The sequence below is a fragment of the Novosphingobium barchaimii LL02 genome (assembly GCF_001046635.1).
Taxonomy (GTDB): Bacteria; Pseudomonadota; Alphaproteobacteria; order Sphingomonadales; family Sphingomonadaceae; genus Novosphingobium; species Novosphingobium barchaimii.
The window spans coordinates 1-55,463 of the sequence record NZ_KQ130455.1; the positions used below are offsets into that span (position 1 = coordinate 1).

The 55,463-nt window shown below is 62.3% G+C and carries 54 protein-coding genes, 3 pseudogenes and 1 riboswitch (1 of these 58 running past the window's edge); of the genes and pseudogenes, 29 read left to right on the forward strand and 28 right to left on the reverse strand.

Going from position 1 to position 55,463, the window contains the following annotated elements; translation table 11 throughout:
• The first annotated feature begins 79 nt into the window (after positions 1-79).
• Genes V474_RS24945 through V474_RS14345 form a run of 4 tightly spaced genes read left to right on the forward strand, consistent with a single transcriptional unit; the run spans position 80 to position 3,021 of the window.
• On the forward strand, positions 80-484 hold the full coding sequence (locus tag V474_RS24945) for a transposase (protein ID WP_082058011.1): 405 nt from the start codon (positions 80-82) through the stop codon (positions 482-484).
• Positions 481-834, forward strand: a complete 354-nt coding sequence (tnpB, locus tag V474_RS14335; RefSeq protein ID WP_043980823.1) for an IS66 family insertion sequence element accessory protein TnpB — start codon at positions 481-483, stop codon at positions 832-834. Before V474_RS24945 ends, tnpB (V474_RS14335) begins: the two co-directional genes overlap by 4 nt.
• 49 nt (positions 835-883) lie before the next feature.
• Positions 884-2,443: an IS66 family transposase gene (gene tnpC, locus V474_RS14340; RefSeq protein ID WP_059150576.1), complete on the forward strand. Its 1,560-nt coding sequence runs from the start codon at positions 884-886 to the stop codon at positions 2,441-2,443.
• Positions 2,440-3,021, forward strand: coding sequence for a UPF0149 family protein (locus V474_RS14345; RefSeq protein WP_059150816.1), 582 nt, complete (start codon positions 2,440-2,442; stop codon positions 3,019-3,021). The genes tnpC (V474_RS14340) and V474_RS14345 overlap by 4 nt, the downstream gene beginning before the upstream one ends.
• A gap of 42 nt (positions 3,022-3,063) precedes the next feature.
• On the opposite strand, the gene V474_RS25615 is transcribed toward V474_RS14345, so the two are convergent.
• Positions 3,064-3,810 (reverse strand): hypothetical protein, encoded by a 747-nt coding sequence (locus V474_RS25615; RefSeq protein WP_148649404.1) that lies wholly within the window; start codon positions 3,808-3,810, stop codon positions 3,064-3,066.
• A gap of 158 nt (positions 3,811-3,968) precedes the next feature.
• Here V474_RS25615 and tnpA point away from each other — a divergent pair, with 158 nt between their 5' ends.
• The 7 genes and pseudogenes from tnpA to V474_RS26960 all read left to right on the forward strand — a co-directional run bounded on the left by tnpA (position 3,969) and on the right by V474_RS26960 (position 8,692).
• Entirely contained in the window at positions 3,969-4,421 is a 453-nt protein-coding gene (gene tnpA / locus V474_RS14350; protein ID WP_059150139.1) for an IS66-like element accessory protein TnpA, read from the forward strand.
• On the forward strand, positions 4,405-4,758 hold the full coding sequence (tnpB, locus tag V474_RS14355) for an IS66 family insertion sequence element accessory protein TnpB (protein WP_059150138.1): 354 nt from the start codon (positions 4,405-4,407) through the stop codon (positions 4,756-4,758). The genes tnpA and tnpB (V474_RS14355) overlap by 17 nt, the downstream gene beginning before the upstream one ends.
• 41 nt (positions 4,759-4,799) lie before the next feature.
• Entirely contained in the window at positions 4,800-6,401 is a 1,602-nt protein-coding gene (gene tnpC, locus V474_RS14360; RefSeq protein WP_059150137.1) for an IS66 family transposase, read from the forward strand.
• Positions 6,402-6,697: 296 nt separating this feature from the next.
• Positions 6,698-7,084 (forward strand): transposase family protein, encoded by a 387-nt coding sequence (locus V474_RS26605; protein WP_236711274.1) that lies wholly within the window; start codon positions 6,698-6,700, stop codon positions 7,082-7,084.
• 86 nt (positions 7,085-7,170) lie between these two features.
• Positions 7,171-7,386, forward strand: a pseudogene (locus tag V474_RS26610) (transposase); the annotation flags it as partial.
• Between the two features lie 129 nt (positions 7,387-7,515).
• On the forward strand, positions 7,516-8,469 hold the full coding sequence (locus V474_RS14375; protein ID WP_236711275.1) for an acyltransferase family protein: 954 nt from the start codon (positions 7,516-7,518) through the stop codon (positions 8,467-8,469).
• A gap of 28 nt (positions 8,470-8,497) precedes the next feature.
• On the forward strand, positions 8,498-8,692 hold the full coding sequence (locus V474_RS26960) for a DUF6771 family protein (protein WP_407938339.1): 195 nt from the start codon (positions 8,498-8,500) through the stop codon (positions 8,690-8,692).
• A 284-nt stretch (positions 8,693-8,976) separates the two neighbouring features.
• Here the strand turns inward: V474_RS26960 and V474_RS24955 are convergent, their stop codons facing one another.
• The 3 genes from V474_RS24955 to V474_RS25620 form a co-directional block, all read right to left on the reverse strand.
• A complete protein-coding gene (locus V474_RS24955; RefSeq protein WP_148649405.1) occupies positions 8,977-10,002 on the reverse strand; it encodes a glycosyltransferase family 4 protein in 1,026 nt (341 codons plus the stop codon).
• Positions 10,003-10,011: 9 nt separating this feature from the next.
• Positions 10,012-11,139 (reverse strand): radical SAM protein, encoded by a 1,128-nt coding sequence (locus V474_RS14390; protein ID WP_169795077.1) that lies wholly within the window; start codon positions 11,137-11,139, stop codon positions 10,012-10,014.
• 171 nt (positions 11,140-11,310) lie between these two features.
• Positions 11,311-12,156 (reverse strand): hypothetical protein, encoded by an 846-nt coding sequence (locus V474_RS25620; protein WP_148649406.1) that lies wholly within the window; start codon positions 12,154-12,156, stop codon positions 11,311-11,313.
• Positions 12,157-12,442: 286 nt separating this feature from the next.
• On the opposite strand from V474_RS25620, the gene V474_RS14400 reads away from it, so the two are divergent.
• Positions 12,443-13,153, forward strand: a complete 711-nt coding sequence (locus V474_RS14400; protein ID WP_059152187.1) for a hypothetical protein — start codon at positions 12,443-12,445, stop codon at positions 13,151-13,153.
• Between the two features lie 233 nt (positions 13,154-13,386).
• On the opposite strand, the gene istB is transcribed toward V474_RS14400, so the two are convergent.
• Positions 13,387-14,232 (reverse strand): IS21-like element helper ATPase IstB, encoded by an 846-nt coding sequence (istB, locus tag V474_RS14405; RefSeq protein WP_059150959.1) that lies wholly within the window; start codon positions 14,230-14,232, stop codon positions 13,387-13,389.
• On the reverse strand, positions 14,229-15,752 hold the full coding sequence (gene istA / locus V474_RS14410) for an IS21 family transposase (protein WP_082699660.1): 1,524 nt from the start codon (positions 15,750-15,752) through the stop codon (positions 14,229-14,231). Before istA ends, istB begins: the two co-directional genes overlap by 4 nt.
• Positions 15,753-15,991: 239 nt before the next feature.
• On the opposite strand from istA, the gene V474_RS14415 reads away from it, so the two are divergent.
• Complete coding sequence (locus V474_RS14415) at positions 15,992-17,179, forward strand: hypothetical protein (RefSeq protein ID WP_059152188.1); 1,188 nt, start codon at positions 15,992-15,994, stop codon at positions 17,177-17,179.
• Between the two features lie 444 nt (positions 17,180-17,623).
• Here the strand turns inward: V474_RS14415 and V474_RS24960 are convergent, their stop codons facing one another.
• The gene (locus V474_RS24960) at positions 17,624-18,679 is read right to left on the reverse strand and encodes an acyltransferase family protein (protein ID WP_082699802.1); all 1,056 of its coding nucleotides are present in this window, start codon (positions 18,677-18,679) and stop codon (positions 17,624-17,626) included.
• Positions 18,680-19,292: 613 nt separating this feature from the next.
• Between V474_RS24960 and V474_RS26965 the strand changes: the two genes are divergently transcribed.
• Both V474_RS26965 and V474_RS14420 read left to right on the forward strand, forming a co-directional pair.
• Positions 19,293-19,445, forward strand: a complete 153-nt coding sequence (locus V474_RS26965; RefSeq protein ID WP_407938342.1) for an Arm DNA-binding domain-containing protein — start codon at positions 19,293-19,295, stop codon at positions 19,443-19,445.
• A gap of 198 nt (positions 19,446-19,643) precedes the next feature.
• Positions 19,644-21,320, forward strand: a complete 1,677-nt coding sequence (locus V474_RS14420) for a hypothetical protein (protein ID WP_059152189.1) — start codon at positions 19,644-19,646, stop codon at positions 21,318-21,320.
• A 204-nt stretch (positions 21,321-21,524) separates the two neighbouring features.
• On the opposite strand, the gene V474_RS14425 is transcribed toward V474_RS14420, so the two are convergent.
• The 3 genes from V474_RS14425 to V474_RS14435 all read right to left on the reverse strand — a co-directional run bounded on the left by V474_RS14425 (position 21,525) and on the right by V474_RS14435 (position 23,546).
• Positions 21,525-21,923, reverse strand: a complete 399-nt coding sequence (locus V474_RS14425; protein ID WP_148649407.1) for a hypothetical protein — start codon at positions 21,921-21,923, stop codon at positions 21,525-21,527.
• 299 nt (positions 21,924-22,222) lie between these two features.
• Entirely contained in the window at positions 22,223-22,672 is a 450-nt protein-coding gene (locus V474_RS14430; protein ID WP_201786041.1) for a hypothetical protein, read from the reverse strand.
• On the reverse strand, positions 22,626-23,546 hold the full coding sequence (locus V474_RS14435) for a hypothetical protein (protein ID WP_148649408.1): 921 nt from the start codon (positions 23,544-23,546) through the stop codon (positions 22,626-22,628). The genes V474_RS14430 and V474_RS14435 overlap by 47 nt, the downstream gene beginning before the upstream one ends.
• A 237-nt stretch (positions 23,547-23,783) precedes the next feature.
• On the opposite strand from V474_RS14435, the gene V474_RS24965 reads away from it, so the two are divergent.
• Positions 23,784-24,155: a response regulator gene (locus tag V474_RS24965; RefSeq protein WP_082699832.1), complete on the forward strand. Its 372-nt coding sequence runs from the start codon at positions 23,784-23,786 to the stop codon at positions 24,153-24,155.
• 2 nt (positions 24,156-24,157) lie between these two features.
• On the opposite strand, the pseudogene V474_RS14440 reads toward V474_RS24965, so the two are convergent.
• The 7 genes and pseudogenes from V474_RS14440 to V474_RS26830 form a co-directional block, all read right to left on the reverse strand.
• Positions 24,158-24,368: pseudogene (locus V474_RS14440) on the reverse strand (IS1380 family transposase); the annotation flags it as partial.
• 104 nt (positions 24,369-24,472) lie between these two features.
• Positions 24,473-25,042: a nicotinamide riboside transporter PnuC gene (pnuC, locus tag V474_RS14445; protein WP_059152194.1), complete on the reverse strand. Its 570-nt coding sequence runs from the start codon at positions 25,040-25,042 to the stop codon at positions 24,473-24,475.
• Positions 25,042-26,159, reverse strand: a pseudogene (locus tag V474_RS14450) (phosphotransferase enzyme family protein). Before V474_RS14450 ends, pnuC (V474_RS14445) begins: the two are co-directional and overlap by 1 nt.
• A gap of 32 nt (positions 26,160-26,191) precedes the next feature.
• Positions 26,192-28,483: a TonB-dependent receptor gene (locus V474_RS14455; RefSeq protein ID WP_059152553.1), complete on the reverse strand. Its 2,292-nt coding sequence runs from the start codon at positions 28,481-28,483 to the stop codon at positions 26,192-26,194.
• 36 nt (positions 28,484-28,519) lie between these two features.
• Positions 28,520-28,629: riboswitch (TPP riboswitch) on the reverse strand.
• Positions 28,630-28,721: 92 nt separating this feature from the next.
• Positions 28,722-29,729 (reverse strand): SDR family NAD(P)-dependent oxidoreductase, encoded by a 1,008-nt coding sequence (locus V474_RS14460; RefSeq protein ID WP_059152554.1) that lies wholly within the window; start codon positions 29,727-29,729, stop codon positions 28,722-28,724.
• An 88-nt stretch (positions 29,730-29,817) separates the two neighbouring features.
• Positions 29,818-30,747: an autotransporter domain-containing protein gene (locus V474_RS14465; RefSeq protein WP_059152195.1), complete on the reverse strand. Its 930-nt coding sequence runs from the start codon at positions 30,745-30,747 to the stop codon at positions 29,818-29,820.
• Positions 30,748-30,752: 5 nt separating this feature from the next.
• The gene (locus V474_RS26830) at positions 30,753-32,888 is read right to left on the reverse strand and encodes an ATP-binding protein (RefSeq protein WP_059152196.1); all 2,136 of its coding nucleotides are present in this window, start codon (positions 32,886-32,888) and stop codon (positions 30,753-30,755) included.
• Between the two features lie 674 nt (positions 32,889-33,562).
• On the opposite strand from V474_RS26830, the gene V474_RS14475 reads away from it, so the two are divergent.
• The 3 genes from V474_RS14475 to V474_RS14485 all read left to right on the forward strand — a co-directional run bounded on the left by V474_RS14475 (position 33,563) and on the right by V474_RS14485 (position 38,634).
• Complete coding sequence (locus V474_RS14475) at positions 33,563-34,339, forward strand: response regulator (protein WP_059152197.1); 777 nt, start codon at positions 33,563-33,565, stop codon at positions 34,337-34,339.
• Positions 34,340-34,440: 101 nt separating this feature from the next.
• Positions 34,441-35,394: an intradiol ring-cleavage dioxygenase gene (locus V474_RS14480; RefSeq protein ID WP_059152198.1), complete on the forward strand. Its 954-nt coding sequence runs from the start codon at positions 34,441-34,443 to the stop codon at positions 35,392-35,394.
• A gap of 84 nt (positions 35,395-35,478) precedes the next feature.
• Complete coding sequence (locus V474_RS14485; protein ID WP_059152199.1) at positions 35,479-38,634, forward strand: autotransporter outer membrane beta-barrel domain-containing protein; 3,156 nt, start codon at positions 35,479-35,481, stop codon at positions 38,632-38,634.
• Positions 38,635-38,719: 85 nt separating this feature from the next.
• On the opposite strand, the gene ahpF is transcribed toward V474_RS14485, so the two are convergent.
• The 3 genes from ahpF to V474_RS14500 form a co-directional block, all read right to left on the reverse strand.
• Complete coding sequence (gene ahpF, locus V474_RS14490; RefSeq protein ID WP_059152200.1) at positions 38,720-40,321, reverse strand: alkyl hydroperoxide reductase subunit F; 1,602 nt, start codon at positions 40,319-40,321, stop codon at positions 38,720-38,722.
• A 141-nt stretch (positions 40,322-40,462) separates the two neighbouring features.
• A complete protein-coding gene (gene ahpC / locus V474_RS14495; RefSeq protein ID WP_059152201.1) occupies positions 40,463-41,029 on the reverse strand; it encodes an alkyl hydroperoxide reductase subunit C in 567 nt (188 codons plus the stop codon).
• A gap of 282 nt (positions 41,030-41,311) precedes the next feature.
• Complete coding sequence (locus tag V474_RS14500) at positions 41,312-41,782, reverse strand: YaiI/YqxD family protein (protein ID WP_201786042.1); 471 nt, start codon at positions 41,780-41,782, stop codon at positions 41,312-41,314.
• A gap of 87 nt (positions 41,783-41,869) precedes the next feature.
• Here V474_RS14500 and V474_RS14505 point away from each other — a divergent pair, with 87 nt between their 5' ends.
• On the forward strand, positions 41,870-42,262 hold the full coding sequence (locus tag V474_RS14505; RefSeq protein WP_059152202.1) for a barstar family protein: 393 nt from the start codon (positions 41,870-41,872) through the stop codon (positions 42,260-42,262).
• Between the two features lie 38 nt (positions 42,263-42,300).
• Here the strand turns inward: V474_RS14505 and aroC are convergent, their stop codons facing one another.
• Entirely contained in the window at positions 42,301-43,383 is a 1,083-nt protein-coding gene (gene aroC, locus V474_RS14510; RefSeq protein ID WP_059152203.1) for a chorismate synthase, read from the reverse strand.
• Between the two features lie 207 nt (positions 43,384-43,590).
• Here aroC and V474_RS14515 point away from each other — a divergent pair, with 207 nt between their 5' ends.
• From V474_RS14515 to V474_RS14530, 4 genes are all read left to right on the forward strand, one after another.
• The gene (locus V474_RS14515; protein WP_059152204.1) at positions 43,591-43,911 is read left to right on the forward strand and encodes an antibiotic biosynthesis monooxygenase family protein; all 321 of its coding nucleotides are present in this window, start codon (positions 43,591-43,593) and stop codon (positions 43,909-43,911) included.
• A gap of 134 nt (positions 43,912-44,045) precedes the next feature.
• Positions 44,046-44,393, forward strand: coding sequence for an arsenate reductase (locus V474_RS14520; protein ID WP_059152556.1), 348 nt, complete (start codon positions 44,046-44,048; stop codon positions 44,391-44,393).
• Positions 44,394-44,402: 9 nt separating this feature from the next.
• On the forward strand, positions 44,403-44,966 hold the full coding sequence (gene pnuC, locus V474_RS14525) for a nicotinamide riboside transporter PnuC (RefSeq protein WP_059152205.1): 564 nt from the start codon (positions 44,403-44,405) through the stop codon (positions 44,964-44,966).
• Positions 44,963-45,496, forward strand: coding sequence for an AAA family ATPase (locus tag V474_RS14530; RefSeq protein WP_059152206.1), 534 nt, complete (start codon positions 44,963-44,965; stop codon positions 45,494-45,496). Before pnuC (V474_RS14525) ends, V474_RS14530 begins: the two co-directional genes overlap by 4 nt.
• 67 nt (positions 45,497-45,563) lie before the next feature.
• On the opposite strand, the gene ubiG is transcribed toward V474_RS14530, so the two are convergent.
• Positions 45,564-46,313: a bifunctional 2-polyprenyl-6-hydroxyphenol methylase/3-demethylubiquinol 3-O-methyltransferase UbiG gene (gene ubiG / locus V474_RS14535; protein WP_059152207.1), complete on the reverse strand. Its 750-nt coding sequence runs from the start codon at positions 46,311-46,313 to the stop codon at positions 45,564-45,566.
• A 94-nt stretch (positions 46,314-46,407) separates the two neighbouring features.
• On the opposite strand from ubiG, the gene V474_RS14540 reads away from it, so the two are divergent.
• Positions 46,408-47,667, forward strand: a complete 1,260-nt coding sequence (locus V474_RS14540) for an aspartate kinase (protein ID WP_059152208.1) — start codon at positions 46,408-46,410, stop codon at positions 47,665-47,667.
• A gap of 116 nt (positions 47,668-47,783) precedes the next feature.
• Here V474_RS14540 and V474_RS14545 read toward each other — a convergent pair whose 3' ends face one another.
• The gene (locus tag V474_RS14545; RefSeq protein ID WP_148649409.1) at positions 47,784-49,319 is read right to left on the reverse strand and encodes a catalase; all 1,536 of its coding nucleotides are present in this window, start codon (positions 49,317-49,319) and stop codon (positions 47,784-47,786) included.
• A 163-nt stretch (positions 49,320-49,482) separates the two neighbouring features.
• Complete coding sequence (locus tag V474_RS14550) at positions 49,483-49,776, reverse strand: hypothetical protein (RefSeq protein WP_059152209.1); 294 nt, start codon at positions 49,774-49,776, stop codon at positions 49,483-49,485.
• 223 nt (positions 49,777-49,999) lie between these two features.
• Here V474_RS14550 and V474_RS14555 point away from each other — a divergent pair, with 223 nt between their 5' ends.
• The 3 genes from V474_RS14555 (at position 50,000) to V474_RS14565 (ending at position 52,373) form a co-directional block, all read left to right on the forward strand.
• Positions 50,000-51,034: an NAD(P)H-dependent flavin oxidoreductase gene (locus tag V474_RS14555; protein WP_059152210.1), complete on the forward strand. Its 1,035-nt coding sequence runs from the start codon at positions 50,000-50,002 to the stop codon at positions 51,032-51,034.
• A 13-nt stretch (positions 51,035-51,047) separates the two neighbouring features.
• Positions 51,048-51,902: a formyltetrahydrofolate deformylase gene (gene purU / locus V474_RS14560; RefSeq protein ID WP_059152211.1), complete on the forward strand. Its 855-nt coding sequence runs from the start codon at positions 51,048-51,050 to the stop codon at positions 51,900-51,902.
• A gap of 69 nt (positions 51,903-51,971) precedes the next feature.
• Positions 51,972-52,373 carry a VOC family protein gene (locus V474_RS14565; protein WP_059152212.1) on the forward strand — a complete coding sequence of 134 codons (402 nt, stop codon included), beginning with the start codon at positions 51,972-51,974 and terminating at the stop codon, positions 52,371-52,373.
• Here V474_RS14565 and V474_RS14570 read toward each other — a convergent pair.
• Positions 52,360-53,304 carry an alpha/beta hydrolase gene (locus V474_RS14570; RefSeq protein WP_059152558.1) on the reverse strand — a complete coding sequence of 315 codons (945 nt, stop codon included), beginning with the start codon at positions 53,302-53,304 and terminating at the stop codon, positions 52,360-52,362. The genes V474_RS14565 and V474_RS14570 overlap by 14 nt on opposite strands.
• Positions 53,305-53,468: 164 nt before the next feature.
• Between V474_RS14570 and V474_RS14575 the strand changes: the two genes are divergently transcribed.
• Positions 53,469-54,341, forward strand: a complete 873-nt coding sequence (locus V474_RS14575) for a dienelactone hydrolase family protein (protein WP_059152213.1) — start codon at positions 53,469-53,471, stop codon at positions 54,339-54,341.
• A 68-nt stretch (positions 54,342-54,409) separates the two neighbouring features.
• Here V474_RS14575 and V474_RS14580 read toward each other — a convergent pair whose 3' ends face one another.
• The 3 genes from V474_RS14580 to V474_RS26405 form a co-directional block, all read right to left on the reverse strand.
• On the reverse strand, positions 54,410-54,721 hold the full coding sequence (locus tag V474_RS14580) for a hypothetical protein (RefSeq protein ID WP_059152214.1): 312 nt from the start codon (positions 54,719-54,721) through the stop codon (positions 54,410-54,412).
• A 66-nt stretch (positions 54,722-54,787) separates the two neighbouring features.
• Entirely contained in the window at positions 54,788-55,144 is a 357-nt protein-coding gene (locus V474_RS14585; RefSeq protein WP_059152215.1) for a hypothetical protein, read from the reverse strand.
• Positions 55,145-55,289: 145 nt separating this feature from the next.
• A protein-coding gene (locus tag V474_RS26405; protein WP_059152216.1) for a hypothetical protein crosses the window boundary here: on the reverse strand, positions 55,290-55,463 show its 3' portion. The gene runs 36 nt beyond the window's last position; 174 of the gene's 210 nt are visible here — the last part of the coding sequence; its start codon lies beyond the right edge, outside the window — the gene reads right to left on this strand; it ends in the stop codon at positions 55,290-55,292.

The window sequence follows — 55,463 nt, forward strand, 5'->3', positions numbered from 1 at the left end:
GTAACCGCTGCACCCGCCCCACGTATTCCGAGAGCTTGCTGATGGTTAGGCTCGCCCGAGACGAGGAGGAGATCGGGCAATGTCGGATGAAATTGATGCAGGGTCAAACGGCGGTTTGACGTGTGCGTCGCACAGTACAACTGCGCGTTTGACCGTCAGTTTGCCGCCCGGACGTCGGCGCTACGAGCGTTGGCCGGATGACGTACGCGACCGCATTCTGGCTGAGAGCTTTGTGCCAGGAATGACTGTGGCGCAGGTCGCCCGCGATAACGGCGTCGGCCTTGGCCTTTTGCACTATTGGCGTCGGCAAGCGCGAGCAGCAGGAGCCGTCGAGGAATTGCGGTTCGTACCCGTCACGCTGGCTCAGGAGAAGCAACTCGAACCTGGCGGCTTGGAGTTGGTGGTACGAGACGTGACGGTTCGGATCATGGGCGCGGTCGAGATGGACCACCTGCGCGCGGTACTGGCGGCGATCCGGGAATGATCCCGATCGACGGAAGCGTACGGATCTTCGTGGCGACACAGCCGGTCGACTTCAGAGCCGGGATTAACCGATTGATGGGGCTGGTGACGCACGTGCTGGGGCATGATGCCTGCGCGGGCGATGTCTTCGTGTTCCGCAACAAGGGCGCGGATAAGGTGAAGTTGCTCCGTCATGACGGGTCAGGCGCGGTTATGGCGACGAAATGGCTCGACCGAGGAAGGTTTTACTGGCCTGCCGTGCAAGGCGGCACGATGGTCCTGAGCGGACCGCAATGCACGGCATTGCTGTCGGGTCTGGATTGGAAGAAACTGCCCGCACCCGAGGTGCGCAGACCCCTGATTTTTGGCTGATATCTGCGGTTTTCTGTGGCGACGAGGAGTCGGTGTGGTATAGTCAGGCATGCCCGCCCAAGCCGACGATCTCCCTGAAGATATGGAGCAAATGGCGGCTCTGGTGCGTGAACTGCAGGCAGAAAACGCCCAACTGCGCGCACTGCTCAAAGGCATGGCCCACCAGGCCTTCGGCAGCCGTTCAGAACGCGCCAGCGTCATCCTGGGTGATCAAGGTCTCCTTGATCTCGGCGACCTCGTAACCACGCCGGCTACCGCAGCCAACGACGATGGCGACGCCGAAGACAAGCCTGCCGTCGGTCGCCCACGCCGCAAGCGCGGCCTGATGGCACTGCCGGCCCATATCGAGCGCGTGGAGCGCGTGATTGATCCCGACACGCTGGATTGCCCCTGCTGCGCCGGCAAGCTCCACAGGATCGGCGAAGATGCCAGTGAGGCACTCGACTGGGTGCCGGCCATCGTTCGCGTCATCCGCACAGTGCGCCCTCGTTACGCCTGCCGGGAATGCCGGGAGGGCGTCGTTCAAGCGCCGGCGCCGCGCCGCGCGATCCCAGGCTCGATGGTCACTACCTCGACGCTGGCCTGGATGGCGACGGCGCGCTACGCCTGGTCGATCCCGCTCAATCGGCAGTTGCAGATGCTCGCAGGCCAGGGCGTCATCCTCGATCGGGCGTTACCGAGCCGCTGGATGCGTAAGATCGCATGGTGGGTGAAGGCGCTCTATGATCGCCTGCTTGCCTACATCCACAGCCAGTCCCGGATCTTCTGCGATGAGACCCGCATGCCGGTCCTCGAGAAAGGGCGAAGACGAACCCGCACGACACAGTTCTGGGCGCACGCTTGTGATGACGGACCGTGGTCAGGCCCGGCCCATCCGGCAGTGGTGTATATCCATGCTCGCGGACGGCGGCATGCCGAGGCGTTCGAACAACTCGCCCGCTACCAGGGCGTTATCCAGGTCGACGGCTATGGTGCCTACAAGGCGCTTGTGCGCGGTGGTCCGGGCCGAGGCAAGATCACACTCGCCTTCTGTCTTGCCCACGCCCGGCGCAAGTTCGTCGATGCCTTCCGCAAATCGCCATCGCCGGTGGCAGCGGCGATCCTTACCCTGATCGGTGAGGTCTACGCGATCGAGGCGCGTGTGCGCAAAGGCACCGCCGCACAGCGCCTCCAGGCTCGTCTCGCCGAAACCGCCGACGTCATGGCGAAGATCAAGGCGCAGATCGACATCATGCTTCCAGGTCTGTCGCCCAAGTCCGACCTGGCCAAGGCGATGCGCTACACGCTCAACCACTGGAAGGGGCTAACCCTGTTCCTGGAAGACGGCCGGATCGAGGTCGATACCAACACCGTCGAGCGCGGCATGAGAAATGTGGCCCAGGGCCGCAAGTCCAGCCTCTTCGCTGGTAGCGAGGAAGGAGCTCAGACCTGGGCCGTCATGGCATCGCTTCTCCAGACGGCTCGCCTGGGGGGCCTGGATCCCTACACCTGGCTGAATGACGTGCTGGAGCGTATCGTCACGGGCGCTGTGAAGATCAACGAACTGGACATCTTGCTCCCATGGAACTGGCGGCCGGCGGCAGAACCGGTAAAAGCGCTGGCGGCATGAACTTCAAACCTCGCACATCGCAGGGCCGGACCCTCTCGCTCGAACAGCTCGAGATATGGCTCGACGAGCTTGATCCCCCCGTAGCTGGCGTCTCATCGATCGACGGCTTCCTGGCCGCAGTCGCCGCAGGCCCCAGCGTCATTGACCCCGACGTATGGATTAAGAGCATCCTGCGCGAGCACGCTCTCAACGCGCGCTCGGCGCCTGCGCGCCGAACGATCCTCAAGCGGTATAACCGCATCTGCATCGAGCTTGCCGAGAAGCCCGAGGCGTACGCGCCGATCTACATGCGCACCGAGGAAGGCGAGGTACTGCTCGAGGACTTCGCCAACGGGTTCTTCACAGCCATGCATCTCGACATGGAGGCGTGGAAGCCCTTCATCGCCGACCCGCAGTTCGGCTACCCGCTCGCGGCACTGCTTGGCCACAGCACCATTACAGGTGGCCCGTCATGGATCGAACAACTGGGTGATCCGAGCGCCAATCTGGCACTAGTCGATACGTGGCGCATGGTCCCGCAAATCATCTCGCTGATCAATGACCAGTGCGCCTTCGCGCGCATGACGCCAGCAGCCTGATATAAATCCCGCCACCACCAATGCGTGGGACAGGATCAGCGGTTACTCTGATTCAGAAGCATTGGACAGTGTAAGGTCGACGGCCCCTGCACGTGGCTTGTGTTCAAGCTTCAAATCAGGGGGCAATGTACCTTTAGCGAATCTCGGCCACGGGGCGTTTGTTGATGAAGCGGAGCCAAGGCCCGTGAGCATGATGCCGGGCATTAGCGCGGTCAGATAATCGCGATATTGTTTCCAGAATACTGTGGCTCGTTCGTCTGCGACCATGCTTCCATTGGCATGCTTATTGGAAGAGGCAGCCAAGGCTTCAATCATCAGGCTAAAATCGGTGCAGGCTATCGTTTTTGCGACCTCAGCGAATGCCTCGTGGGTAACCACCGCATCCCAATCTGCAACATCAGCCAAGTATGCTCTCGGCGCGAAAAGCACAGTCCGAAAAGCGTCCCAATGGTTGTCATTTCGCCCTTGCTGGCCGCGTAATCGAGCGCGACCCGCCTGATTTGGCTGGAAAGAAGCGTTCACCTTGTTCTCGATGAGGACCGCACACCTGCGATCTGTATCATCAGCGTAAAGCAAGAAGATGTCCGTTTCGGTCCCGTTGTCTGTGGCGCTCCGCCAGCCAGTTTTAAGGATTGAACAGGGTGCTAATCCGATCATCGTGGCAAGTCGGGATGACAGATCGGAAGAACGAAGCAAACCTTCCAGCACCAAAACATCGATATCGCGCTCGGTTATGGAGCCTATCGCATCTCGATTAAGGTACGCCGGCAAGGATGCAGAGATTGTCACGCATTTCTCCAAGAGATCTAAGGGCGCAAGCGTGACACAAAAGAACGCGTTTATGATCAAATATCTGAATTGGTGTAAGGTAAGCGCGAAATTCCGCGCACCTGTTCGGTTGAGTGACGCGGTGTGAAGGATGTGTCCACCAAGGAAGAGGTGGACACATGGAGATGGCACCGATGGGCTCCTATGGGCTTGAGGTTGTAAGGGTGACGAGTAACGGCCGGCGCTATTATGGTCGGGCGGGGAAGTCACGGTTGGTCGAGGCGTGCCTCGAGCCGGGCATATCGGTGGCGAGGCTTGCGCTGGAGCATGGTGTCAACGCCAACCAACTGCGCAAATGGGTCAGGAAGTATCAGGAGCGGCAGAGTGCGAAGGGGCAGCGGAGCACGGGGCCGTTGCCGGATCCGTCGGCGTTTATCCGGGTGGAGACGTCTCTGGCGCCTGCGGAGCGACACACTGGTGGGATCGCGATCCGGTCTGCGGGATTGGTACCGTCAGTGCGGCTGCAGGCGTCGATGCCAAATGGCGTATCGCTGACGCTGGAGGGGTGTGACGCGCAGTTACTGGCGGTGATGATCGATGCGCTGGGGCATTGCAATGTTCCGGCTCGCTGAAGATCTGCGCGTCTATCTCCACCGGGATCCGATCGATTTCCGTTGTGGGATCAACAGCCTTGCGATCCTGGTCGAGCAGTCGATGGGCCTCAATCCGTTCGAGCGCGCGGCGTTCGCCTTCTGCAACCGGCGCCGGACCCGGATGAAGCTCCTGTTTTTTGACCGGTCGGGCTTTGTATTGGTGCTCAAGGCGCTGACGGAGGACAAGTTCCGATGGCCCAAACGAGCGGAAACGGTGGTGGCGCTCACCGCCGAGCAATTGCGATGGCTGCTCGACGGGATCGATATTGACGCAATGGTCCCTCATCCGGTGCGGCAATATCAGTTTGTCGGCTGAAGGCTGTTGACGCGGGAACGGGCTTTCGATTCAAGACTGCGATGGATCGAGGCGGCGTGCCCACTATTGCGGAATTGATGGCGCTTCTGGCGACGAAAGCCGCCGAGGTCGAGGCATTGGCGGCCGAGAGGGACGCCCTTGCCCGGCGCATACTGAAGCTTGAGGAGGAACTGGCGCTGGCGCGGTTGCACCGCTTTGCGCCGCGCAGCGAAAAGCACATGGATCGCGTCTTCAATGAAGCCGAGCAGGCCGCCCTTGAGGACGATGCAGACGAAGATCACGACGATATCGACGAGCCGGGCGCTGCCGATCTTCCCGACACGGGATTGCCGGAGGCGAAAAAACCAGAAGGGAAGAAGCGCGGGCGCAAGGCACTTCCTGCGGGCCTGCCACGCCAGCGCGTCGAATATGACCTCGCCCACGACCAGAAGGTCTGCCCGTGCTGCAGCGAACGGCTGCATCGCATGGGGGAAGTGGTAACCGAGCAGCTTCACATCGAGGTGAAGGCCACGGTCCTGCAGAATGCCCGCGCCAAATATGCGTGCCGCAATTGCGACCGCACCGGGGTCGCCACGCCGATCGTCCTTGCGCCAATGCCCGCCCAGCCTTTGCCGGGGAGCATTGCCACGGCCTCGACGCTGGCCTTTGCCCTTGTCCACAAATACGTGGATGGCACGCCGCTCTATCGTCTGGCGCAAACCTTCGAGCGTGCAGGTGTACCCGTTAGCCGCGGTGCTCTGGGCCATTGGGTGATTGGTTCGAGCGAGAGGCATCTGTATCGCATCTATGACGCCCTGAAGCTGCGGCTCCGGTCCCAGGACGTCATTCATGGCGACGAGACTACGGTTCAAGTGCTGAAGGAAGAGGGCAAGGCCCCTACCAGCACCTCGTATATGTGGGCCTACCGCAGCAGCGAGGACAGCAAACAGCCGATCGTGCTGTTCGACTATCAACCCGGTCGCGGGCAGGAACATCCGCAGGCCTTCCTCGGCGACTATCGCGGTATCCTGATGAGTGACGGCTATACGGCATGGCGCACATTGAAAGGCGCCACGCATCTGGGTTGCATGGCCCACGCCAGACGGCGCTTTGCCGACGCCCTCAAGGCGAGGAAGAAACAAGGCGGGCCGCCCGCACAGGCGCTCAAGTTCTTCGACCAGCTCTACCGGATCGAAAGGCAGGCGCGGGACGAAATACCCGATGAGGGGGAAGCGCAGGCCAGCTACATGCGCCGCTTCCGCCAGAAACATAGCGTCCCGGTCCTGGATGCCCTCAAGGCGTGGCTCGATGCGATCGCACCGAAGGTCATGCCCGAAACCAAGCTTGGTGATGCGGTATCCTACACCCTCAACCAGTGGGAATACCTGACGCGCTACGTCGAAGACGGCAGGATGCCGATCGATAACAATCTTCTCGAACGTGACATCAGGGTTTTTGCAACAGGAAGAAAATCCTGGCTTTTCTGCGACACAGTGGACGGCGCACGGGCGAGCGCCGTCACCTACAGCCTGATGCTGACTTGCCGCGCCTGCGGCGTCGAGCCTCTCGCGTGGCTACGCCATGTCCTCACTGAACTGCCCCAGCGACCTCACGACGCCGATATCGACGACCTGCTGCCATTCAACTTCGAAAGACCCGCCTGACCCGCCGACGTCGTTGCGGTGGCCTGGCTCGTCCAGCGTCAACTATGATGGCCGCACTGCCTCCGGAAGCAACGTGCTACGAAATGCGCGCTTACGGTGTAAGGGCATGGCACATTTTTAATGCTTCGCCGCACTTCTGCCAGACATCGGCGGTTTCCCTCGGGAAGGGCTTTCCAGCGTTGATTGCCGCTTAGATGTCACCCGGGCCGCCTATAAATTACCATTGAGAATTGGCTCTGACTCACATTTGCTGCTGGTGATGATATCCTTCCGCCGCTTCATTGGAAGGATCTGCCATGCATGGTCGATTTCAACGCGCAAGCCTGGCACCGAAGGGATTTGCGGTCGTCTCGGTTCAAAGTGTTGGAGAGGATATCCAGATTCTGCTGCGCTCCCGGTGCGTTTCGGGTGTTTGCCCCGATTGCTGGCGACCAAGTCAGCGAATTCGAAGCCGATATGTCCGTCGACCGCTGGATCTCCCGCTAACGGGGCGGCGCGTCATACTCCAGATTTCTGCGCGTCGTTTTTGGTGCGACACGGTCAATTGCGGGCGCCGTATTTTCTGCGAGCAGTTCGGTGCCGGTGTCCTGGCTCGATATGGCCGTCGTACTCCGCGTCTTGAGACGATAGTCCACCACCTTGGTCTCGCGCTCGGTGGAAGGCCCGGATCCTTGTCGCCGTAATCGAAAACAACGTTCCTGAACTGGTCGCGGGCCGCAAAGCGATCGGCGACTTCCAATCCATGATCCGATCGAAGTCAGCGACAAGACTTGATGGCTGGATCGCGATGTCCAAGGGAAGCCTGGTCAGTCCATTCGTCAACGGTGTTGAGAAGGATCTGGCCGCAGTCCGCAATGCGATCGTCTCCCCATGGTCGAATGGACAGACAGAGGGGCAAATCACCCGCCTTAAATTGATCAAGCGACAGATGTACGGGCGCGCCAAACTTGATCTGCTTCAGGCACGGGTGGTGGGCGTAATATAGCGCCTTCGATCAGCAAATGTGAGTCAGAGCCAATTCTCAATGGTAACGCCGGGTCACATCTCAGTGGGAATCAACAGTAAAGCCGTTCGATCAAACGCAAAATTAACGGTCGCATGGCACTTGGTGGGCATGGGAAGATTGAATGGACTAGATGGATTGCGCGGCATTGCGGCCGTTTGTGTCGTCGTTTTCCATGTGGCGGCGATCAACAGCACGTTTCAGCCTTTTGGCGGCGGATATCTCGCTGTAGACTTCTTCTTCCTTCTTTCAGGATACGTGATGGCACGTAGTTATGAGGGAGGCGAAATCTGCAAGCCGTCCTTCCTGCTGAAGAGGGTGGCAAGGCTTTGGCCGACCATGGCGATTGGCGTCCTTCTTGGTGTCGCAGCTCACTGGGAAGAACCACGGCTGCTGTGGTTCGTGGTCGCCGGCATGTTTTTGATGCCGCTGTTCCTGACTGACCAGGCCTTTCCCATAAACAATGCGTCATGGTCCATATTTTTCGAGCTTCTGGCGAACGCAGCACATTCACTTATTCTCAGTAAACTGAACAGCCGGGCCTTGAGCATGCTCATCTTTATGCTGCTGCTTGGTGCGGTCGGGATAGTCTACGTGTTCGGCGGGCTAAAGCCAGGACCCTACACCCAAGCGTTTTGGCTCGGCCTGCCGCGCACTATGCTCTCATATTCGATCGGGATATTCCTGTTTCGAAAATGGCGCGATGCTCCGCCCGTTTCGATTCCGTTTGTAGCCACCATTGCTCTACTCCCGGTCATGCTGACCAAGCCTTTTGCTGCCTCGCTAGCGGGCGGCTGGTTCGACATCGCCTTCGTCATCTTGATATGCCCGACCCTGATCGCGGGAGGATTGCGGCACACCACTTCTTGGGGGACATGGTTAGGAGCGATCTCGTTCCCGCTGTACGCCACCCATTATCCCATCCTCACCTTAGCCCACTTGGCTGGTGCGTCCCCTTTGGTAGGGTTCGCAGCAACCATCGTCGTGGCAGCGATGATCCAATGGTGGAGGCCGATGCTTGGCTACTTCAAACGGACCGCCTACAGGCGAGAGAGCCCTTGCTGATGTTCTTTAATTGTTCTTTTTTCGAGGCATGGAAGATTCGCGCACCACAGACCGCCTGATCGCGGGCTTGATCCAATCGGCTCCCGCCTGGGTCAGGGTTGTTATCACTGCTCGAACCTCCCGTGTTCGGAAGGACGCCATAGCAAGCCTCGCGGATCATGTTGCGGCTGGCTTGGCACAGGCGAAGCAGCACGACCATGAGCAGATGCGCCTGCCCTTTTAGCCACTGCGCCTATCATTTCAGGGATTCTACCGGCCCCACGGCACATACTGCCGATAATTCATATGCTTAATGCGTCCTTTTTGCCGCCGTGACCGTAGTTCCCCTGCATCAACCCCATGTGATGCAAATTCAGACGGAAGTTCATTCCACTGAGGCGTGCGGGCGCGGTGGAGCAGGAGCTATCGCGTCCGCATATCCCTAATTAACTTTGCCCAAAAATCAGGCGGCGGATAACGCGGTTTTAGTGAATGACTGCACTTTCGGGTCCGTCCACTTGCTGATGCTCATGCCGCTAACCGTTGATACATTTCCAGGAAAGGAATTGCCTGTTGGTCAAGCGAGAAGCGTCCCGCACGAGCGATTGCATCATCGCGTAGTTGTAGCCGCAGGTGTGGCTCATTGACGAGCCGCTCCACCGCGTAGGCGATTGCCGTAGGGTTTCGTCTGGCAACGAGAAGACCCGCGTCGCCAAGCAGATTTCGTACCCCGCCGACATCGGTAGCAACACATGGAAGGCCCGTCGCGAGGGCCTCGATCAAGGCCAACGGCGTGCCCTCATGATCAGACGGCAGAACGAACGCATCAAGCCGCCTTAGCCACGTAGCAATGTCGTCTACGTCCCCGTGGAATTCCACGTTCAACCCTTCGGCTGCACTTCGTAAATTTGCTTCCTCTAGACCTTGGCCTGCGACAAACAAACGGCATGGCACTCCCCGGTCTTTTAGTAGCCTTAGGGCATCGAAAACATCTCGATGGCGTTTCACCGGATGCAACCTTGCAGCAATGCCAAGCGTGATCGGCTGAGACAGCTTGCGGATTTCGGACGGACGATATTGGCGCAGGTCGATACCTGGAGGCACAACCGCGATGGGCTTGTTCGTCCATGGGCGAAAGCGCCGAGCCAAATCATCCGATACAGCAGTCACGCTTTCGGCACGATGCAACCCCCAAGCGATCGAAGGAAGCCATCGCCATCCTTGCCCTAGCGCGATGTGAAGGGTGACGATGGACGGCATATCTCTCATCGCATGCGCCCCCAACGCACCCGCGATGTGTCCCTGCGCGTGAAAGACATCGATCTTTTCGCTGGAAAGTAGCTTGCTCAAATCCGCCCTGAAGTGCTTGCTTCGTCGGTCGATGTGGTGCTGCGCAATGCCCGGAAGTGCGATCTGGCGACCTTGAGCGGCTGGATCATAGGCGATGACCATGGGCTCGATACCATGGTGGAGGCTGATGGCGCATAAATCCGCGACCATCCGTTCACGCCCTCCCGTGACCAGGTTTGGCAGCAAATGAGCGACGCGCAGCACGACCGAGCTCTAGCCAGCAAGCCGACTAGCCGCATCCTTTGTGTATTTTTTCAAGGAGGGACCATGCTTCTCTACGCGAGATCCCGCTTCGCAATGGCAGTTCGGGCAGTTCAGCTTGAAGGCATCCCTTGCGGCCTCATGATGCTGCTCGGTGTAAAGTATTTGGTTAAGCCGCTTATCATGCAGATTTCCGAGCGGGAAAGTGACGTAACAAAGCATGACCGAGCCATCGGCTCCGACCCAAAGAAGCTTACGGGCATCGCACGGGATGCGCATATTTTCTTGTTCGAGTGCCCAGTCTGCGAACGATGCTAGGGCGACCTCACTTTCGGTAAGTAGGCTCGGTCTTGCTCGTTTCAGTTTGAGCAGGTGGTTGATTACGAGGTCAACCGCAGGCCTGTCTTCCGGTCGGAACTGAAGTTCGCGTTCGGGGCCTTCCTGGAAGTAGGGCAGCGAGTAATGCACGACATCGACATGGATGCTGGCCTGGAAGCGATCGGCGAAGGCAACCATTTCATTCACCGCTTCGATATTCGCAGACCGGCGGCTGAGCAGAAAATTGAACTGGATATCCAACTCTTCCGGGCCAAACTTCTTTCGTGTGTTGGTCAGGCTTTCGACGAGCCGATCAAACCGACCTGGACGCTGTACATATTCGTCGAAGGCCCCATTCTCGCCGTAGTAGCCGATGGTCACTTTCCTCAGACCGGCGGCATGCAACGCTTCTATCTTGCGGTCGAGGATCAGGCCGTTTGTCGTCATGTAGCAGCCAACGCCAAGCTTTTTCGAAATGTTGACCATTTCGACGACGTCGGGGTGCAACAGTGGCTCACCACCGTATAAGCGTACCGCTGGAACCTTGGCTGCGGCGGCATCCTCCAACAACTCCCGGACGGTCTGCAACGGCAGTTGGGAACCCGGCATGAAGTCGCGACCGTACTTGCAGCCCTGGCACCGCAGATTGCAATGCGCAGTGATCGCAATCGTGATCTTCTCGGTGTTGGCGCGCAGTAATGAGGGCCAAGCAGAAGCCGCACTACTAATCATGCGTTCTTTGGCGCGATAGCCGTACTTCAAGGCAGAAGCTGTTGAAGGGATGGTTCTGGCCAGTGTCCTGGCCATGCTATCGATCGTCATAGTTGCCCGCCTGTTGGTCATGGTGGCGCTCGAACGCGCTTATCCTTAAAGCCATCACCTGATGTTCGTTTGATTTCAAAGGGAAAGGGAAAGGTGTTCCAAATGTGGACAATGACACATAGAAAGATGAGCAAGCGCGTGTAGCGCCTGTAATCGAACCTATGGCCATGGTCAGGTGAGGTCGAACCTATCCTCAGTCGCCTCGCGTAGTTTTGGGTTATAGTCGGCCAAGACCATCATAAAAACGTCTGGTTGGCTGTCAGCAGAAGCTTTGATCTCACCTTTGGGGATTTTCCTGTCTAAGCGCTTGCCGAGCAACCAAAGGGCCTTGTCGAGCACCCTTCGCGTATAAGGGTAGGTCATGCCGAGAAGAGGGGCCTGTGCTGCGATATTTGCTTCGATCGTGGGCAGCCAGCGCGCGTGCAAAGCTTCAAAATCATGGAGAAATGCCGTGGCCGCTTTTTCCTCCTTGATGCCATTGCGGTGCTTAGCTCCCATTACGTCATTCAAGGCCATGACAGCATAGCTATCCCACATCGTCGCGTGTTCGGGTTGATAGTACCAGAGGGATTTCATGCAGAACGAAGAGAGATTTGCGCCGACACCTAGATTATACTTAGCGATGATACCATGCACCCCTGCAACTGCACTGACCCAAAGCCGCGCAAGCTCACTGGAATGATCTTCACTCAGATCGAGAGTGACTGATTTGTATTCTTTGAAGAGGTAAAGAGCAATTTCTTCAAGTTTTTCAGAGCGATTTCCATCCACATTTTTATTTATAGCACCTTGATGTACGCTGTACTCTCTAGCAAAGGCATACGTCTGTTCGCCCGTCCAAGGGGCTGACTTAAGGCGTTCGACCAATAGATTGTCGGTAAGCCGATTACGCGGGCGGGCATCTTGTGATGGGTTATTGCGCCATTGATCAATCGCTGAAGCGACACCCCACCAAATTGCACCTTCCATGCTTGATGCAACTTGCTTCGCTTTATCCCTCTGCCAAGACATGCTCACGTATCGAACTCCTTCGCGGGCAAGGCGGCAACGCTGTCCGATTTCAACAGCCTGCTGCCCCTTCTTCCGTTAGCTCAGCAATGCGAAAGCGTCTGCGAATTGTCGATCCGGGAAAATTCCGGTCTTACAGAAGGTTAAGGCGCAGAATTTTGGCGAGCCCTGCTTAGCCGAGCATAACGTCGCAGGCGCGATCGACGCTGGCTCAGCGCGGCCCGCAAAGTGGTCGTAGGGGAAAAAATGTTAACACCTTGCCCGGTGCAGCCTTCGATTGCAGTAAGCGTGGCGTATGATCGAATTCGTCGCCCCAGCGCATGAAGACCCGGCCCTTGCCCAATCGCCCCTCCTGCGCGGTGCGTTGCTGACCCTCGGCTATATCGTCCAGCATGGCCCCATCGGCCTGACGCAGAACAAGGCCTTGAAGCGGTATTTCGTGACGTGGGCTGCTGAAACGTTCAACTGGCCCCATTACACCGCCGAAGACCTGTACGCGGTCAACAAGGTACTGAACGAAGAGGACTTCCCGCCGCTGGTGGTCCTTCACGACCTGCTGGTCAGCGCCAAGTTGGCAAGGCATCGCAAAGGTTTCCTGCACATCACGAAAACGGGGAAGGATCTGCTACAGCATCCGGGCAACCTCTGGATCACCTTGGCCCATCATATCTTGTTCGTCCTCGATCACTCCCGATACACGCGGTACGGCGACGAACTCGCCGGAGATTGGCTGCTGTTCCTCAACATCATCAACGTCGAGGCTCATACCGGCCTAACCTACGAGCGCTTCGTAGAGGTGCTGCTCGGGGCTGGACCGGAAGACCATCGGGCTTATGCAATGGCCTACATCCACATCCTGCGCCCGTTGTGCTGGCTTGGACTTCTGGACGAGACCCGCCACGGCAAGCCCTATCCGACAGAGAAGCTGTTCACGAAGACCGCCCTTTGGCCTCGGGTGATCCAGGCGGAATCCGATAAGGTGTTGCCGGACGTCACCCGGCATTGATCTGTTTGCGCCGATAACGCCACTTATGGGAACTCCACTTACCGCCAGCGTGGCTCCCGTTTGAAAGCCATGTTCTTTGGCAGCGGCGTATGTGCTGATTTTTAAGGATCTAGCCCTATTGCCCCAGGAAACGTGCATCTTGTAGCGCGACATCGCCGGTGATTGGTCAGCGACACTGATGGTGATGTGTCAGCGGTGACGTTGAGGATAATGTCACACGAGGTTGGCCTGGATCAAGAGGCGTTGTCGCGCAGCGATGTCGCTGGAACGGTTTCGATGTCGCGGGGCGATGTCGCTGGATCAGGAGGACTGTCGCGGAGCGATGTCGCTGCGGCCAGTGCGGATCGCCTGCGATAGCTCTCGACGTTCATTTCCAGGATAGTGGCGTGGTGAACGAGCCTGTCGATGGCGGCGACAGTCATTGCCTTATCCAAAAAAATGGCATCCCAACCGCTGAATGGTTGGTTGGCGGTGATCATGATGGAGCGCCTTTCGTATCTGGCAGAGATGAGTTCGAACAGGACGCTGGTCTCGGCCTGGTCCTTGCGGACGTAGGACAGGTCATCGAGGATGAGCAGGTCGAAGCGGTCGAGCCTGGCGATCTCCTGGGTCAAGGTCAGGGCCTGACGTGCGGCCTGCAAACGCTGGACGAGATCGGTGGTCCGGGTGAAGAAGACCCGGTATCCGCGCGCCACAAGCTCGTTGCCGATGGCGGCCGCGGCGTGGCTCTTGCCGGCACCAGGCGGACCAAATGCCAGAAGATTGTGGCCAGCCTTGAGCCAGGTATCTCCTTGGGCCAGAGCCAAGACCTGGGCCTTGCTCAAGGTGGGAACGAGGCTGAAGTCGAAGGCATCCAGGGTCTTGCCGGGCGGCAGCCGTGCTTCTGTAAGATGGCGCTGGATCCGGCGTTGCTCGCGTTCGGCGAGTTCCAGTTCGGCCAGGGCTGCCAGCAGGCGCGAAGCCGGCCATCCCTCCTTGTCCGCTCGTGAACAAAAGTCTGGCCAGAGACGGGCAATGGTGGGCAGACGCAGCGTGCCCAGCAACATGGGCAGCTTGGCGGTGTCGACAGTGATGCTCATGCGGCCATCTCCCTGGCGGTGAGCAAATCGTCGTAAGTGTCAGGCTGGGGAATATCGACGACCACATCGACCGGTTCATTGCCGGGCCGTTGGAAGCGCTCCTGCAGATCCTTCAGATCAGGTAAGCCCTGGCCATCGAGTATGCCGGTCAGGGTCGCGGCGAGCTCAGCCTCGCAGGCCTGGTCATGCGCAAGCCACAGCAGCCCCACCATGATGCGGCATGCGGCGGCTTTGGGAAGCGCACCCTCCAGAGCATCCCAGCAGCGGCGATATTCGCTGCGAGGGAAGAGCTTGTTGCGATAGACAAGGTTTGCCAGCGCGTGGGGCTTGGTACGCAGGCTGTGGATCACGTGCCGATAATTGACGACGTGGTCATGACCGCCCCGCCCGCGATCGGGCGCCCGCCCGCGTGGCAGGGTCTCGATGGGCTGCCCGGCCAGATAGAGGTCGATCCGGTCATCGAAGATCCTGGCTCGCAGGCTATGGCCGATGAGCCGGGAAGGCACGGTGTAGAAGACCTTGCGCAGCACGAAGCCGCCCGATGAGGTGACGAGCACCGTAGCTTCATCATAATCGCAGCTACGGCGTGAAGGTAACGGCCGCAGGTGCTCAGCTTCGATGCGCAAGGCATCGCGCCGCCGCGCGTTGTGCCGGCCCACGACCTGGGCGAGGAACGTGCGCCAGTCCTCGATGGCGGCGAAGTCACGTGTCCCGCGCAACTGGAGTGCCTGATCGAGCCGATCCTTGAGGTGGCCATGACGGCTCTCGATGGACCCATTCTCATGGGCGATCCCGCGATTGTTGCGGGTGGGCTCCATCTGGTAATCGGCGCACAGGGCGGCATAGCGGGTCCGCAGATCTTCCTGGGCATCTTGCTCCAGGTTGGCGAACGCCGCGGAGAGGCTATCGGTGCGATGCTCGTGCGGCACGCCGCCAAGCTGCCACAGCGCATTCTGAAGGCCGCAGGCCAGCGCCGTGAAGCTTTCTCCTCCCAGCACGACCTCGGCATGCTCCCACCCGGAATAGACCAGCGCGAAGTGATAGATCAGGTGCGGGGTCGGATTGCCGGAGATGGTGACCTTCAGATCGCGGGCGTCAAAGAAATCCGACATGCCCTGTCGGCCAGGCGGATGGTTCTGCCGGAAGATGACCTCACGCTCTGGTCCATGCTCGGCCTTCCATAGCCGTATCCGGCGTTCCAGGGTTCTGCGGGCTGGCGTCAGATCGAGCCCGGGGTGGCGCTGCTCCAGCTCCCCAAGAATAGAGATGGGCTTCAGGCCCGGCGTGCTCTCGAGCAAAGGCACGATTTCTTTATCCCACAGTTCGGCGAGCGGATCTGGCCTACCGCCGCCATGACGTCGCTCCCGGCGACGCTCCGATGGCGACCGGGGATCTTTCTCTATCCGGTAGCCCGTGCTGGTGGAGAAGCCAGCCATGGCGGCGGCGGCTTTTTGCGGGTGTTTTTGACGAAGGGACATGTAGTACCTCTGCTGTTGGTCGGTGATGGGACGGCCAGGCATCCGATCCTCTTCTTGGCGTTGAAGATTGGACCATCCTGACCGCTGTCGCCGCCAACGGCACGGGGAAACCCGCGCCCGTGTGGGGGGAAGCTACGTCCGGGCTACGCCCGGCCTCCGCTTCCCCCCACACGTCATCTACGATGTCGCTGACCCTTCAACTGCGATGTCGCTGTGCACATCTAGCGGTAGGGGCTCCCGCGTCTGCAATTCATCATCAATATGCACCTCGCCATCGTCTGATGGCGGCGTTGACCAGGATGCTTACTGGCGGGGCGGCTATTTTGCTGCTGCTGGCGTTTTATGCACGGTGGAAGACTCTAGCTGTCACCACATTCGACGGCGACGAATATGCCTTTGCGTTGGTGGCGCGGGACATCTTACAAGGCAAACTGCCCTACACCGGAATTTTTGACAACAAACCGGTGGGGTTGAATTACCTTTTTGCGCTAGCACAAGCGTTGGGCGGGCAGACTGTTGCAGCTATCCACGCCTTGGGACTCGTGTCGGCGGCGCTGGCGGCAGCGGTGATCTACTTCAGTACACGCAGGTTGCAGATGTCGAGGGCCGTGGCTTTGGGGCTGGCGGCATTGTTTGCGACCGAAACTTTGCATTTGGGCGGCTGGGCATCAATGTCGGAGTTGGTCGCGCTACCCTTCCTGTGCTTGGCGAACTACCTGACACTGGAGCAACCCTTACGCTGGCAGTCCATACTGGCGCGCGGTGTAGCGATCAGCTTCGGCTTCGTTGCCGCGCTGGCATTGGCGTGGTTACCTCAACTTTTGAGCGGTGACCTACAGCATTATCTGGCCGAACAGGCCCAGTACCATGGGGCTTATCGCAGTCCCTTTCCGCCACTATGGCTATGGCGTAGTAATTTTATAGAGCCTCTTTCTTTTCTGTCTCTACCTACCGTCGTAGCATGTGTTCTCTACGGTATAGCTCACCGCCGTCTTCGTTTTGGCCGAGCTTTTTGGCTGTTGAGTTTGCAACTGATCGGAGCTGTTCTCGCTAACTGTGCTTCCAATCGCCTCTATATTCATTATCTCATTCTGGCGTTACCAGCAGCGGCGCTGTTACCGGCTGCAATGCTTCGGACCGTGCCTTTGAACAATTCACGTTGGCTGGCTCTTGCTGTGTTGGCATGCGCTGCGTTTCATCAGATCAGCCTGCTGCGCGCTTTGCCTGACTATCTGGTCCGCCCCAGCTTGGAAGCAGATGCCGCCCGCCTGATCGAAAGCCGGACGTTACCCAATAGCGCCATTATGGTGTTCAATGCCCAGCACACTATCTATTACCTCTCTCACCGGCCCGCCGCCACACGTTTTGTGTTCCAGAACCACTATCTGAGCACCTGCGATGGAGCCCCCGCCATCAAGTCGGCCCTGCAGGTATTACAGCTAGGATTGGCGGAAAAACATCATTGCTAGTAGTCGGCAGTGGATGTCCGACTACCATCGACGCTGACAGCATAGCCCGGCAGGCGCACTATTATCCGGTTGATGTTGTGACTACTGACGGTAAGTCGCTCACGATTTATGCGCGTGTCCCTAACTAAGCTCTGGATGCGAAACAGCCGATAGAATCGGTGGCTCGATTTCGTGAGGACCAGCCCCAGCGGTCGGAAGCACCGTGCAGGCCAGAAGGCCTACGAGCATCGCGGATCGTTTGAGGTTGATGTGATTGTGACCCGCACCGGCACCGGGCACGACTATTTTGCTGGAGTGATCGTCCAACGGCTGAAAAGGGCACTTCTTGGCCTTAAGCAGCTGATTTGGAACGCGACACGTACATGACCCTCACAGCTCCGGATTTGTTCTGTGCAGGTCTGGGGTTTCCCTGTTATTTTTTGTGGTTCAGAGTGCCGTACAGCGCTAATTTCCAAGCACTATTCCGTCAATATCAGTACGATTAAACCACGAAGAAGCTCGACGCCGCAAGTACCGGAGGAGAGGTGCTTCGACAAAGTAATATGCCGCAAGACCACAAGTGAGCGCGCTAACTACCAAGAATGCATAGCATTCTATGATTCTAGTAACAGAATCGAACTCTGTACGCAACCAAATCTGCCAGCCGACAGCTATTCCCAAGAGATGAAAGAGGTAGAGGCTATAGGAGGCTTCCCCAAGTGCTATAGGCAAGAGTGGGATTTTGCGCTGCCGTTTACCCTCCCAGACCGCTAATGCCGCAACCAGAACTGCAGAAGGAACACCGTAGGCCAAACGGGCAAGATTTCCGTAACCGTAAAGCAGGCCTGATACTTCTGTTACTCCAACCGCGATTAGCCCCCCTGCAGCGACAAGCGCCAATAAGCCTCCGTGCTTAATCCAGCCGTGATGCACAACGACCGCCGCAGCCATGCCGAACAGAAACTCAATATTGAATGCACTGGCGATAATGTCAGGCCCTGATTTTGGAAAAATCCCGATATTTTGCGAAACGGCCCAGATTATCCAAAATACAAAAAAAGAAAGCCCTAGAGTTTTGTTGCAAATCAACAGTGCTACGGCGAAATAAAATAACACCTCATGTTGCAAGGTCCAGGAAATTCCAAGTAGTGGATCGTGTGGTATCGGAAGCAGACTGGCGGAAAGCCCGATCCGCACGAGAGTTAACTCGTTGCTATGATGAGGTAGCATCAGTACTGCCGCCGCTGTCATTGCTATCCAGTAGATCGGAAGCAATCGTGCGAAACGCTGCCATGCGTAACGGGCGAGCGCTTTCGGGCGCCCGATATCCTTACCATGGACATGAAGGATGATGAACCCAGACAGGACGAAGAACAAATCGACGCCCGCGTGCCCCGGTTGCGTCAGGCGCGTTATCGCGGAGGCATCCACCTCTTTCCCGAGGTGTCTGGCAGCATGGTACGCGACCACCGCTAAAGCCGCCACGCCGCGAAGAGCTTGAATTCCCAATAGCTTAGTCATTCATACCTCGGGCGGTGTGGGCGTCGAACGCTCTACCTAGGCATGAGCAGGCCAGATATACGGTTACGCTGTTCTGCGAACCCATCTCCTGCAATTGCGTTAATTTCAAAGAGAAAAGTAGATGTGTGCCATATGCGGACAATGACACAGAGGGGAAGGGCATATCCGGGTTTTGACTGGGTCGAAATTCCGAACTTCTCCGAGCCAAAATGCTTTCGCTAGGAAAATGTCCAATCCCGATTTCAGGACAATCTGGGCATCGCTTGGGTTACCTGGAAGGATGGCTAAATTTCGGCATCAGAAGCCTCGAAGACCTTGGATTTCTGCCGTTCTATCGCTCGTGTTCGTAATGATGGGGGCATAGGTTCGAATCCTGTAAGCGGCACCATTTGCCCCTCCCAAAACGTCTCCAGAGGTTGAAAAAATGGCGGTTTTCTGCCATTTCTGAGCCTCAACAACCTCAGAGCGTGTCAGGCAAAATCAGGGCATCTTGGACGAAATGGTGCGATGGGGAACCGGGAGTTTGCGCCATCGGACATCGAACCCGTGGCCACTTTGCCCGCCGTCACGCTCCTCGACACGTCGAGGAGAATCGCCAATGGCGCTTACGGAAATGCAGAGGCGTCACCTCCAGCCTGCGCAGAAGGCCTGCCGATGCAGCGATGGCCGGGGGCTCCATCTCGAGATCCATCCCGCAGGGTCGAAGCTCTGGCGTTTCACATACCGTTTCGACGGAAAGCAGAAGCGTCTCGCGCTCGGGCGTTGAAGTCGCGCCGTTGACGGTGCACGCATATGGCTCTCTGCGATGATGGAGATTGGGCATCGAACCGATGCCTGCGTGGCCTGAACCCTTCTACGTGTGAAATGTGATGCAGTCCTTAGTTTGGCATTCAGCATTATCCCAGGCCGACAAGATCTTTGATCGTTCGAGCCACACCGCTGCCGCCTGCAGGAAAGCGACCCGATGAGCGCACTTAAGACTTTTCTCAAATGGCTGCTGCGGCGCGGATTGCTTTATCTGGCGCTGGTGGCCGCGTTTGCTCTCTCTCCGTTCGTCCTCAACGCTTGGCGCTCGGCGAAAGATTCGAAGGGAAATTACGTGACGTTGGCGGGTACGCGTCAGGCGCTCGATGCGGATGTCATGGCGCTGCAGGCCGTATTCGATCGTGAGCGTGCGGCCGCCAAGCGCGCGAGCAGCGCCGCATTGCAGGGGCGTATAGACGAGACTGCTGCCGAGCTTGAGAAGGAACGCACCAACCCGCCTGGCAACAATTTCGCGGTCTTGCTGAAGGGCGGAGCACAAGGCGTTCGCACCAACGAGATGCGCAAGCTGCGCATAGTCCTGCTGCAGCGTGAACTGGAAGCGCTGCAACGGGCCCGAGATTTCGCGAAAGCCCGCGAAAAGCCGGATCAGTTGCGCCGGGAATATGCGCGCTTGCGCCCTGCCTGCCTCGACGCGATCAACGCCCTGCGCAGCTATGAAGCGACTTGGCTCGGCCGCGTGAACACATGGGTGGATAGCAACGAGCACAAGGCGCTCGCCAGACGCCGTGCCGATACCTGCGTTCCGGCCCAAAAGGCGCTGCAGGCATGGCAAGACCGGCGCGCGCTCGATGCCGCCCTCCGCAAGGCGGAAATAGCCTTCGACATCACCGGTGCTGGTCTTGGCGACGAGATGGTACGGGCATTGCAGCCATTGCAGGATGCAACGCATGATGCACGCACGGCATGGCGCGGAACCCTGCCGGAAAAGCTGCGCCTTTGGGCTGAGAAATGGCATGTCAAGGACGTGCTATGGGGCGCTTTCAAGGCTTTGCTGCTCATCATGGCGATGCCCTACCTGATCCGCCTGCTGTTCTGGTTCGTGTTCGCGCCGTTGGCCGAACGCCGCCCCGCAATCCGGCTTGCCGTGCCCGGTGGGGAGAGACGTTCGATCGCTCCGGCGGAGCGCAGCACCACATCGGTCGCCGTGCGTTTGGGCAGCGGGGAGGAGTTGCTGGTGCGGCAAGACTACTTGCAGACGACCTCCCATACAGGTTCGAAGACGACACGCTGGCTACTCGACTGGCGCCACCCGCTGTCTAGCATCGCCACCGGGCTCACCTTCCTTACCTGCATCCGGGGCGACGACGAAGTCACTACGGTATCGGCGGTGCGCGATCCCTTCGCCGAGGTGACGGTGCTGGAACTCCCTATAGGCGCATCGTGCGCGCTGCAGCCGCGCGCGCTGGCCGCGGTGGCGCAGCCGGGGGCGCGGCCGCTGCGCATTACTTCGCACTGGCGGCTCTTCTCACTCAACGCCTGGCTGACGCTTCAGCTTCGCTATCTGGTGTTTCATGGCCCTTGCCGCTTGGTGGTCAAGGGCGGGCGAGGAGTGCGTGTGGAACGAGCAGAGCGCGGCCGGGTGTTCGGACAGGCGCAGCTGGTCGGCTTTTCGGCGGACCTGGCCTATTCGGTCACCCGGACCGAGACGTTCTGGCCATATTTTCTCGGCCATGAACAACTGTTCAAGGACAGAGTGGAGGCAGGCGAAGGAATCCTCGTGATCGAGGAAGCGCCGATGGCCGGACGCGGTGGCGGCGAGGCGCGCAAGGGGCTGGAAGGCGCATTCGATGCGCTGACCAAGGCCGTCGGGATGTAATGAAGTTGACCGATCCGGCCGCCGGTCGCAATCGCTACATCTGCCTAGCGCTATTTAACTCTCGTAGGAGCTATCGTGATCGCAGGCACTCGACTTGCATCACGAATCTAAGCCTCGTTTGATCGCTTCCAGCAAGGCGCGAAACGCCGTGCCAGGCCGGCAGGCAGCCAATAGGGGATATTGGTACTGCGCCGGACAGCCGGATCATGATCCGCACGCTGCTTTGTGAAGGACGTAGCTGGCGAATGGTTTTTCAACGCCTTTCCGGTCGCGAGCTGCGATTTGCCATGTCAGGCGATCTCCCGAGATGCGCCACCGGTTTACAAAGGCATTGTCGGAATATTGGTATGTCATCTCAATTCCATCCGCGCTGCCGATGCCGCGCCCCGGCGCCGCGAAGGCGCCTCCGAAACTATCCGCCCAATATCCGACAATCTGATCGGCTTTTGGCCCGGATTGTTTGCCAGTTCCCCCGAAGACCAGGTGAGCCGCATATTGATCATCGGGATCGTCGATTGCGCTGCTCACAGCCTCGATAGCCAGCATAGCACCCTGAACGATCAGATAGGCGTTCACGGCTAAGGCGACCGGTTTGCCCGTCACGTCCCCGCTTCCTTCCCAGCAGCCTTCGAGGACCATCACGGAAGGCGGTACCGGCGAGGATGGTTGCTCCGCGCAATGGGCATCTGTCGACGCGGCCAACCATACAGTAGCGGCACAGCAAAGCTTAGCGAACATTGATCCCCCTGATTTGGTCCCCCTGTTTAGAAAGCGACGGCAAGGAAGCAAGGAATGCCTATCGAGAATAACTGGCGGCGGGCGGCTTGCCCACGGCGACCGGCTGCCAGGGCGCTCGATACACCGGCCGGCGCACCACGGCGAGCATTCAGGCCAGCAGGCGTTCAGGTCAAATTGTCGAGCGGGGCCAGGAACATCGTTTTAAGCTTCCGGCGTGTGGCCATGGCGTCGTCGTAGTCGTCTCGGAACCGCCCCATGGCCTCGCAGGAGATGAATTTCCCCTTGGCCTGAACCACTGCATCGCACGACTTGATCCATAACGCGCGATGCTCGGAGCCTGCCCGCTCCAGCGCTTGTGCCTCATCGCAAACCGTCCTCGCATTATCAGTGCAGGCTTGGGAAAGTGCCACATAAGCAAGGAAGTCGGCCCTTGCGTAGCGGCTCGGCGCAGCGGCGCGTACGGCGATGACCGTCGCGGCGAAGAAGTGGCACCTTTCGGGGTGGATCCGGGCCGCCTGCTGAGCGTGTGCCGGCCCAGCAAGGCGACCGACAACGCGGTGGCGCGGATCATTGCGCGGTGCATGCCGGATCGGCGCATACGAAGGGAACGTCATCGCCGTCCGTGGGAGCAAGGCTCGCGTGGAAGCGCAGATCCTGTGGTGTGGCGGCCAGAACCGTGATTTCGATGTCGCGGATATGGATTGTCTTCTGGGAAGCCGGAAAGCGCATCGTCTGGGCGCTGCTGGCATGCGCGAGATCATCGATGCTGTAGCCGCGCAAATCGAAGGCCAGTTCTCCCTTTTCGATCCCGCGATAGGCAATATCGTAGATCGTGCCGCTTTCGATCGTATCGTAATTTCGGGCGTCGGGAATTTCCACCCCCTTGGCATAGTCGCGCGGCGGGACGACGGCGTGACCCGCCGTGGTCGCCTGCGGGGTTCCGAAGGTGTCGGGCGAGGGCGCCGTCGAGCGAATGACCGGCACCTTGGGGTCCTCGCGCATCCGTTCGTGCAGGTCTGCCGGGCTGACCGAAGCGTCGGTGTCGGCGATCAGCGCTTCGGCGAAAGCGACTTGGTCGATCGCCAGAGGGAAGCCGTCGGTCCGCGTTCGATCGGCAGCGCAGACGAACTGCAACTGCGCAGCCCCCACCGACCCGGCCTCTACCGGGTTAGGGCCAGCGTAGCTCAGCGCCGTCTCATCAAGCCTTTCATCATCTTCGCCGTAGCGCAGGACCAGGTCCCACGTTTCGGTGTTGTCGCTGCAGTCGCCGATCATGGAGGCGCGCAGCGAGGCAGCGGGGTTGCCGGGTTCGCGCAGGATCTGGCTGGCCTCGTACCGGACCATGTCGCCTTCGCGCGTGATGGATTCGGCATCGACGAACAGCACCTTGTCAGCGCCTTGCGTCACGTACCACCACTGCGAGGCCCGCGCCTGCGCCATCGACGGACAGAGCGCGAACAACCCGCAGGCAAGAATTCCAGGCTTCATCCAACCTCCCCGGCCATTACGACTACCTTAGACGGCACAAACCGCAGCTTACAACTGCCGCTGTTTCCGCGGCGGCGATGCGATCACTTCAGGAGGTGGCGAAATTGGGGTGAGGAGGAGCCGCGCCGCGTCAGATCGTGCCTTTCAGGCAGCCGCCGTTCAGGCAGTTCCTGCCATGGCGCGGAACCGGAGAGCCGTGGCAGCCTTAATGCCTCATGATTGCAAGCAGAGTTCTTGATGACCGTTGAAGTTCTGATCGTCGATGATGCCCCCTTCGTTGCCCTCGACCTGGAGGATACGGTATTCGAGGCTGGATTTGTCGCTCTACGTCCCTGCGGCTCGGTCAGCGGCGCACTCGCCCTTCTGGATCGACGATTACCCGATTGTGCGATTTTGGACATACGCTTGGCCGACGGCGATGTTTTTCCTGTCGCCGATCGCTTGCAGGACGCGGGTGTGCCGATAATATTTCACTCGGGAATTTCCGATACCTCCGCGGTAAGGGGGCGATATCCTGGCGCGTATTTCTGCTTGAAGCCCTGTCCGCAAGCCGAGCTTTCAGAGACACTGCGCCGTGCGATTTTCAGCAAGTCTCAGGTAATTTCGTAGAAAGGCAACTTGCCCAGCGCCAGGCGAAAACCCGGATCGTCACGCAAGGCGTCAAGGTCATAGGCATCCTGATAGCCGCACGCGATCGCGAACACGCGCGCGCGACGTGAGGAGGCCACCGGCGAAAGCTGCGGCGACTTTCTTGCGATGCACCGCTGAGAAGCGGAATGGGCCTGCGACATCATCGTTCATGGCGGGTGCGCCCTGTGGCATTTTCTGCCCTGCGACAGGGCCGGCGTAGACACCCGGTTCCTGACAAAGATCAGAGGCTTATGTCACTCCCGGTAACCCTGGCCGAGCTCGATGAATAAGGCGCGCTAAACAGGAACAGACATAGGGGCCGCTTGCCGCCAGCGCCTGTAGCCGATCACGGCGAGGGCGATCATCGCTGCATAAAGGCCGGCGGTCAGCCACAGGCCCTTGAATACGAACATCCCTACGTAAAGTACGTCCACCGCGATCCACAGTAACCAGCTGGCCGCCTGCCGCCGGGCGGTCCAGTATTGGGCGACCAGGCTGAAACTGCTGAGCCCGGCATCCATCCATGGCAGCGCGGCGTCGGTATGGTGGCTGGTGAACCAGCCTATCGCGGCGGCGCCCAGCGCGCCTGCCGCCATGCCGGCGCCTGCCTGCCGGGGGCTGAGGGGCCTTACCGCGACGGTTCCGTCATCGCCCTTGCCTTTCGACCATGCTGCCCAGCCGTACAGGATCGCTATGCCGAACAGCGCTTGCAGGACCATGTCCGAATAGAGGCGCACGTCGAGGAACAGCTTGAAGTACAGGGCGCAGGCCAGCAGGCTGACCGGCCAGCACAGCAGCCAGCGTTTCGCGGTGAGCCAGATGCCCAGGAAGCTGACGGCGACGGCGATGATTTCCAGTGGCGACATCAGAGCCGCACCTCGTTGTGTGCGAGTGCGCCGTGCCTGACTTGCGCAAGAAAGTCCTGTCCCGCAGGCGACAGGAACCAGTCGGCGTGACCGATGAGATAGCCATTCCACGCCAGCGCAGCCTGATCGGGATCGGCCAGGATACCGGCGAAGTAATCGACTTCCGAAAGGGCGAACTCGATATGAACCAGCGGCAGCAGGGCTATCGTGGTTGCCAGGTCCTCGCGGCTCAGCGGCAGTACCGCGTGGTAACCGGCGATCACCGCCAGCGCGGCCTGCGCATCGGCGGGCGCGTGATCGGGTTCGAGCCAGGGGATTGCCGTGCGCTCGATGGCGGCGGCGAGGTCGTGGAGCGCGCAGGTCTGCTCTGCCAAACCGAAATCGAAGGTGGTGACAACCGTGCCCTCGTCTGACCAGAGGAGGTTGGAGGGGTGCCAGTCACCGTGCGTCCACAGCGTGGGCTGGCGCGCCAACTGCGGGGAGAGGCCGGCACCGAGCGCGGCAAACAGGCGCGCCAGTTCCTCAACCCACGGCTTACCCCGCAGAAAGGCAGCCAACGCCGGGCGAGCCGCAACATAAGCCTGCGCTGCCGCCAGCGGATCGGGCGCGGGCAGGATCGTGAAGCTGGCGACGAGAGGATGGGACCCGCGTGGGGACGCATCGAAACCGCGCGCGGCACGATGCAACCGTGCCAGCGCCGCGCCCGCCTCATGGGCGTGGCGGTGGGAGAGAAACGGCGTCCAGGATGGCCGGTCGCGGTAGAGGTCAAGGCCAGGGGCGCTGCGATGCAGTTCGTAGGTCCAGTCGCCGTTTTCCATGGCCCCGCGGCCCGCGGCCGTCAGCATGACCTCCGGCACTGACAGCCCGGAGCTGCGCAGATACGCCATGAAGACATGTTCCTGCTCAAGCGCCGCCGCCGTGCGCACCTGCCGGTGATGGCGTTTGAGCAGGAAGGTGCCGCCGACCGTCTCCACCAGCGCCGCCGCCGAGAACGGGCGCGGCGAATGCCAGCGCAAGGCGGTCATCGCCCCGGCTGCGGGAAAACGCGCAAGGATCGCCTCGGCCTCGGCGGGGGGGTGATGGCGGGCCATGTCGGCGCCTCCAGCGCGGTGCCCATGCCGTGGACGAGATGGTCCTGCGCGCTCACGATCAGAAAGCGCGCGAAAGCGTCGCCACGAAGGCCCGGCCGCTGCCCACGTAATACCCCGGAGCCGCACCTGCGATCACGGTACCGCCGCGCCCGACCGTATCGAGCGCATTGGTCGTGACCGTCTGCACGCCCGAAAGCACGCGCGGGTTGGTCACGTTGATCGCATTGAGACGCAGGTCCATGCGCTGCGCATCGATCAGCCCGGCAAGGTGAACGCCGATCGACAGGTCGAGCGTCGCATAGCCCTTGATGCTCTCGTCATTGGTGAACGTGGCGTATTGGCGGCCAACGTATTTCAGCGCGGTGCTGCCGAACAGCCGTCCGTCGTCATACGTGCTGCCCATGCCGAACTGGAAGGTCGGGGCGGCGACTGCGTGCTTCCCCCTCGTCGGCAGATAGTCGCCGCCGACGGCGAGGTCGTCGTTCAGCCGCGCGTGCAGGTATTCGCCCGAAAGATAGACGCTGACGCCCTTCGCGGGGCGATAGTCGATCTCGCCGTCCAGGCCGTAGGAAGTCTGGCTGCCGGCATTGATCGTGGAATTGACCAGCGCGCCGCCGCTGTCGATCACCGTCGCCACCTGCCGGTTGCGGAAGTGATAGTGGAAGGCGGTCAGCGAGAATGACAGGCTGGGGCCGATGTAGCGGTAGCCCAGTTCCTGCGAGACGGAATATTCGTTCTTGAGCGCGGTAGTGCCCCTGCTGACCACCTCGCCGCCGTAATAGCTGTCGTAGAGCGAGAACTCGTTGGGGGTGCGGAAGCTGGTGGCGATGTTGGCGAACAGCTGCTGGCGATCGTCCAACTGGTAATGCACCGCGGCGCGGGGCAGCGCGGCGAAGCTGTCGGCATCAATCTTCGACTGCGGGCCGGGCAGGTAATTGCGGCCATTGCGCAGCACGCTCACGCCCTTGAAGCCGATGTCCACGCCCAGACGCGGCGTAAGCGTGATGCTGTCGGCCAGGAAGAAGGCCTTGGTCACGGTTTCGGTGCGCGCGTTTTCATAGGCGAGCAGGCGGCCATCGGCGGTCTTGATCGCCTTGCTTTGATAGCCCCATTCGTCGACCGGGCGGCCATCGGCGCCGATTGAGGTGTAGGACTGGGTCACGCGGTCGGTGCCGTAATCGAACCAGACCCCCGCCGTGATCCGGTGGGCGCCCGCCTGAAGGGTGAACTTGCTGACATCGCCGACGCGGCGCTGCTTGCCAGTGTAGTTGCCCAGCACGGTCGCCACGCCGTCCACGGCGCCGGGCAGCGCGACAGGCTGTGCCAGTTCCTCTGCACCAAGATAGTTGCCGGTGGTGGCCAGCTGAGTGCCGTAGGGTGCGTTGCCGTGGCCGAACTGAAGGTAGGCGGAACTGTCGAATGTCAGCGTGTCGCTCAGCTTCAGGTGCAGCGGGGCGGCGAAATAGAGGCTGCGGAAAGGGCTGCGGTACAGGCGCCAGTAATTGGTGTTGCCGGCGGTGTAGCGCTTGTCGAAGTTGAAGCCGCGCCCGCTGGCATTCCATTCCGCCATGGTCGGGCTGGGATAAGTCGAGGTGCTGGCATCGTTGTAGGATAATGCGATGCTGGCGCGGTTGCCATCGCCCCATTCGCGCAGCAGCTTGGCGTCGACATGCTGGCGCTTGTCGAAGCCCGCGCCGCGCCAGTTGTCCGCCCGGTTGTTGGAATAGGAAACGAAGGCCTTCAGCCCGGTAGCCCCGATCGTTCCGGTATCAAGGCGTGCGAAGATGCGCCGCTCATCGTAGGACCCCACCGAGAGGTTGACCAGCCCGCCCGTCTCCGGCCGGGGATCGTCCAGCGTCAGCGACAGCAGGCCGCCCGCTGCGGCGACCACCGGAGCGTCGATATCGGCGGTGCCCTGCGACAGCGTCACCTGCCGGACGTTCTCGGCATCGGCGAACTGCGAGGGATAGGCGACATAATAGCCGATGTCGTTCTGCGGCGCGCCTTCCATCACCACGCCGATCTGGTCCTGCCCCAACCCGCGCAGGGTCAGGCTGGAATTGGCTGACAGTCCGTAAGGATCGGTGGTGGAAACATTGGCGCCGGGGAGCAGATTGACCAGCTGAAACGCATTCAGCGTCGGCGCCTGCTTGACGATGAAGTCAGACGAGATGGCGCTGACCGCCTTGGGCGCGGTCTGGTCGGGCAGCAAGCCTTCGGGGTCGGGATGGCCCAGGACCTGGATTTCCGCGCGTTCGGCGGCGTCATCGTCCGCCATGGCCACGGGCGCGAACAGCAGAGCCGGGAACGCCAGAGCGGCCCCGCCCAGAAACTTGAATTTACCAGCCATCTTCACGCGTCCACTCCATTCGGAAGGACAACGGGAAAAACTGCCGCTGGCCCTCCCTACGCCGGTATCAACCGGATCAGGTTCAGCGGGTCGTGGGCTGCTGCCCACCTCTCAGCCACACATAAGCGGCCCCCCGGGGATAGCCGCCGTCTAGGCCCGTTGATGCGCGGTGGGAAGAGGTAATGCGCGCAGGGGCGATATGTCGCCGGCAGGGGGGCTGGCGGGAGCTTTCGCTGCTCTAAAGCCCGGTGTAGGCGCGAAACCAGTCCGCGAAGCGCGGTACGCCGATTTCGATCGGGGTGCTGGGCGCATAGCCGGTGTCGCGGGTCAGGGCGGTGATGTCGGCGTATGTTGCGGGAACATCTCCGGGCTGCATCGGCAGGAGATTGCGCTGTGCCTTGCGGCCAAGGGCATCCTCCAGCACTTCGATCAGGCGCAGCAGGTGTTCCGAGCAGTTGTTGCCGATGTTGTAGAGCGCGTGCGGCTTGACGCTGCCGCCGGCCTTGGGCGCATCGTCGTCAGCCGGTGGGCGGTCCAGACAGGCGAGCACGCCGCCGACGATATCGTCGATATAGGTGAAGTCGCGGTGCATCTCGCCGTGGTTGTAGACGTCGATCGGGCGATCGGTGAGGATGCGCTCGGCGAACTTCCACATCGCCATGTCGGGGCGGCCCCAAGGGCCATAGACGGTGAAGAAGCGCAGGCCCGTCAGGGGCAGGCGGAACAGGTGGGCGTAAGTCTCGCTCATCAGTTCGTCCGCCTTCTTGGTGGCGGCGTAAAGCGATACCGGGTGGTCGGTGCGGTCCTCAACCGCGAAGGGCATCTTGGTGTTGCCGCCGTAGACAGAGCTGGAGCTGGCATAGACCATGTGGGCGACTTGCCGGGCGCGCGCCAGCTCCAGCATATTGACGTGACCGGCAAGGTTCGATGCCACGTAGGCCTGCGGGTTCTCCAGCGAGTAACGCACACCGGCCTGAGCGCCCAGATGCACGATCCGGTCGAAGTGGTGGGGCGCGAGGGCGGCGGTCAGCGCCGCCATGTCGGAAAAATCGAGGGCATGGAATTGGAAGCGATCGCCGTGGCTGGCGGTCAGCCTGTCCAGCCGGGCCTGTTTGAGCGAGACGGCGTAATAATCGTTGAGGTTGTCGATGCCGACCACTGCCTGCCCGCGCGCCATCAGCGCTTCGGCCACGGCCGCGCCGATGAAGCCAGCCGCGCCCGTTACCAGTACCGTTGTTTCCTTCATGTCGTTCGCCATGCCGCCTTCACATTTCATGCCCGTTACGGCTGCGGCCCTAACGCAAAAAGATGGATCAGATGATAACCGAACTTTTTTAGAACGATTTGCGCAAGGTTGCGCCGGCAGATGTGACGTTGCCCGCCTCCACCCCGAAACTGCGCGTGGCGAACAGGTCGATGTAAAGCCCCCGGCCCAGCTTCATGCTGGCGGTGGCCCCGGCTTCGAACCAGCTGTCGGCGTAGTGCTTGCTGTCGAGCATGAAATGTTGGCTGCCGTCTTCGTTCAAATCGTCGGACCGGCGCAGGCGCAGGGCCGAGATGCCGTTGCTGGTCCAGTTGCGCGAGATCGACAGGCCGGCGTAGTGGATGCCGCCACGGCCAAAGGCATGGTCCACGCGCACGGCGGCGTTGGCGGACCAGGTGGGCTCCCTGGTTTCCAGATCGGTCAGGCCCGAACCGGTAGGGGCGGGGCGCAGCAGGCGGCCGTTGGCGAAGGAGGCGGCCACGGTGGGCGTCATGTAGAAATTCGACCCCAGCGGCACAACGCGGCCGAAATCGCCGCCGATCGCATAGTAGTCGCTGCCCTTCGCGCCCGTGCTCGTGCGGCTTCCTGCAGCGGCGCTGATCCGTCCATAGTCCTGCCGGCCGTAGCTGGCCCAGCCGTCCACGACCCAATTGTCGAAATTGCCGCCAGCGCCGATTGTGCCGACGTAGTAATCCGAGGGCAGGGCGACATCGGCTTGCAGCAGGGTGCCGCTATAGCGCATCAGGCTGCCGCGCGCATAACCGCGGCCGATGCGGCGGGTGAGGCTGAGCGATTGCCAACTGCCGTCCGGGCCATCGTCGCGGTTGCTGATGCCGGCGGAAGCAGCCGCCGTCCACAGCGGCTGGACCTCGATTGGCGATGGACTTTCAGCGGGCGGCGTCTCGTTTGCGGAGGCGGTGACCGTTTCGGCGGTGTCCTGCGCTCTTGCAGGAGCAGGCATCAGGGCGAGCAGGGCAAGGGCCCAGGCATGCTTCCTCATGCCTGTCAGGCGACCTTGCGCAAAGTCGGATCGAAAGCTGCGGGCACGGAGACACGGGCGATGAAGCCGTCCTGCGCGTGCGCGAACGACACGTCGCCGCCGTGCGCGCGGGCGATCGAGCGGCATACCGCAAGACCCAGCCCGCTGCCCTTGCGGCCCGACTTGCGCGCCTCGTCGGTGCGGTAAAACGGCTCGAAGGCGCGGTCGAACTCGCCCTCCGGGATGCCGGGACCGGCATCGACGATCTCGGCCACGGCCTCGCCGCCGGACAGCGAGACACGCACGCGGGCGGTATCTCCGTATTTAACCGCGTTTTCGAGCAGGTTGCCCAGAAGGCGGCGGATGCCGACAGGATCGACGTCTACCGGTATGTTGGCATTACGCTCGATCTCGACCTTGCCGCCGACCATCTGCGCATCGGCTACGCTGCCGGCGATCAGTTCGGCGAAGTCCACGCGCTCGCGCGGGCCGGGGGTGGAGGCGTCGCGGATGAAGGCGATGACCTGGCTGATCATCGCTTCCATCTCGGTCACTTCGCGCAGCAGGCCTTCGCGCTGGTCGTCGGGTACGTCCTCGATGCGGAAGCGCAGGCGGGTAAGGGGGGTTCGCAGGTCATGGCTGATCGCACCGACCATCGCCGTGCGGTCGTCCACAAAGGCGCGCAGGCGGTTGCGCATCTGGTTGAAGGCATTGGCGGCGCGCCCGATCTCAGCCGGGCCGGAAAGCGGGAGGATGGTGGCGGACGGATCACGGCCAAGCTGCTCGGCGGCCGAGGCGAATTCGCGCAAGGGCAAAACGATGCGCCGAACGAACAGCCAGGCCAGCGGGCTGACAATCGCCAGCGATAGCGCGAACCACAGCATCACGCGGCTCTGCCAGGCGTTGGGGAATGGCTCGGCGCGCGGGGCGACCGCGATCCAGGTGCCGTCGCTCTGACGGGCTGCGGCCACGAAGTCCCCTTCGATGAACGGGGGCGATGCCATGTCGAACAGCGAATCGCGCGTCCTGCGGAACGGGATTGGCTGCGGCCTGGCGGTGACTTCGGCGGCGCGGACGGGCTCGGGGGCTACTGTCCGCGCCGGTGCGGCAGGGGCGGAGGGCTGGATGAACGGCGGCGCGATCGTTTGCGGTTGCAGCGCCGGTATGGGCGTCCGGACTGCCCTGGAAGGCGAGCTTGCCGGTTCGGCAGTCTCGGCCGTTCTGGGCGGGATGATCTGGACAGGTGCGGTCATCACCGGCACCGATGGCCCTGCGTTCATGCCCGGCCCCATGGCACCGCCGGGGCCGATCATGCCCCGGTTCGCGCCGCCGATGCCGCCGAAATCCCCGCGCCCGCCGATGCCGCCGACGCCGGTTCCGGGCTGGAAGCCCGCGCCGCCATTGCCGCCATTGCCGCTTGGTCCGGTCTGGGCGGGGGTGCCCTTAGCCGGATTGCCGGCAGCCGGAACTCCGGCAGTGGGCGCTCCGGGATTGCGGGGACCGCCGCCGGGCAGCCCGCTCGTGGGTCGGCCGACCCCGCCTTGCGGGAGGCCGGGGCGCGGTGTCGAGGATCCGGGGAAGCCGCCGCCGGGGCGTCCGGCGGGCCCGGCACTGCCGCCGGGGAACCCACCGCCGGGCATTCGGCCGCCGGGAAAGCCGCCGGAAGGCATGCCGCCGGAGCCGGGGCTGGCGCCAACGGGCGGACCGCCGGGGATGGCCTGCGCATGTACTTCCTCAACCAGCAGCGAGCCGAGCCCGCCGCCGCTTTTCTTCACTTCGACCGCGAGCGGCGAGCGTGCTTCGCTGGGGACGGCGACACCGCCCACGGGAAGCTGAGTGTAGAACGCCAAGACGACATCGCGCGAAGAGCGGCCAAGGCGCTGCGCCAGCGCCTCGCGCGAGGATTCGGATACCAGCCAGCCCTGGCCGCGCACATCCGGCGGGCCGCTCATCGCCTTGCGTTCGAGCCGCTCAGGCGGCGAGGCGCCGGTCAGCGCGGCAGCGACTTCGTCCATGTTCCACCGCGCGGTGGGGCGCGGGGGCAGCAGCACAGTCAGCGCAAGCGTTACCGCCTGCGCGGCCAGCAGCACGCACACCAAGATGGCGACCATTTGCATGGCAAGCGGCATGCCGAGCCGGCGCGGAAGGCTGGGGACGTTCATGGATGCTGCTTTGCCACGACGCCGCGGCGAATTCGAGGGAGTTGATGGCGGCAAGGCGCGCAGCGAGCGTTATTATGCGGAGCAGGGACAGGAGAGAGGGACACGTCCCTCCTGTCCCTGCTCCGCGCTCCCTCCGTTGGCCTGAAAGGCCGGTGGAGGGAGCAGTCACCTCGGAACGAGCCGGATGCGGTGCCGCCTGGGCCGGGCATCCGGATGGAAACTCTTGCGCCGTTTTCGCCCCGGCTGGGCGGCAGGTAGCTCACAGCTGTGTCAGTTTGTGGACTCCGGGTTACGTCCGTTACCGAACACCGGATAAAATCTTTTCCGGCTGGAGCAGGTATTCCGGGACCGTCGCCGAGCAGGGCGGGTGCGACTACAAAACCTGCTCGGACGACGATCCCGGCACCGCCGGGCATCCTGGCGGGGGTGCCCGGGACGGCGGCCGTTGACACGACTGGGTCCGCCTTCACGAGAATGGGCGCGGGGGGCGCTGGCAGGCTCGTGAAGCCGGCTGCCCGATACGTGTCGTGGCTGGCTCGACTGTCCATGACCAGTTTTCTGGGAGGCCCAGGTTGCCGCCGGATTTCACCGTTTTGCACGGACATTTCACCGGGTCTGCGGCCTGTGACGGCGGCTGAAATCCGCGCGGAACACATACTATCCATGACGGGCGAATGATCCTAGAACCACGCGTAATGGACCTTCAGACCCGCATTCTCATCGTCGATGACGACGAGGGCATCCGCTCGCTGATCGGCGAGTTTCTTGCCAAGCACGGCTACGAGACGGCAACGGCTGCCGACCCGCTGGAAATGCGCGCGATGTTGGCGGCAGAGAATTTCGATCTCATCGTGCTGGATGTGATGATGCCGCGTGAAGACGGGCTCACCGCACTTCGGGCCCTGGGCGCGGATGCGCCGCCGGTCATCATGCTTTCGGCCGTGGGCAGTGACGTGGACCGTATCGTCGGCCTTGAAATGGGCGCCGACGATTATCTGGCCAAGCCCTGCAATCCGCGCGAACTTCTGGCGCGCATCCGCACTGTGCTGCGCCGCCGTGCCGTGGCTCCGCCTGTGGCGGGTGCGGAAACGCCGCGCCCTCGCGCCGCCGAGATCGATTCGGGGGACTGCCTGAACTTCGCGGGATGGCGCATGGACCTTGGTCTGCGCCTGCTGTTCGATCCGACCAATGCGGTCATTTCGCTTTCGGACGGCGAGTTCCGCCTGCTTCGCGCCTTCGCCCAGCATCCGCGGCGGGTGCTGACCCGTGACCAGCTGCTGGACTGGTCGCGCGGCGAGGATTCGGACCATTACGACCGTGCCATCGACGTTCAGCTTTCGCGCCTGCGCCGAAAGTTGTCAGAAGGTGAGGGCGGCAGCGACATCATCCGTACAGTACGTAATGAAGGCTATCTCTTCGTGCCTGCCGTGGTCAACCCGGGCGAAAAGTAGCGCAAACGTGACGCAATTCTCCTGAAATCCGTCGGCAACTCCCGGCGCACAGTCCTTCGCGAGGCTCGGCCGGCAAAGGAGCCGGGCGCAAGGAGGACGAGATGGATAATCGGGAGCATGAAGCGCAAGGCGAACCGCGCCACGGGCATAGCCTTGCCGAAGATCTGGGCGCGATAGGACGCGAGATGGTCGCCCGGCGCCGGGCACTGGCTTTCCTGGCCGGCACGGGCGCCGCGGCCGTACTGACAGCCTGCGGCGGAGACGACAGCGGTTCTTCTTCGTTGGGGTCCGAAACAGCGACATCCTCATCCTCCAGTTCGACCTCGACCTCCGGTTCGTCCTCGTCAACCTCGACTTCGTCGTCGACTTCCGGCGGGACTTTGAACGCCTCATGCATTGCCGATCCCACCGAGACCAACGGGCCTTACCCTGCGGACGGCACCAATAGCGCCAGCGGCGCTACCTCGAACGTGCTGACCCAAAGCGGCATCGTGCGCCCCGACATCCGCTCCAGCTTCATCGGATCAACGACGACGGCGACCGGCGTTCCGTTAGAACTCAAGTTGCAACTGGTGGATGTCACCAATGGCTGCGCGGCAATTTCGGGCGCGGCAATCTACGTTTGGCACTGCGATGCCTATGGCCGCTACTCGCTCTATTCGAGCGGCGTGACGGCAGAAAGCTATCTGCGCGGCGTTCAGGTGACCGATGCCGAGGGGAAGGTGACCTTCACCACGATCTATCCCGCCTGCTATTCGGGCCGCTGGCCGCATGTCCACTTCGAGATTTTCACCGGAGGCCTGACTTCCGCCAGCACCGGACGCACCGCCGCGCTGATTTCGCAGCTGGCGATGCCGGCGGCTACCAACATCGCCGTTTTCACGGGCGATTCCACCTACACGGCCAGCATCGCGAACTACAACGCGATCTCGCTCTCGTCGGACAATGTCTTTGGCGACAATACCTCTGCGCAGCTGGCGCAGATGACACCCACGCTCAGCGGCAGCGTGTCGGCCGGATACGCAGGCAGCGCCCTGATCGGCATCGCTACCTGAGCCGGGCCATCTGACCTGAGCCTCAGGTCGCTGCGCATTTCATTCAGAATCTTCGCTACCAATCCTTCCGGGACGCAAAAAATCATGGCTTCGCTGCACACCACTTCCAGTCTGGGCGCGCTCGTGCTCGCTCTCGTTTCTGCCCCGGCGCTGGCCGATACTACCGTGTCGGGGGACACGGCCACCCCGCTCACGACGTCGAGTGCGGGCAATATCACGGTCAAGAGCGCCGGTTCCATCGCGCTGCCGAGTGGCAGCGGGATAACCGTGGACAGCAATTCGACCGCGGCGATGAACGGGACGATCGAGATGGGCGGCGCGAGCAATACCTCGGCCATCGCCATCGCTTCGGGCACTACTTCGACCGTAACCGTGGGCGACGATGCGACGATCTCCGTCTTGGAGGACTACGTTCCCGACGATGACGATGCCGACGGCATCGTCACCACCGATATCGCCTCGGCCAGCAAGCGCTACGGCATTTACTCCTCGGGCGATGCGGCAGGCACGATCCTCAACGACGGCGCCATAACGGTCGAGGGTCAGAACTCGGGCGGCATTGTGCTGGGCGGGAACTGGACCGGCAATGTCACCAATAGCGGCTCGATCAGCGTCATTGGTGACAATTCGGTGGGCCTCTCGACGCTGGGCGTGGACGGCAATGTTACCGTAAATGGCACCGTCTCGGTCGTGGGTTATGGTTCGAGCGCGGTGGCTGTGAATGGTGATCTCACCGGGGCGCTCACCATTCAGGGGACAGTGAGCAAGGGCTATTCCTACACCAACGACGATGGCGACACGGTGGTCCTGTCCCGCGCTGCGCTGCGCACCGGCACGGCGGCGGTCTCGGTCACCGGCAACGTCGCGGGCGGCATCTACATCGCCGCGCCGCCGGTCGACGACGATTCGGGCTCCGACGACATCGACGGGGACGGGGTGGACGACAGCGACGAGGGCTCCGGCGTCATCACCGTCTACGGCAATGGCGCAGCGCTGCAGATCGGCGGTACCAGCGACATCACGATCGGTTCGGTGGCCGCGAACGTGGGCACGTATTCGCTGGCGCTCGAAGGTTCGATTACCGCCAACTCCTATTACAGCAACACCGCGGCCTACGGCGTTGTCGTGGGCGGACAGGGCGGTAATGTGGCGCTGACTGGGGGCATCGGCATTTCCGGCACGCTATCGGCAATTTCCTACGATACTGCCGCCACCGCGCTGCTCATCAACGAGGGCAGCACGGTCAGCAGCCTCTACAATAGCGGTACCATCAGCGCCTCGCTCACCTCGGCCGGCGAGGGCACGACGGTGGGCATCCAGGACCTTTCCGGCAGCCTGACGTCGCTGGTCAACACCGGCTACATCAGCGCCAACGGCTCCACCACCGACAGCCGGACCGCGATCGACCTTTCGGCCAATACCACCGGCGTCACCATCACCCAGTACCTCAACGATGTCGACGCCCAGACCCGCGCCGAATATGTGGAGGACAACGACGAAGCGGACCCTACCGTCTACGCGCGTATCTACGGCGATATCCTGACGGGCTCGGGCAACGACACGATCGCCGCTTCGACCGGCCAGATCGTGGGCGACACCCGGTTTGGCGCGGGCGACGATACCCTGACACTGTCGGACGATGCCGCCTACGCCGGCGATGTATACTTCGGCGCCGGGGCCGGCACGGCCAGCCTTTCGGGCACCTCGACGTTCGCGGGCACGATGGACTTCGCGGGCGAGGCGGGCACCGTGACTATCAACGATACGGCGACCTATTCCGGGCAATTCACCAATTCGGGCAACGTGGCGGTCACCGTGAATGGCGGAACGCTGATCCCGGACGAGGCGGTGACGGTCAACTTCGGCAGCCTCCATGTTGCCTCGGCCGGCACCATCGGCGTTTACGTCGACGGCGCGGAAAGCTCGACCATCGTCGCGGACAATGCGGTGCTGGAAGACGGCGCCAGCGTCGTTGCGACGGTGAACAGCCTGGCCACGGCCGAGGGCACTTACACGGTCCTGTCGTCGGACAACCTCACAATCGACGGCGCGCTCAATGCATCGGTCGATACGCCGTTCCTTTACACCGGCAGCGTCAGCAGCGACGACAGCAACGTCTACCTTACGCTGGATCGCAAGACGACCGGCGAACTGGGCCTGACAAAATCACAGGCAGCCGGCTGGGACGCGATCTATCGCGCCGCGCAGAATGACGACTCCATCACCGAGAGCCTGCTGCAAGTCGAGGATTCGGCGACCCTGCGCACCCAGACCGCCTCGCTCCTGCCCGACCATGCCGGCGGCGTGTTCAAGGCGGCGACCATGGGCGACCGTCTGGCCGCGCGGCACATCAGCGATGAGACCTCGATGTTCGAGATATCGGATGTGGGCGGCTGGCTTGAGCCGGTTTACTGGCGCGCCAGCAAGGAGGCAACCGGCACCGCCAGCTACAAGGCCAGCGGCTGGGGCCTCTCGGCGGGCTTCGAACGGCACACGGATCTGGGTTACTTTGGCCTCTCCTATGCCTGGCTCAAGTCCAATGTGAAGGACAATGGTGGCACCGGCGACCTCGATATCGGTCAGCACGATTTCGGCGCGTTCTGGCGCACCGCCAAGGGCCCGCTGATGGCCTGGGCGCGTGTGGGTGCCTCGCGCATCTCGATCGATTCGACCCGGACCTACACCGGCACTATCGACGATACCGACTTCACCTATGACGCGGATGGTAGCTGGAAGGGATGGCTGTTCTCCGGCCTGCTGGGCGCCTCATACAAGTTCGACATGTCGCGCCGCTTCAGCCTCAAGCCGAAGGTGGAACTGGAGCAGATGTGGCTGAAGGAAAGCGGCTACGATGAAACCGCCGACAGCGATGCTATCGCCCTTTCGGTGGCCAGCCGTACCAGCCGGGCTTTAACCGCAACCCCCACGGTCACCGCCGCCTATTCGCTCGGCGCGATCTCGCCTGACTGGCGTCCGCTGACCTTGTCGGTCGAGGCGGGCCGCCGCGAAGTACTTTCCGGCAAGCTAGGGACGACCACCGCCTACTTCAACGGCGGCGAAAGCTATGACGCGGGCGAGGCGTTCTCGATCGCGGGGGACAGCCTCAAGGGTGCCTGGGTGGGAGAGGCGAGCGTGCTGGCGGGCGGTTTCGACTTCACCTGGAAAATCGCGGCACGGATGGAAAAGACCAGCACCAGCAGCGATAAGTCACTGCGCGCATCGCTGAGCGTGGCTTTCTGACCTGATTCCTTCCCTGCCGGGGAAGAAACGAAACGGGCGGAGATCTTTCGATCCCCGCCCGCCTCTCGTTGCACTGTAAAAACCCTCAGGCGGCCTGCTGGGCAGCCTGTGCGATTTCCTCGGGCGCCTCGTTGCGGATCAGGTAGTCGAACGCGGACAGTGCCGCCTTCGAACCTTCGCCCATGGCGATGATGATCTGCTTGTACGGCACTGTGGTCACGTCGCCTGCCGCGAAGATGCCGGGCAGGTTGGTGGCGGCCTTCTCGTCGATGACGATCTCGCCGCGCGGCGTCAGTTCCACGCCGCTGTCCTTCAGCCACTCGGTATTTGGCACCAGACCGATCTGGACGAACACGCCTTCCAGTTCGACCTTGTGCTGGGCGCCCGTTTCGCGGTTCTTGTAGACCAGCGCGTTGACCTTCTCGCCGTCGCCTTCGACCTCGGTGGTCTGGGCGGAGGTGAAGATGTCGACGTTCTTCATCGAGGCCAGCTTGTCGACAAGAACCTGGTCGGCGCGCAGCTTGGCATCGAATTCGATCAGCGTGACATGGCCGACGATGTTGGCCAGATCGATCGCCGCTTCCACGCCGGAGTTGCCGCCGCCGATCACCGCCACGCGCTTGCCCTTGAACAGCGGGCCGTCGCAGTGCGGGCAATAGGCCACGCCCTTGTTCTTGTACTGCTCCTCGCCGGGAACACCCAGGTTGCGCCAGCGCGCACCGGTGGTCAGTACCAGGCTGCGGGCTTTCAGCGAAGCGCCGTTGGCGAACACCACTTCGTGATAGCCGCCCAGCTCGGTTGCCGGGATCAGCTTCTCGGCGCGCTGGAGGTTCATCACGTCGATGTCGTATTCAGCGACGTGGGCTTCCAGAGCCGCAGCCAGCTTGGGGCCTTCGGTGTAGGGGACCGAGATGAAATTCTCGATGCCCATGGTGTCTTGCACCTGCCCGCCGAAGCGTTCTGCGGCGATGCCGGTCGAAAAGCCCTTGCGCGCTGTGTAGACCGATGCGGCAGCACCTGCGGGACCACCGCCGACGATCAGAACCTCGAAAGGCTTCTTCTCGGCCAGCTTCGCAGCAGCCTTGGCGTCGGCGCCGGTGTCGAGCTTGGTAAGGATTTCCTCAACGCTCATCTTGCCCGAACCCCACATCTTGCCGTTCAGGAAGACGGCGGGGACGGCCATTACGCCGCGCTCCTCGACTTCGGCCTGGAATGTCCCGCCTTCGATCAGCGTCGCATTGACGTGCGGGTTGTTGAGCGAGATCAACGTCAGCGCCTGCACAACGTCGGGGCAGTTGTGGCACGAGAGCGAGAAATACATCTCGAAATCGGTGCTGCCTTCCAGCAGACGGATCTGTTCCAGAACCTCGTTGGAAACCTTGGGCGGATGGCCGCCGGTCCACAGCAGGGCAAGGACCAGCGAGGTGAATTCATGGCCGAGCGGCAGGCCGGCGAAGCGCACCCAGGCACTTGCGTCGGAGGCGCGGCGAATGATGAAGCTGGGACGGCGCGCATCATCGCCGTCGAAAGTGGCGGTGACCTTGTCCGAAAGCGAGGCGATGGTGGTCAGCAGCTCGCGCGTTTCGGTGGACTTTGCATCGTCGCCCAGCGAGGCGACAAGCTCGATCGGCTCGCGCAGCATGGCGAGGTATTGCGAGAGCTGTTGCTTCAGGGCGGGGTCGAGCATGGTCTTGGGTCCTTTGGAATTTCGTTGATGAAGGGGGCGGCCCGGGGTCCGGGTTCCGCGGAGCGCACAGGGGTGCGGCGCCGGGGGAGGGGACCCCGGGCCGCACACCTTCAGCACGCGACCCGGTAAGTCGCGGTAGTGTTAGATCTTGCCGACGAGGTCGAGCGAAGGAGCCAGCGTCTCGCCGCCTTCTTCCCACTTGGCCGGGCAGACTTGGCCGGGGTGCTCACGCCAGTACTTGGCGGCCTTGATCTTGCGGACGAGTTCCTTGGCATTGCGGCCCACGCCCTCGGGGGTGATTTCGACCAGCTGGATCACGCCGTCCGGATCGACCACGAAGGTCGCGCGGTCAGCAAGACCAGCTTCTTCACGCAGTACGCCGAAGTTGTTGGTCAGCTTGTGATTCTGGTCGCCCAGGAATGCGTAGGTGAGCTTGCCGATGGTCTCCGACGTGTCGTGCCATGCCTTGTGGCTGAAGTGCGTGTCGGTCGAAACGCCGAACACTTCGACGCCCAGGCCCTGAAGGGTTGCGTACTGCTCGCCAAGGTCTTCCAGTTCGGTGGGGCACACGAAGGTGAAGTCTGCCGGGTAGAAGAAGAACACGGCCCACTTGCCGGCGATGTCTGCTTCGGTGACGTCGAAGAAGTCCTTGCCCTGCTGGAAAGCAGTGTTCTTGAACGGCTTGATGGTGCTGCCGACGATACCCATGGATGTATTCTCCCTCGTTGGGTGGTTGAAACTGATGAGTGTGAGATAGGCCGGGATCGTGACGATTTGTAGTGCCATGATCCGATTGGCCTTATCGGGTGAGGCGATCAGTGGGCGATGGATTGTGCAGGTCTGTCGATGAGACGTGGGGTTGGGCGGTTTTGCCTGCGGGGGTTTCGACAAGCTCAGCCTGAGCGGGTTGCAAGGTGGTCTGCCTGACCGCATGTTCCCACCCAATTCGATCCCGCTCCGGCTGAGCTTGTCGAAGCCCCCGCTGCGCGCTCAGGCCTTCCCCGTCCGCAGCAATCGCACCAGCACTTCGTCCAGACTGGAGAGAAATCGCGACTTGTCCTGCTTCGAGAACGGCGGCGGCCCACCCACGATATCGCCGCCTGCGCGCAGGTCGGCCATGATCGCGCGGGTGGCGATGGCGCCGCCGATCGAGGAGGCGGTGAACGGCTTGCCATTGGGCGCCACCACGCTGGCGCCCAGCTTCAGGCAGCGGTCCGCGAGCAGGATGTCGGCGGTGATGATGACGTGTCCCGCGCCGTGCGAGGCTTCCAGCGTCTCGACGATCCAGTCGTCGGCGGCATCGAAGGCGTCGCTGACCACCTTGCGCGATATCAGCGTGCTTTGCGGCACCCGGATCGGGCTGTTGCTGACCACCACGACGGGAACCTTGTGCCGAGCGGCGACCTTGTAGGTCTCGTCCTTGACCGGGCAGGCGTCGGCGTCGATCAAAATGCGGATCATGGGGTCTCACGTGAGGAAGGGAGGTCTGCGCCTCCCATACACAGCATTGCGGCGGGCGCACAGGACAGATGCGGAGGCAAGCCGGCGATGGCCAGGAGTTTCACGATAGAGGGGCAGAACATTCACGGCATCGCGTCCTTCTATGACGAGATCAACCGGGTGTTCATGGCGGATGAGGACTGGAACCTAGGCCCCAGCCTCGATGCCTTGGACGATATGCTTTACGGCGGATACGGCGCGCTGGTGGGCGCGGGGCCGGTCCTGCTGATCTGGCGGCAGATGGAAAAGAACCGTCACGATCTGGGCCGCGAGGCAACGATGGCCCATTACCGCGACAAGCTGGAAGATCCCGGACGGTTCAATACCGATCGCATCCAGCGCGACATTGCGGCCCTGCTGGATGAAACCGGGCCGAGCTATTTCGACATAGTCCTGCAGATCATCGCCGACCATCCCGGCATAGAGCTGCGCCCGGTCTAGAGGCCGCGTTGCGATATCAGTCCTTGGCCGCACGGGCCTTAGCCGCACTGGCCCCGGTGGAGGAGTTTATGGTCGGCCAGCACCAGCGCCATCATCGCCTCCACCACGGGCACGCCGCGAATGCCGACGCAGGGGTCGTGGCGGCCCTTGGTGAACATCTCGGTCGCTTCGCCGCTGCGCGTGATCGTCTGCTGCGGGGTCAGGATCGAACTGGTCGGTTTGAAGGCAACGCGGCAGGTCACCGGCTGGCCGGTCGAGATGCCGCCGGCGATGCCGCCTGCGTGATTCGCCAGGAATTCCGGTGCGCCATCTGGTCCGGTTTCCCGGCTTGGCCGCATCGGGTCGGCGTTCTGCTCCCCCGACAGGCGCGCAGCGGCAAAGCCATCGCCGATCTCGAAGCCCTTGACCGCGTTGATGCCCATCATCGCGGCGGCAAGGTCTGCATCCAGCTTGCCGTAAAGTGGCGCTCCCCAGCCTGCCGGCACGCCGCTGGCATAACATTCCACCACCGCGCCCACGGACGAGCCGGATTTCCGCGCATCGTCGACGATCGCTTCCCAGCGCTTCGCCGCTGCCGGATCGGGGCAGAAGAACGGGTTCTCGGTGATCTCGTGCTCATCGAAATTGCCCGGATCGATCATGTCGCCCCCGATCTCGGAGACGTAGGCGAGGATCTTGACCTCGGGGATCACCAGCCTCGCCACCGCGCCTGCGGCCACCCGGCTCGCGGTTTCGCGCGCCGAGGAGCGCCCGCCGCCGCGATAGTCGCGGAATCCGTACTTGGCGTCGTAGGCATAGTCGGCATGGCCGGGGCGATACGCCTGCGCGACCTCGGAATAATCCTTGGAACGCTGATCGACGTTTTCGATCATCAGGCTGATCGGCGTGCCGGTGGTGCGGCCCTCGAACACGCCCGAGAGGATGCGCACCGCATCGGGTTCCTGCCGCTGGGTGGTGTACTTCGATTGCCCCGGACGGCGCGCGTCGAGGAAGGGCTGGATCACACTCTCGTCGATGGCGAGACCCGGCGGGCACCCGTCGACGACCGCGCCGATGGCGGGCCCGTGACTTTCGCCCCAGGTGGTGAAACGGAAAAGGCGGCCGAAGCTGTTCACGCTCATGGCCTTGCGCCTTGTCGTCAATTGCGGGGTTTGTCCAGTGGAGCGCTGCCGGACCATCTCTGAAACGTGCCTGGTGAACACATTGCAGGAGGAAGATCAGCGTTGCTCTCGCTATGGATGTAACCGTTCCCAGTAAGGGGCACTTTGCGCTCGAATTGAACGTATTACCCTCTTGTCGGCGGCCTCGGCTGTTCCCAAAGAAGAACGATGTTCTTGGTCGTTTTCCGCAATCACAAGCGCGCAGATATCGATGCCGACGCTTACATCAACGACGCTGTCGCCATGGAGGCGCTGGCCGAGCAGCAGCCCGGCTTCCTGCTGTTCAGGAGCTACACTGCCGACGATGGCGAAGTACTGTCAATGTCGGAGTGGGAGGACGAGGCCTACGCTATGGCATGGGCCCACAATGCGGAGCACATGATCGTCCAACGGCGCGGCCGCGACGAGTATTATGAGCGGTATACCCTTTATGCCTGCCCCTCACCGCGCGTGCACCGCTTCGCAATGGCTGAGGTGCAGCGCGCCTGAGTTCGGGCGAAAGGTTACCCGTTCTTCATTATACCCAACCGCGCTTCCTTGGTGTATCGCCGTGCCAGATCATGCAGGCGCTTCGTGAAATGTACCTGCAAACCAGCACGATACGCGAAGAGGCACGCCACGTCATGTCGATCGAATTTTACGGCATTCCCAACTGCGACACCGTCAAGAAAGCGCGTACCTGGCTTGACGCAAAGGGCATCGCCTTCACCTTTCACGACTACAAGAAGGAAGGCGCGGACCCTGAAAAGCTGGCGGCATGGATCGATGCGGCCGGTCTGGACAAAGTGCTGAACCGAGCCGGTACAACCTTCCGCAAACTGCCCGATGCCGACAAGGCAAACCTTGATCCCGCAAAGGCGGCCGCGCTGATGGCTGCCAATCCCAGCACGATCAAGCGGCCCATCGTTATCCATCCCGACGGGATTCTCGTCGGCTTCAAAGAGCCGGAGTGGGCTGCGGCGTTCGGCTGAGCGAAAGCGATGAACCCGGTCGAATGGATCGCCGCCGCGCTTGGCCTCGTGAATATCGCGCTGCTGGTGCGGCGCAGCATGTGGAACTATCCGTTCGGCATGGCGATGGTGGCGCTTTACGCTTTCGTCTTTTTCGAGGCGCGGCTCTACGGCGAATCGGGCCTGCAGTTGTTCTTCTTCGCCGCGCAGGCCTGGGGCTGGGTTCTATGGGTCCGGGCGGGCAGCGGCGATAGCCAGGTGCCGGTGCGCTGGCTGGGCAATTTCAGTCGTGTTGTCTGGCTCACCGCCACGGCAGCGCTGGCGCTGAATCTGGGCTGGGTCATGCACCGCTTCACCGATGCATCGCTGCCATATGCGGACGCGGCGATCGCCGGCGGCAGCATCGCCGCGCAGATCCTGCTGGCGTTCCGCCGAATTGAGAACTGGGTTCTGTGGATCGCGATCGATATCGCCTCCATCGCGGTCTACGTGACCAAAGGACTGTGGCCCACTGCTGGTCTATACGTAGTGTTCCTCGGGATGTCGGCCCTGGGGTTGCGTGAATGGATCGCCGCGCACAGGAAGCAGCCATGACGCCCGAATCCTCCACCAAGACGGTCTGCTTCCACGGCGCGGAAAGTACCGGCAAGTCTGTGCTGTGCGAGCGCTTGCTGGTAACGCGCGGCTGGCCTTACGTACCCGAATATGGCCGCCTCTACTGCGAGGAGCATGGAATCGATCTGACAATGGCGGACCTGCTGGTCATTGCTCAGGGCCAGGCGCGGATGAACCGCCATGCTCTGGAAGCCGCGCCGCCGGTGCTGCTGCACGACACCGACCAGCTGATGACCGCCGCCTGGGCCCAGATGCTGTTCGCCGAAGTGCCCGAGCAGCTGCTCGCCTATCCGAAGGCGGACCTTTACCTGCTGTTCGAGCCTGACGTGCCCTGGCGTGAAGACGGCACCCGTTTCTTCGGCGAGGATGACACGCGCGCGCGCTTCGCCGCGCTGGCGGAGGACATGCTGGTGCGCACCGGGGTCCCCTACACACGCATCTCCGGTTCTTGGGAGGAGCGCGTGTCGTTGGCTACGCAGGCGATCGAAGAACTGGCTGCGGCGGGCTAAGAGACCGTTTGAGAATGGGCTGGTGCCGCATTCAAAATGCGCTCTTCTGCGCATTTTCAAACGGTCGCTAAGCCAGCCGCGCCGTCACGATGTAGTTGAGCGACAGGTCTTCCGACAAGTGAAGCCCCTTGAGCGGGGACCATGCGATGCCGCGCGGTTCGTCCAGCACCAGACCCGCGCCCTGCGCCAGTTCGCGCAGTTCGTCGGGCGTGGGAAACTGGCTCCAGTCATGAGTGCCGCGCGGGACCTTGCCGAGTCGCTCAGCCGCCTCGACCAGAAGCAGGCGCGAGGGGATGGTGCGATTGGGGCAGGAGAGGATCATCAGCCCGTCCGGCGCGAGGGCCGAGGCGAGCTGGCTCAGGAACAGCGCCTTGTCGGTGACGTGCTCGATCACTTCCAGCGAGCAGACGAGGTCGAAGCCGGTCAGCCCCAGCGAGCCGAGTTCCCCGGCGCGGTAGTCGATGGCGAGGCCCATGGTGCCGGCATGGGCGCTGGCGGCGGCGATGTTTTCAGGCGCGGCGTCGACGCCGGTGACGGCCGCGCCCATGCGGGCCAGCGGCTCGCAAAGCAGGCCCGCGCCGCAGCCGGCATCGAGGGCCCGCTTGCCAGATAGTGGGCGAACATTGCGCGAATCGCCTCCGAAATGTGTATCGATCGCTTCGCGCATGAAGGCCAGTCGCACCGGGTTCAGGCGGTGCAGCATGGCCGAGGAACCCCTGGGGTCCCACCACTCGGCCGCCAGCTTGCCGAAGTGCGCGGCCTCCTTGGGATCGATTGTTGCGCGCGGGCTGGTGCTCGTTGCAGTTGCATTGTCCATGAGTCCCTCCTAACAGCGCGCCCGACTGTTATCCACATCGTCCGCACCACGCGGACGAAATCGAACCCACTCGCAGCAGGGAGGCACCGGCGCCTTGGCACGTATCGTGATGAAATTCGGCGGCACTTCGATGGCCGGGTCCGAGCGCATCCGGCGCGTGGCGGGTATCGTCAAACGCCAGCAGGAAGCCGGGCACGAGGTTGCCGTCGTGGTTTCGGCCATGTCTGGCGAGACCGACCGCCTCGTCAACTTCTGCCGCGAGGCGAACGCCCTCTACGATCCCGCCGAATATGACGTCGTCGTCGCGTCGGGCGAGCAGGTCACGTCGGGCCTGCTGGCGCTGACACTGCAGGCGATCGGCTGCAAGGCGCGTTCGTGGCAGGGCTGGCAGGTGCCGATCAAGACCGACGACGCTCATGCCAAGGCCCGCATCGAGGAAATCGACGCGGACGCCCTGATCGCCTCGATGGCGGCGGGCGAGATCGCCGTGATCCCCGGTTTCCAGGGCGTTTCGCCGGAGGGCCGCGTGACCACGCTGGGCCGCGGCGGTTCGGACACTTCGGCAGTGGCTGTGGCGGCTGCGGTCAAGGCCGATCGCTGCGACATCTATACCGATGTCGACGGCGTCTACACCACCGACCCGCGCATCGTCGCCAAGGCGCGCAAGCTGCCGTTGGTGACGTATGAGGAAATGCTCGAACTGGCTTCGGTCGGCTCGAAGGTATTGCAGACCCGCTCGGTCAGCCTCGCCATGAAGGAAAAGGTGCGCGTTCAGGTGCTGTCCTCGTTCATCGACGAGACTGCCCCGGCCGCCGACACCATCCCCGGCACCCTGATCGTCAGCGACGAGGAATTGGAAGGAAGCGACATGGAACGCCAGCTCATCACCGGTATCGCCGCCGACAAGAACGAGGCGAAAGTCACGCTTACCCGCGTGCCGGACCGTCCCGGCGCGGTGGCCTCGATCTTCGCGCCGCTCGCGGAATCGAACATCAACGTCGACATGATTATCCAGAACGTCGCCAAGGATAAGGGCGAGACCGACGTCACCTTCACGGTGCCGCAGTCCGACCTTGCCCGCGCGCAGGCGATGCTGGAAGAGCGCAAGGATTCGATCGGCTACTACCGCCTGATCGCCGACGGCAACGTGGCGAAGATCAGCGTAGTGGGTGTCGGTATGCGCAGCCATGCCGGCGTCGCCAGCACGATGTTCAAGACGCTGGCCGATCGCGGCATCAACATCATCGCGATCTCCACCAGCGAGATCAAGGTATCGGTCCTGATCGACACCGACGAGACCGAACTGGCCGTGCGCGTGCTGCACACCGCTTACGGGCTTGACGCGGCGGCCTGATTAGAGGGTTTTCGGGCTCTCGACACCGCTCAGGCTGAGCTTGTCGAAGCCCCGGCGCCAAGACCCAATTTTAAAAAAGCCCCATGCGTCACTTCGCACGGGGCTTTTTTCGTCGGTCAGTCCGCCAGTTCGGGCTGAGGCGAGAGATCGGGATTGACGCTCATGCCCAGGGCTGCGGCCACGCCGGCGCCGTAGGCCGGATCGCAGCGGGTGCAATTGTCGATGTGGCGCTGCTTGATGAAGTCCAGCGCATCGCCCATCGCGCCGGCGGTGTTGGCGAACAGACGCTGCTTCTGGGCATCGTCCATCAACTGGAACAGCGCGCGTGGCTGGCTATAGTAATCGTCATCGTCCTCGCGGAAGTTCCAGAAATCAGCGTTCCCGTCGATCTTCATCGGCGGTTCGCGGAACTCAGGCTGGCCTTGCCACTGCCCGAACGAGTTCGGGTGGTAGTGCGGCAGGCCGCCATAGTTGCCGTCGACCCGGCCCTGTCCGTCGCGGTGGTTGTTGAACACCGGGCAGCGCGCCGCATTCACAGGGATCTGGTGATGGTTGACGCCAAGCCGGTAACGCTGCGCATCCGCATAGGCGAACAGGCGCGCCTGCAGCATCTTGTCAGGCGAGACTCCAATGCCGGGGACGAGGTTGGACGGCGAGAAAGCGCTCTGCTCCACATCGGCAAAGAAGTTCTCCGGATTGCGGTTAAGTTCCATCATGCCGAGCTCGATCAGCGGATAGGTCTTCTGCGACCAGACCTTGGTGAGGTCGAAGGGGTGGAAGCCGCAGGTCGCCGCTTCTTCCTCGGCCATGATCTGGACCATGACCTTCCACTTCGGGAAATCGCCGCGCTCGATGGCATCGTAAAGATCGCGCTGGTTCGATTCGCGGTCGCCCGCCACCACATCGGCCGCTTCGGCGTCGGTCAGGTGAGCATGGCCCTGCTGGGTCTTGAAGTGGAACTTCACCCAGAAGCGCTCACCCGCCTCGTTGTAGAACGAGTAGGTGTGGCTGGAGAAACCGTCCATGTGCCGGTAGGACTTGGGGATACCCCGGTCGCCCATAACGTAAGTGACCTGGTGCAGGGCCTCGGGCAGCAGGGTCCAAAAGTCCCAATTGTTGGTGGCGCTGCGCAGGTTGGTGCGCGGATCGCGCTTCACCGCCTTGTTGAGATCGGCGAACTGGCGCGGGTCGCGCACGAAGAAGACCGGCGTGTTGTTGCCGACCATGTCCCAGTTGCCTTCCTCGGTGTAGAACTTCACCGCGAAGCCGCGAATGTCGCGCTCGGCATCGGCGGCGCCGCGCTCACCGGCCACGGTGGTGAAGCGGGCAAACAGTTCGGTCTGCTTGCCGGCTTCGCCCAGGAACTTCGCGCGCGTGTACTTCGAGACGTCGCCAGTGACGGTGAAGGTGCCGAACGCGCCCGAGCCCTTGGCGTGCATGCGCCGCTCGGGGATGACTTCACGGTTGAGGTTGGCCAGCTTTTCCAGCAGCCACACGTCCTGCATGAGCAAGGGGCCGCGCGGGCCGGCGGTCATCGAGTTCGATGCATCGACCACGGGCGCGCCGAACTGGGTGGTCAGCGGGGTAGCCGCGAGGGGGGTGTCGCCGTGGCCGTAGGGGCACTTGCCGCCGGCGGGGTTCGATCCGTTCATCGCGAGACTCCTTTGAGGGTTTGTCATGGTTTCATGGTGCGTTGCCGTCAGCGTCGCTGCGGCTCATGCTGTGGTTCTACTGGAGCCGGAATAAGGGGAGAAGCTATACGAACATCTATCTGTAATCGGCAAAAGCGATCAGCGAGACGGAAACCTTATGCGATTATGCGAGGGTCCGGCGCAGGGAAGTGAGAGCGTCGACCATCAGGGCACGGCTGGAGCGAAGCTGTGCGGCATCTTCAGTATCGGTCGCGGCGGTGAATGCCTGGGCATGGACACGCAGCAGCATGAAACCCTCGTCGGAAATCCGGCCCGCCAGATAGCCGATGCCTCGTTCCACCCGACCGATGGCGGGAGCGCCAAAGCTGAAGGACGCCGTGGCTATGCGCAGTACCCCTTCGATTTCCAGAATGTCCCCACACGGCACGTCTTCCGCCGCTTCGCGGTAGTCGATCACGCGTGGGGCATGGCGGGAGCAGCCGGCTTGTTACAAGCGAACTTTCTGGGCGTTCCCTGAGCGGTTCGTCGTCCCGAAAAACTTTATCGAAGTGCCTGCATTGTTCCCCATCATTCCGTAACATAATTTAGGTCGTCCCGTGGTTCCGCTGCTCGCCGCTTGTGCGGTGCGATTCGTCATCCTATGGCGCATCCCTGTATAAAACCCGGGCTATGGGAAACTCATGACCGCACATTCCAAGACTTCGGCCCTCATGGCGCGCGGATGCGAATTCCTCGGTAGCGAAACTGCGATCCTTTGCGGTGCGATGTCCTGGGTTTCCGAGCGCAATCTCGTTGCGGCAATCAGCAACGCCGGCGGCTTCGGCGTGATCGCCTGCGGGGCGATGACGCCTGCGCTGCTCGACGCTGAGATCGCCGCGACCAAAACGCTGACGGACAAGCCCTTCGGCGTCAACCTCATCACCATGCACCCGGACCTGTTCGAACTGATCGAGGTCTGCGCGAAACGCGGCGTCACCCATGTGGTGCTGGCCGGCGGGATTCCGCCAAAAGGCAGCGTCGAGGCGATCAAGAACAGCGGCGCCAAGGTCATCTGCTTCGCGCCCACGCTGGCGCTGGGCAAGAAGCTGCTGCGTTCGGGCGCGGACGCGCTGGTGATCGAAGGGTCGGAAGCGGGCGGCCACATCGGCCCGGTTTCCACCTCGGTCCTCGCGCAGGAAATCCTGCCCACGCTGGCAGCCGATCACCTCGTGTTCGTGGCCGGCGGCATCGGCCGGGGCGAGGCGATTGCCGGTTACCTCGAAATGGGCGCGGCCGGCGTTCAGCTTGGCACGCGTTTCGCCTGCGCCAGCGAATCGGTTGCGCACCCGGCTTTCAAGAAGGCCTTCTTCCGTGCTTCCGCGCGCGAGGCCGTCGCGTCTGTCCAGGTCGATCCGCGCCTGCCGGTGATCCCGGTGCGTGCGCTCAAGAACAAGGGCACCGAGGAATTCACCGCCAAGCAGGTCGCCGTGGCGAAGCTGCTCGATGCCGGCGAAGTCGACATGGGCGAGGCGCAGCTCCAGATTGAGCGTTTCTGGGCCGGCGCTCTGCGCCGTGCCGCGATCGACGGCGACATCGAGAGCGGCTCGATCATGGCCGGCCAGTCGGTTGGCATGGTCAACAAGGAAGAGCCGGTGACCGAGATCATCGCCGCGCTCATGGCCGAGAGCGAGGCTGCCCTTGGGGGCCGCGCCGGCGCTCCCGTCATCGCTGCCTGAAGGAACGCGCGCGATGCCTGAACCGCTGATCCTCGCGCTTTCGTGCGCCGACCGTCCGGGCATCGTCGCGCGGGTGACGGGCTATCTCGCCCGGATGGGCTGCAACATCATCGAGGCGCAGCAGTTCAACGACCTTGCCGAAGACAAGTTCTTCATGCGCGTCGCGTTCGATCCGGGAGCCGCTGACCGCGAGGAAATCCGCGAGGGTTTCGGCCCGATCGCGCACGAATACGGTATGGCCTGGTCGATGCTCCGGCGCGACCGGCCGCGCCGGGTGCTGCTTATGGTCAGCAAGTTCGACCACTGCCTGGCCGACCTGCTCTACCGCCAGCGCATCGGCGAGATCGCGATGGAGGTGGTGGCAATCGTCTCCAACCACCCGCGCGATGCGGTAAATACGCTGATGATCGGCGACATTCCCTTCCATCACCTGCCGGTGGAAAAGGGCGCCAAGGCCGAGCAGGAAGCCCAGGTCCGCGCACTGGTGGAGGATACCCGCGCCGAACTGGTGGTGCTGGCGCGCTATATGCAGATCCTCTCGGACGAGATGGCGGGCTGGCTTTCGGGCCGCTGCATCAACATCCACCACTCGTTCCTGCCCGGTTTCAAGGGCGCCAAGCCCTATCACCAGGCCCATGCACGCGGCGTGAAAATGATCGGCGCGACCGCGCACTACGTCACCGCCGACCTCGATGAAGGCCCTATCATCCATCAGGACGTGGAGGCCGTAACCCATGCCAACACGCCCGAGGACATGGTTCGCAAGGGCCGCGATATCGAGCGCCGGGTCCTGGCCGAAGCAGTGCGCCTCCACCTGGAAGACCGGGTGCTGATCAACGGTTCGCGCACTGTGGTGTTCAGGAGCTGACGCGGCGAAGCGGCTTGCCGTAAACCCCGCCATGGGCAAGACTGCCCGTAACGATAAGGGGAGAGCGCCATGCAAGTGAGCGGCATAGACCACGTCAACATCCTGACCGACGATCTGGAGGGCACGGCCAGCTTTTACGAGCGCCTCCTCGGACTACGGCGCAGCGAGAACCCGGCGATCCGCATGGGTGTCGCCGGATACTGGATGCGCGATGCAACCGACCATCCGATCGTCCACCTTGTCGATCGCCTTTCGGCTGGCGAACGCTTCGAGGCCTACCGTCCCGGCGCGCTGACCAATGCTCTCCATCACGTCGCCCTGCGCTGCGAAGGCTTTGCAGCGACCTGCGAGCGGCTGGAAGAAATGTCGGTCGACTACCGCATCAACGACCTGGCGCACGTCGGCCTGCGGCAGATCTTCCTGACCGATCCCAATGCGGTAAACCTGGAGCTGAATTTCAACGGCGATTGAAAGCCCGGCCAAACGCGGCGATGGAGTTCATCCGGGCTTGGCGAGAAATCGCCGCATCACTCACCATGTCGAAGCCGTGGTAGGCGCCGGGATAGACGTGCAGTTCCACCGGAACCCCGGCTTTGGCGAGACGGCGGGCGTAGTCGATGTCCTCCTCCATGAACAGATCCAGCGCGCCCACGGCGATGAAGGCGGGCGGAAGGCCGGAAAGGTCTTCGGCGCGCGATGCTGCGGCATAGGGGCATACGCCCTCGCTGCCGGCGGGCACCCCGAGCAGCGAGGTCCATCCGAATACGTTCGATTCGGGGGTCCAGACGTGGTGACCGGTGTTTGGACCGGCGCTTTCCCGGCAGGTGCGGTCATCGATCATCGGGTAGATCAGGTGCTGGTGGCAGATTGCCGGACCGCCCCGGTCGCGGGCGACCAGCGCCAGCGCCGCCGCGAGACCGCCGCCTGCGCTCTCTCCGGCAATGGCGATGCGGGCGCCGTCGATAGCGAAGGCGTCGGCCTGAGCGTGCAGCCATTGCAGCGCAAGATAGCAATCCTCCACCGGGCCGGGGTGCACGGTATCGGGCGCAAGCCGGTAATCGACTGAAGCGACGATGCAGTTCAGTTCCAGCGCCAGCGCGGCGCTGGCGAGCGACATCGTATCGGCCGAACCGATGACATAGCCGCCGCCGTGGATGTGGAGGAGGGCAGCGGCCTGCGCGGGCAGGTCACGCGGGCGATAGACGATCACCGGCACGTCGTGGCCTTCGGGCGAAGGCACGACGTGCCGCTCCATCAGGCAGCCCAGTCCCTCCGCCTGCGGGACGGGGCGCAGAGCCATCGCCTGACGGATCTGGCCCAGCATCTCGGCGTTGAAGGTGAAGGCCGGCAGCATTTCCAATCCCGGCAACAGTTCGGGGTCCACCAGATCGAGTGTGCTCACTTCCATTCCCCCGCCCTTTTCATTCTTAGCGCGAAAGTGTCGCATGGGCCGCGCTCTGTCCATCCAGTGCGAAAAAGCCGCCGGGGCGAAGCAGGGGGCTCGCTTCCGGCATGAACCCTGACTACCCTGGGGCGCTGCGGGACAGATTTTGCGGAGACAGATGCATGTGTGACGAATTCACCGCCGAAGCAGAAGCCGTTCAACTCGCCAGGCGGGGGCTCAACCGGCGCGAGTTCGCTGCGCTGGGCGCCAGCGCCGCGCTGGTCGGCTGCACCGGCTCCATCGCGGCGGAGGGCGGCGCGTCGGTCAGCGAGAAGATGGTGTCCATCACCACGACGGACGGCGTGTGCGACGCCTTCTTCGTTCACCCCGGCAAGGGCGCCTATCCCGGCATCGTCATGTGGCCGGACATCGCGGGCCTGCGCGACGTCAAGAAGATCATGGCCCGCAGTCTCGCTGCGCAAGGCTATGCGGTGCTGGTGGTGAACCAGTATTACCGCTCCGGGCCGGCCCCGGTGATGAACAGCTTCTCGGAGTACCGCACGCCCGAGGGGCAGGCAAAGATCGCGCCGATGCGTGCCTTGCTCACTCCCGATGCGATCACGCGCGATGCCGGCGCCTATGTCGCTTTCCTCGATAGGCAGGAAGCAGTCGACACGAAGCGCGGGATTGGCAGCAATGGCTATTGCATGGGCGGTCCCTTCACCGTGCGCACCGCAGCGGCAGTTCCCGCCCGCGTGGGCGCGGCAGCATCGCTGCACGGCGCCGGACTGGTGACGCGCGAAGCGGATAGCCCGCACCGGCTGCTGGCCGGTACGAAGGCCAGCTACCTCTTCGCGATCGCCCGCAACGACGATGGCAAACAGCCCGAGGCCAAGAACGAACTGCGCAAGGCCGCCGATGCCGCCGGTCGCCCCGCCCAGATCGAGGTCTACGGCGCCGACCATGGCTGGTGCGTGGCCGATTCCCCAGCATACGATCCCAGCGAAGCGGACCGCGCCTGGCAGCACATGCTGGCGCTGTTCGCCAAGCTCTAGGGGCAGCGGCCGCCAAAGCTAACCGGAGCGCAAACATGGGACAGATGCCTTGCGCTCCGGTCCGCGCATCAGATCGACATCATCGCGATGAGGCCCACGATGCAGGCGGCGATAGCCAGGAACAAGGCAGCAATGCCGATATCCTTGGCTGAGAAGCGGTCATGATGGTCCTTGCGATAGGCGCGGTACTGATCGGCGATGGTGGTGTCGCTGGCGAGCAGTCCGACGTCGAGTGGCCCGGCGGTACGCTTGAACCAGGTTTTGACCGCATCGAGTTCACGCGCCGAAAGGTCGGGGTAACGGGCGAGCAGATCGGTGACGTGCGCGCGTTCATCAGCGTGCACGGGGCCGTGAACCACGTTTGTGGATTTGGTAGCCATGAGATGGTCTTCCTGAAAACGGTAGAGATAAGGGCGCGCGAAAAAGCGCGCCGGGTCGGGACCGGTTCAGGCGATCGGGGGAGCGGTGCTGTCTGGCAGGCGTGCCGGGTGGCCGCGCGGCGGCGGACCGCGGGCCTCCGGGCGCAAGTGCGTAAATGGAGCGACGGCGAAGCGCGTTGTCGCCGTGACTACCGCCGCCACTGAGGCGGGCGGGAGGGGCAGCGGCTGTGCAGGCATCGCAAGCTGGCTTTGAACTCTCCGGGCGGCACCGAGCGCCACGTCGAGCGTCGAGGCGCTGAAGGCCGAACCCTGGACCCGGTCCAACGGCGCGCGAATGGGTTCCGCCGCCTGCAAGCCAATGGCGGCGAGCAGCAGCAGGGGCCAGATGCGCAGGCGCGCCAGCAAGGCAAAGGCATATGCCATCAACCCCCGAGCTAGGGGGCGAGGGCGCTGGTGGCAAGGGTGGGCTGCGTCCCTTACGCTTGCCGGTGGCGGCAGGGGGTGGGTCATTTACCGCTTCTCGTAGCGGATCAGGCCAGTGCCCAGGGCGTTCTCGCCGAGGACCGGACTATCGCCGGACCAATCGGCGACGAATGCGCTGCGGCGTTCGATGCGGGGGGAAGCGGGCATTGTTGGCTTTGATCGTGAGGCCGCCTGACGGATGTTTATGGTGCTCGGCGGCAACGGCGATGAAGGCTGAATAATTGTCCTTGTCGCGGCCTTTGACGAACCAGTTGCCGGC

What these genes read in the sequence shown, in the direction of transcription:
- pnuC (WP_059152194.1), bottom strand. Translation starts at nt 25,042, where the DNA reads ATGTCGCCACTGGAAATCATCGCCGTCGCCGTCAGCTTCCTGGGCATC.
- tnpB (WP_059150138.1), top strand. Translation starts at nt 4,405, where the DNA reads ATGTTCCGGCTCGCTGAAGATCTGCGCGTCTATCTCCACCGGGATCCG.
- V474_RS14415 (WP_059152188.1), top strand. Translation starts at nt 15,992, where the DNA reads ATGGCGGCGTTGACCAGGATGCTTACTGGCGGGGCGGCTATTTTGCTG.
- V474_RS14345 (WP_059150816.1), top strand. Translation starts at nt 2,440, where the DNA reads ATGAACTTCAAACCTCGCACATCGCAGGGCCGGACCCTCTCGCTCGAA.
- purU (WP_059152211.1), top strand. Translation starts at nt 51,048, where the DNA reads ATGCCTGAACCGCTGATCCTCGCGCTTTCGTGCGCCGACCGTCCGGGC.
- V474_RS14500 (WP_201786042.1), bottom strand. Translation starts at nt 41,782, where the DNA reads ATGATCCGCATTTTGATCGACGCCGACGCCTGCCCGGTCAAGGACGAG.
- tnpA (WP_059150139.1), top strand. Translation starts at nt 3,969, where the DNA reads ATGGAGATGGCACCGATGGGCTCCTATGGGCTTGAGGTTGTAAGGGTG.
- V474_RS14435 (WP_148649408.1), bottom strand. Translation starts at nt 23,546, where the DNA reads ATGAAGCCTGGAATTCTTGCCTGCGGGTTGTTCGCGCTCTGTCCGTCG.
- V474_RS14505 (WP_059152202.1), top strand. Translation starts at nt 41,870, where the DNA reads ATGGCCAGGAGTTTCACGATAGAGGGGCAGAACATTCACGGCATCGCG.
- V474_RS14565 (WP_059152212.1), top strand. Translation starts at nt 51,972, where the DNA reads ATGCAAGTGAGCGGCATAGACCACGTCAACATCCTGACCGACGATCTG.
- V474_RS14480 (WP_059152198.1), top strand. Translation starts at nt 34,441, where the DNA reads ATGGATAATCGGGAGCATGAAGCGCAAGGCGAACCGCGCCACGGGCAT.
- ahpC (WP_059152201.1), bottom strand. Translation starts at nt 41,029, where the DNA reads ATGGGTATCGTCGGCAGCACCATCAAGCCGTTCAAGAACACTGCTTTC.
- V474_RS26830 (WP_059152196.1), bottom strand. Translation starts at nt 32,888, where the DNA reads ATGAACGTCCCCAGCCTTCCGCGCCGGCTCGGCATGCCGCTTGCCATG.
- V474_RS26605 (WP_236711274.1), top strand. Translation starts at nt 6,698, where the DNA reads ATGCATGGTCGATTTCAACGCGCAAGCCTGGCACCGAAGGGATTTGCG.
- V474_RS14580 (WP_059152214.1), bottom strand. Translation starts at nt 54,721, where the DNA reads ATGGCTACCAAATCCACAAACGTGGTTCACGGCCCCGTGCACGCTGAT.
- V474_RS14400 (WP_059152187.1), top strand. Translation starts at nt 12,443, where the DNA reads ATGATCGAATTCGTCGCCCCAGCGCATGAAGACCCGGCCCTTGCCCAA.
- V474_RS14555 (WP_059152210.1), top strand. Translation starts at nt 50,000, where the DNA reads ATGACCGCACATTCCAAGACTTCGGCCCTCATGGCGCGCGGATGCGAA.
- V474_RS24965 (WP_082699832.1), top strand. Translation starts at nt 23,784, where the DNA reads ATGACCGTTGAAGTTCTGATCGTCGATGATGCCCCCTTCGTTGCCCTC.
- V474_RS26960 (WP_407938339.1), top strand. Translation starts at nt 8,498, where the DNA reads ATGGAAGATTCGCGCACCACAGACCGCCTGATCGCGGGCTTGATCCAA.
- istA (WP_082699660.1), bottom strand. Translation starts at nt 15,752, where the DNA reads ATGCCTGGCCGTCCCATCACCGACCAACAGCAGAGGTACTACATGTCC.
- V474_RS14485 (WP_059152199.1), top strand. Translation starts at nt 35,479, where the DNA reads ATGGCTTCGCTGCACACCACTTCCAGTCTGGGCGCGCTCGTGCTCGCT.
- istB (WP_059150959.1), bottom strand. Translation starts at nt 14,232, where the DNA reads ATGAGCATCACTGTCGACACCGCCAAGCTGCCCATGTTGCTGGGCACG.
- tnpC (WP_059150576.1), top strand. Translation starts at nt 884, where the DNA reads ATGCCCGCCCAAGCCGACGATCTCCCTGAAGATATGGAGCAAATGGCG.
- V474_RS14465 (WP_059152195.1), bottom strand. Translation starts at nt 30,747, where the DNA reads ATGAGGAAGCATGCCTGGGCCCTTGCCCTGCTCGCCCTGATGCCTGCT.
- V474_RS24945 (WP_082058011.1), top strand. Translation starts at nt 80, where the DNA reads ATGTCGGATGAAATTGATGCAGGGTCAAACGGCGGTTTGACGTGTGCG.
- V474_RS14530 (WP_059152206.1), top strand. Translation starts at nt 44,963, where the DNA reads ATGACGCCCGAATCCTCCACCAAGACGGTCTGCTTCCACGGCGCGGAA.
- V474_RS14460 (WP_059152554.1), bottom strand. Translation starts at nt 29,729, where the DNA reads ATGAAGGAAACAACGGTACTGGTAACGGGCGCGGCTGGCTTCATCGGC.
- V474_RS14585 (WP_059152215.1), bottom strand. Translation starts at nt 55,144, where the DNA reads ATGGCATATGCCTTTGCCTTGCTGGCGCGCCTGCGCATCTGGCCCCTG.
- V474_RS24960 (WP_082699802.1), bottom strand. Translation starts at nt 18,679, where the DNA reads ATGACTAAGCTATTGGGAATTCAAGCTCTTCGCGGCGTGGCGGCTTTA.
- V474_RS26965 (WP_407938342.1), top strand. Translation starts at nt 19,293, where the DNA reads ATGCAGAGGCGTCACCTCCAGCCTGCGCAGAAGGCCTGCCGATGCAGC.
- V474_RS14420 (WP_059152189.1), top strand. Translation starts at nt 19,644, where the DNA reads ATGAGCGCACTTAAGACTTTTCTCAAATGGCTGCTGCGGCGCGGATTG.
- V474_RS14545 (WP_148649409.1), bottom strand. Translation starts at nt 49,319, where the DNA reads ATGAACGGATCGAACCCCGCCGGCGGCAAGTGCCCCTACGGCCACGGC.
- aroC (WP_059152203.1), bottom strand. Translation starts at nt 43,383, where the DNA reads ATGAGCGTGAACAGCTTCGGCCGCCTTTTCCGTTTCACCACCTGGGGC.
- ahpF (WP_059152200.1), bottom strand. Translation starts at nt 40,321, where the DNA reads ATGCTCGACCCCGCCCTGAAGCAACAGCTCTCGCAATACCTCGCCATG.
- V474_RS14375 (WP_236711275.1), top strand. Translation starts at nt 7,516, where the DNA reads ATGGGAAGATTGAATGGACTAGATGGATTGCGCGGCATTGCGGCCGTT.
- pnuC (WP_059152205.1), top strand. Translation starts at nt 44,403, where the DNA reads ATGAACCCGGTCGAATGGATCGCCGCCGCGCTTGGCCTCGTGAATATC.
- V474_RS14390 (WP_169795077.1), bottom strand. Translation starts at nt 11,139, where the DNA reads ATGACGATCGATAGCATGGCCAGGACACTGGCCAGAACCATCCCTTCA.
- tnpC (WP_059150137.1), top strand. Translation starts at nt 4,800, where the DNA reads ATGGATCGAGGCGGCGTGCCCACTATTGCGGAATTGATGGCGCTTCTG.
- V474_RS14430 (WP_201786041.1), bottom strand. Translation starts at nt 22,672, where the DNA reads ATGACGTTCCCTTCGTATGCGCCGATCCGGCATGCACCGCGCAATGAT.
- V474_RS14520 (WP_059152556.1), top strand. Translation starts at nt 44,046, where the DNA reads ATGTCGATCGAATTTTACGGCATTCCCAACTGCGACACCGTCAAGAAA.
- tnpB (WP_043980823.1), top strand. Translation starts at nt 481, where the DNA reads ATGATCCCGATCGACGGAAGCGTACGGATCTTCGTGGCGACACAGCCG.
- ubiG (WP_059152207.1), bottom strand. Translation starts at nt 46,313, where the DNA reads ATGGACAATGCAACTGCAACGAGCACCAGCCCGCGCGCAACAATCGAT.
- V474_RS14515 (WP_059152204.1), top strand. Translation starts at nt 43,591, where the DNA reads ATGTTCTTGGTCGTTTTCCGCAATCACAAGCGCGCAGATATCGATGCC.
- V474_RS14575 (WP_059152213.1), top strand. Translation starts at nt 53,469, where the DNA reads ATGTGTGACGAATTCACCGCCGAAGCAGAAGCCGTTCAACTCGCCAGG.
- V474_RS14475 (WP_059152197.1), top strand. Translation starts at nt 33,563, where the DNA reads ATGATCCTAGAACCACGCGTAATGGACCTTCAGACCCGCATTCTCATC.
- V474_RS14455 (WP_059152553.1), bottom strand. Translation starts at nt 28,483, where the DNA reads ATGGCTGGTAAATTCAAGTTTCTGGGCGGGGCCGCTCTGGCGTTCCCG.